This is a genomic window from Streptomyces vietnamensis, assembly GCF_000830005.1.
GTDB lineage: Bacteria > Actinomycetota > Actinomycetes > Streptomycetales > Streptomycetaceae > Streptomyces > Streptomyces vietnamensis.
In genome coordinates this window covers 6207445-6264598 of sequence record NZ_CP010407.1, presented here as the reverse complement: position 1 = coordinate 6264598, position 57154 = coordinate 6207445, and the positions used below count along the sequence as shown (strand labels likewise).

Annotated in this window: 45 protein-coding genes (2 of these 45 running past the window's edge); 12 read left to right on the top strand and 33 right to left on the bottom strand. The window is 72.7% G+C overall.

Annotated elements, in window-relative coordinates; genetic code table 11:
• The 7 genes from SVTN_RS28155 to SVTN_RS28125 form a co-directional block, all read right to left on the bottom strand.
• On the bottom strand, positions 1-587 hold the 5' portion of the coding sequence (locus tag SVTN_RS28155; RefSeq protein WP_041131624.1) for a S1 family serine peptidase. Its footprint begins 232 nt before the window's first position; the window shows 587 of its 819 coding nt (coding positions 1-587); the start codon lies at positions 585-587; its stop codon lies beyond the left edge, outside the window.
• 143 nt (positions 588-730) lie between these two features.
• Complete coding sequence (locus SVTN_RS28150) at positions 731-2278, bottom strand: RNA polymerase sigma factor (protein WP_052499329.1); 1548 nt, start codon at positions 2276-2278, stop codon at positions 731-733.
• Between the two features lie 376 nt (positions 2279-2654).
• Positions 2655-3542 (bottom strand): FadR/GntR family transcriptional regulator, encoded by an 888-nt coding sequence (locus SVTN_RS28145; RefSeq protein ID WP_078908524.1) that lies wholly within the window; start codon positions 3540-3542, stop codon positions 2655-2657.
• A gap of 160 nt (positions 3543-3702) precedes the next feature.
• The gene (locus SVTN_RS28140) at positions 3703-5505 is read right to left on the bottom strand and encodes an ABC transporter ATP-binding protein (RefSeq protein ID WP_041131621.1); all 1803 of its coding nucleotides are present in this window, start codon (positions 5503-5505) and stop codon (positions 3703-3705) included.
• Between the two features lie 122 nt (positions 5506-5627).
• Positions 5628-6398 (bottom strand): NUDIX hydrolase, encoded by a 771-nt coding sequence (locus tag SVTN_RS28135; RefSeq protein ID WP_041131620.1) that lies wholly within the window; start codon positions 6396-6398, stop codon positions 5628-5630.
• A gap of 109 nt (positions 6399-6507) precedes the next feature.
• Positions 6508-8595, bottom strand: coding sequence for a glycogen debranching N-terminal domain-containing protein (locus tag SVTN_RS28130; protein ID WP_041131619.1), 2088 nt, complete (start codon positions 8593-8595; stop codon positions 6508-6510).
• Between the two features lie 115 nt (positions 8596-8710).
• Entirely contained in the window at positions 8711-10201 is a 1491-nt protein-coding gene (locus tag SVTN_RS28125) for a DUF4192 domain-containing protein (RefSeq protein WP_041131618.1), read from the bottom strand.
• A 142-nt stretch (positions 10202-10343) separates the two neighbouring features.
• Here SVTN_RS28125 and SVTN_RS28120 point away from each other — a divergent pair, with 142 nt between their 5' ends.
• Both SVTN_RS28120 and SVTN_RS28115 read left to right on the top strand, forming a co-directional pair.
• A complete protein-coding gene (locus SVTN_RS28120; RefSeq protein ID WP_041131617.1) occupies positions 10344-12527 on the top strand; it encodes a RecQ family ATP-dependent DNA helicase in 2184 nt (727 codons plus the stop codon).
• Between the two features lie 228 nt (positions 12528-12755).
• Positions 12756-13385: a hypothetical protein gene (locus SVTN_RS28115; protein ID WP_041131616.1), complete on the top strand. Its 630-nt coding sequence runs from the start codon at positions 12756-12758 to the stop codon at positions 13383-13385.
• A gap of 173 nt (positions 13386-13558) precedes the next feature.
• Here the strand turns inward: SVTN_RS28115 and SVTN_RS28110 are convergent, their stop codons facing one another.
• The 3 genes from SVTN_RS28110 to SVTN_RS28100 form a co-directional block, all read right to left on the bottom strand.
• Positions 13559-14173, bottom strand: a complete 615-nt coding sequence (locus tag SVTN_RS28110; RefSeq protein ID WP_041131615.1) for a hypothetical protein — start codon at positions 14171-14173, stop codon at positions 13559-13561.
• 106 nt (positions 14174-14279) lie between these two features.
• Entirely contained in the window at positions 14280-14990 is a 711-nt protein-coding gene (locus SVTN_RS28105; RefSeq protein ID WP_041131614.1) for a ribonuclease HII, read from the bottom strand.
• A 126-nt stretch (positions 14991-15116) separates the two neighbouring features.
• Positions 15117-15734: a TetR/AcrR family transcriptional regulator gene (locus SVTN_RS28100; protein ID WP_041131613.1), complete on the bottom strand. Its 618-nt coding sequence runs from the start codon at positions 15732-15734 to the stop codon at positions 15117-15119.
• 132 nt (positions 15735-15866) lie between these two features.
• Between SVTN_RS28100 and SVTN_RS28095 the strand changes: the two genes are divergently transcribed.
• On the top strand, positions 15867-17420 hold the full coding sequence (locus SVTN_RS28095; RefSeq protein ID WP_041131612.1) for an MFS transporter: 1554 nt from the start codon (positions 15867-15869) through the stop codon (positions 17418-17420).
• Between the two features lie 163 nt (positions 17421-17583).
• Here SVTN_RS28095 and SVTN_RS28090 read toward each other — a convergent pair whose 3' ends face one another.
• The 4 genes from SVTN_RS28090 to SVTN_RS28075 form a co-directional block, all read right to left on the bottom strand.
• Complete coding sequence (locus tag SVTN_RS28090) at positions 17584-18492, bottom strand: ADP-ribosylglycohydrolase family protein (protein ID WP_041131611.1); 909 nt, start codon at positions 18490-18492, stop codon at positions 17584-17586.
• Positions 18493-18504: 12 nt separating this feature from the next.
• Positions 18505-19164, bottom strand: a complete 660-nt coding sequence (locus SVTN_RS28085; protein WP_041131610.1) for a histidine phosphatase family protein — start codon at positions 19162-19164, stop codon at positions 18505-18507.
• A gap of 98 nt (positions 19165-19262) precedes the next feature.
• Positions 19263-19868: a YdbC family protein gene (locus SVTN_RS28080; RefSeq protein ID WP_041131609.1), complete on the bottom strand. Its 606-nt coding sequence runs from the start codon at positions 19866-19868 to the stop codon at positions 19263-19265.
• A 42-nt stretch (positions 19869-19910) separates the two neighbouring features.
• On the bottom strand, positions 19911-20885 hold the full coding sequence (locus SVTN_RS28075; protein ID WP_078908523.1) for an arylamine N-acetyltransferase family protein: 975 nt from the start codon (positions 20883-20885) through the stop codon (positions 19911-19913).
• Here SVTN_RS28075 and SVTN_RS28070 point away from each other — a divergent pair.
• Entirely contained in the window at positions 20884-21414 is a 531-nt protein-coding gene (locus SVTN_RS28070; protein ID WP_041131607.1) for a TerD family protein, read from the top strand. The two genes, SVTN_RS28075 and SVTN_RS28070, sit on opposite strands and share 2 nt — an antisense overlap.
• A 113-nt stretch (positions 21415-21527) precedes the next feature.
• Here the strand turns inward: SVTN_RS28070 and SVTN_RS28065 are convergent, their stop codons facing one another.
• Both SVTN_RS28065 and nrdR read right to left on the bottom strand, forming a co-directional pair.
• Entirely contained in the window at positions 21528-24419 is a 2892-nt protein-coding gene (locus tag SVTN_RS28065; RefSeq protein WP_041131606.1) for a vitamin B12-dependent ribonucleotide reductase, read from the bottom strand.
• Between the two features lie 174 nt (positions 24420-24593).
• Positions 24594-25103 carry a transcriptional regulator NrdR gene (nrdR, locus tag SVTN_RS28060; RefSeq protein ID WP_030325324.1) on the bottom strand — a complete coding sequence of 170 codons (510 nt, stop codon included), beginning with the start codon at positions 25101-25103 and terminating at the stop codon, positions 24594-24596.
• Between the two features lie 436 nt (positions 25104-25539).
• Between nrdR and lexA the strand changes: the two genes are divergently transcribed.
• Entirely contained in the window at positions 25540-26328 is a 789-nt protein-coding gene (gene lexA / locus SVTN_RS28055) for a transcriptional repressor LexA (RefSeq protein ID WP_015036661.1), read from the top strand.
• Between the two features lie 75 nt (positions 26329-26403).
• On the opposite strand, the gene SVTN_RS28050 is transcribed toward lexA, so the two are convergent.
• The 5 genes from SVTN_RS28050 to SVTN_RS28030 form a co-directional block, all read right to left on the bottom strand.
• On the bottom strand, positions 26404-28377 hold the full coding sequence (locus SVTN_RS28050) for an ATP-dependent DNA helicase (protein ID WP_041131605.1): 1974 nt from the start codon (positions 28375-28377) through the stop codon (positions 26404-26406).
• A gap of 37 nt (positions 28378-28414) precedes the next feature.
• Positions 28415-30250: an IucA/IucC family protein gene (locus SVTN_RS28045; RefSeq protein ID WP_041131604.1), complete on the bottom strand. Its 1836-nt coding sequence runs from the start codon at positions 30248-30250 to the stop codon at positions 28415-28417.
• 59 nt (positions 30251-30309) lie between these two features.
• Positions 30310-30966: a GNAT family N-acetyltransferase gene (locus tag SVTN_RS28040; RefSeq protein ID WP_041131603.1), complete on the bottom strand. Its 657-nt coding sequence runs from the start codon at positions 30964-30966 to the stop codon at positions 30310-30312.
• A gap of 58 nt (positions 30967-31024) precedes the next feature.
• Positions 31025-32914, bottom strand: a complete 1890-nt coding sequence (locus SVTN_RS28035; protein ID WP_425429058.1) for an IucA/IucC family protein — start codon at positions 32912-32914, stop codon at positions 31025-31027.
• 424 nt (positions 32915-33338) lie between these two features.
• Positions 33339-34784, bottom strand: coding sequence for a diaminobutyrate--2-oxoglutarate transaminase (locus SVTN_RS28030; RefSeq protein WP_041131602.1), 1446 nt, complete (start codon positions 34782-34784; stop codon positions 33339-33341).
• Between the two features lie 326 nt (positions 34785-35110).
• Between SVTN_RS28030 and SVTN_RS28025 the strand changes: the two genes are divergently transcribed.
• Together SVTN_RS28025 and SVTN_RS28020 are read left to right on the top strand one after the other, a co-directional pair.
• On the top strand, positions 35111-36286 hold the full coding sequence (locus SVTN_RS28025; RefSeq protein WP_041131601.1) for a trypsin-like serine peptidase: 1176 nt from the start codon (positions 35111-35113) through the stop codon (positions 36284-36286).
• A 118-nt stretch (positions 36287-36404) separates the two neighbouring features.
• A complete protein-coding gene (locus SVTN_RS28020) occupies positions 36405-37571 on the top strand; it encodes a trypsin-like serine peptidase (protein ID WP_041131600.1) in 1167 nt (388 codons plus the stop codon).
• Positions 37572-37641: 70 nt separating this feature from the next.
• Here the strand turns inward: SVTN_RS28020 and hflX are convergent, their stop codons facing one another.
• The 6 genes from hflX to miaA form a co-directional block, all read right to left on the bottom strand.
• Positions 37642-39135: a GTPase HflX gene (gene hflX, locus SVTN_RS28015; protein WP_041131599.1), complete on the bottom strand. Its 1494-nt coding sequence runs from the start codon at positions 39133-39135 to the stop codon at positions 37642-37644.
• 182 nt (positions 39136-39317) lie between these two features.
• Complete coding sequence (locus SVTN_RS28010) at positions 39318-40826, bottom strand: M1 family metallopeptidase (protein WP_041131598.1); 1509 nt, start codon at positions 40824-40826, stop codon at positions 39318-39320.
• A gap of 228 nt (positions 40827-41054) precedes the next feature.
• Positions 41055-43196, bottom strand: coding sequence for a RelA/SpoT family protein (locus SVTN_RS28005; protein ID WP_041131597.1), 2142 nt, complete (start codon positions 43194-43196; stop codon positions 41055-41057).
• 208 nt (positions 43197-43404) lie between these two features.
• Positions 43405-44292, bottom strand: coding sequence for a diaminopimelate epimerase (gene dapF / locus SVTN_RS28000; RefSeq protein WP_041131596.1), 888 nt, complete (start codon positions 44290-44292; stop codon positions 43405-43407).
• A 349-nt stretch (positions 44293-44641) separates the two neighbouring features.
• Positions 44642-45154, bottom strand: coding sequence for a hypothetical protein (locus SVTN_RS27995; RefSeq protein ID WP_041131595.1), 513 nt, complete (start codon positions 45152-45154; stop codon positions 44642-44644).
• Between the two features lie 108 nt (positions 45155-45262).
• Positions 45263-46201 carry a tRNA (adenosine(37)-N6)-dimethylallyltransferase MiaA gene (gene miaA, locus SVTN_RS27990; RefSeq protein ID WP_041131594.1) on the bottom strand — a complete coding sequence of 313 codons (939 nt, stop codon included), beginning with the start codon at positions 46199-46201 and terminating at the stop codon, positions 45263-45265.
• 280 nt (positions 46202-46481) lie between these two features.
• Here miaA and SVTN_RS27985 point away from each other — a divergent pair, with 280 nt between their 5' ends.
• Positions 46482-46736 carry an antitoxin gene (locus SVTN_RS27985; RefSeq protein ID WP_041131593.1) on the top strand — a complete coding sequence of 85 codons (255 nt, stop codon included), beginning with the start codon at positions 46482-46484 and terminating at the stop codon, positions 46734-46736.
• Between the two features lie 88 nt (positions 46737-46824).
• On the opposite strand, the gene SVTN_RS27980 is transcribed toward SVTN_RS27985, so the two are convergent.
• Together SVTN_RS27980 and miaB are read right to left on the bottom strand one after the other, a co-directional pair.
• Positions 46825-47535, bottom strand: a complete 711-nt coding sequence (locus SVTN_RS27980) for a class III extradiol dioxygenase subunit B-like domain-containing protein (RefSeq protein WP_041131592.1) — start codon at positions 47533-47535, stop codon at positions 46825-46827.
• A gap of 199 nt (positions 47536-47734) precedes the next feature.
• Positions 47735-49258 carry a tRNA (N6-isopentenyl adenosine(37)-C2)-methylthiotransferase MiaB gene (gene miaB, locus SVTN_RS27975; RefSeq protein WP_041131591.1) on the bottom strand — a complete coding sequence of 508 codons (1524 nt, stop codon included), beginning with the start codon at positions 49256-49258 and terminating at the stop codon, positions 47735-47737.
• 189 nt (positions 49259-49447) lie between these two features.
• Here miaB and SVTN_RS27970 point away from each other — a divergent pair, with 189 nt between their 5' ends.
• From SVTN_RS27970 to SVTN_RS27960, 3 genes are read left to right on the top strand one after another with little or no spacing between them, the layout of a single operon-like run.
• Complete coding sequence (locus SVTN_RS27970; protein WP_245727961.1) at positions 49448-50140, top strand: DedA family protein; 693 nt, start codon at positions 49448-49450, stop codon at positions 50138-50140.
• 44 nt (positions 50141-50184) lie between these two features.
• A complete protein-coding gene (locus SVTN_RS27965) occupies positions 50185-51318 on the top strand; it encodes a sensor histidine kinase (protein ID WP_052499328.1) in 1134 nt (377 codons plus the stop codon).
• Positions 51309-51953: a response regulator transcription factor gene (locus SVTN_RS27960; RefSeq protein ID WP_041131589.1), complete on the top strand. Its 645-nt coding sequence runs from the start codon at positions 51309-51311 to the stop codon at positions 51951-51953. Before SVTN_RS27965 ends, SVTN_RS27960 begins: the two co-directional genes overlap by 10 nt.
• On the opposite strand, the gene SVTN_RS27955 is transcribed toward SVTN_RS27960, so the two are convergent.
• Positions 51938-53041: a CaiB/BaiF CoA transferase family protein gene (locus tag SVTN_RS27955; RefSeq protein ID WP_041131588.1), complete on the bottom strand. Its 1104-nt coding sequence runs from the start codon at positions 53039-53041 to the stop codon at positions 51938-51940. The genes SVTN_RS27960 and SVTN_RS27955 overlap by 16 nt on opposite strands.
• Positions 53042-53192: 151 nt before the next feature.
• Here SVTN_RS27955 and SVTN_RS27950 point away from each other — a divergent pair, with 151 nt between their 5' ends.
• Positions 53193-53609, top strand: coding sequence for an organic hydroperoxide resistance protein (locus SVTN_RS27950; RefSeq protein WP_041131587.1), 417 nt, complete (start codon positions 53193-53195; stop codon positions 53607-53609).
• A gap of 83 nt (positions 53610-53692) precedes the next feature.
• On the opposite strand, the gene hemL is transcribed toward SVTN_RS27950, so the two are convergent.
• The 3 genes in view from hemL to hemA are tightly spaced (each overlapping or abutting the next) and all read right to left on the bottom strand, a layout consistent with a single transcriptional unit that may run on beyond the window.
• Entirely contained in the window at positions 53693-54991 is a 1299-nt protein-coding gene (gene hemL, locus SVTN_RS27945) for a glutamate-1-semialdehyde 2,1-aminomutase (protein ID WP_041131586.1), read from the bottom strand.
• Positions 54988-57042: an acetate--CoA ligase family protein gene (locus SVTN_RS27940; protein ID WP_041131585.1), complete on the bottom strand. Its 2055-nt coding sequence runs from the start codon at positions 57040-57042 to the stop codon at positions 54988-54990. Before SVTN_RS27940 ends, hemL begins: the two co-directional genes overlap by 4 nt.
• Positions 57039-57154, bottom strand: the end of a protein-coding gene (gene hemA, locus SVTN_RS27935) for a glutamyl-tRNA reductase (RefSeq protein ID WP_052499327.1). It continues 1216 nt past the right edge of the window; 116 of the gene's 1332 nt are visible here — the last part of the coding sequence; the start codon falls outside the window, past its right edge; the stop codon is at positions 57039-57041. The genes SVTN_RS27940 and hemA overlap by 4 nt, the downstream gene beginning before the upstream one ends.

The following is a 57154-nucleotide window of genomic DNA, read 5'->3' as shown; positions in this document are numbered from 1 at the left end:
GAGTCCGGCAGCACCTGGACGCGCGCCGTCCGCAGCGCGGAGGCATAGGCCCCGTTGCCGGTCGTGTCGCCCCAGCCGTAGACGTCCGCCTCCGTGCCGGACGCGTACGCCGCGTCTCCCGAGCGGGCGACGCCGATCACGTACGACTGCGGCAGTGCACTCACCAGCGTCAGCACGGCCAGGTCGCCCGAGTTGGTCGTCGGGTCGTAGTCGGGATTGACCCAGGCGTCCGAGATCCGGACCTCCTGGCCCTCGTGTCCGCTCAGCGCCGCACGGCCCGCGATGGCCACGAAGTCGCGCACCTCCCACGGCTCACCGCCGAGGACCTCACGCCCCAGGCAGTGGGCCGCCGTGAGCACCTTGGTGGGGGCGACGACCACACCCCCGCAGAACTGCCCCGCGCGCGTACCCCCGAACCGGTCACGGCTGGACAGCGCCACGACCCACGGCGCGTCCGTGATCCGGGCCGGCCGGCCACCCACCACGACGCTGTCGGCGGCGACGGGACCGGCAGTGGCGAGCTGCCCCGCCGCCGCGGTGATCAGGCCCAGAGCACCCGTCAATGCTCGGATGAGGGAACCACGCATGGAGCCTCCTGACTCTCGGGTGATGTCGGTTCACCCAGCGTCCAGCACGCGTCCCCGCCGTGCACCCGCGCAAAGCCGGAGGGCCCGGCTCCCCCTCTCGGGGAACCGGGCCCTTCCGTGTGTCGCTGCGTACCTCGTACGGATCAGTCGAGGTAGTCGCGCAGGACCTGCGAGCGCGACGGGTGACGGAGCTTCGACATCGTCTTCGACTCGATCTGACGGATCCGCTCTCGCGTCACGCCGTAGACCTTGCCGATCTCGTCCAGCGTCTTCGGCTGGCCGTCGGTGAGGCCGAAGCGCATGGAGACGACGCCCGCCTCGCGCTCGGAGAGCGTGTCGAGAACGGAGTGCAGCTGCTCCTGGAGCAGCGTGAAGCTGACCGCGTCGGCCGGCACGACCGCCTCGGAGTCCTCGATGAGGTCGCCGAACTCGCTGTCGCCGTCCTCACCCAGCGGGGTGTGGAGGGAGATCGGCTCACGGCCGTACTTCTGGACCTCGATGACCTTCTCGGGGGTCATGTCGAGCTCCTTGGCCAGCTCCTCCGGGGTGGGCTCACGGCCCAGGTCCTGGAGCATCTGGCGCTGCACGCGCGCGAGCTTGTTGATGACCTCGACCATGTGCACCGGGATACGGATGGTGCGGGCCTGGTCGGCCATGGCGCGGGTGATCGCCTGACGGATCCACCAGGTGGCGTACGTGGAGAACTTGTAGCCCTTGGTGTAGTCGAACTTCTCGACGGCGCGGATCAGACCCAGGTTGCCCTCCTGGATCAGGTCCAGGAAGAGCATGCCGCGGCCGGTGTAGCGCTTGGCCAGCGAGACCACCAGACGGAGGTTGGCCTCCAGGAGGTGGTTCTTGGCCCGGCGGCCGTCCTCGGCGATGATCTCCAGCTCGCGCTTGAGCTTCGGAGCGAGCTTGTCCGAGTTCGCGAGCTTGTCCTCGGCGAACAGACCGGCCTCGATGCGCTTGGCGAGCTCGACCTCCTGCTCGGCGTTGAGCAGCGGGACCTTGCCGATCTGCTTGAGGTAGTCCTTGACCGGGTCGGCGGTGGCACCGGCGACGGCGACCTGCTGGGCCGGCGCGTCGTCCTCGTCCTCGTCGGACAGGACGAAGCCCTTGCTCTCGCCCTCGGTCTCCTCGTCCTCACCCTTGCCGGGCGCGACGTCCTCGAGGAGCTCCTCGCCCTCGATGAGCTCGTCGGCGTCCTTCTTGGACGTGGTCTTCTTGGCGGCCGTCTTCTTGGCGACGGTCTTTTTGGCCACCGCCTTCTTGGCGACGGTCTTCTTCGCGGCCGCCTTCTTGGCGGGCGATCCGGCCTCGTCGGCCGGGTCGGTGCCCTCGGCCGCGGCGGCCGTGGAGGCCGAGACGGTGGTCTTCGTCACGGTCGTCCTGGCGGTGACGGTCTTGGTGGCGGTGCGCTTGGCCGGGCTCTTCGCTGCGACGCTCTTGCGGGCGCGCTTCGGCGACTCCGCTGCACTGACCATCAGCGTCACACCCTCTTCCTCGAGGATCTGATTGAGGCTGCGCAGAACATTCTTCCACTGGGTTGGCGGAATCTGGTCAGCTTCGAAGGCCCGACGCACGTCATCGCCGGCGATCTGCCCATCAGCCTTTCCCCGCTCGATGAGCGCCATCACAGACTCGGACTCGGCGATCTCCGGCGGGAGCGTACGGGATGTGCTGGCCGACACGAACAACCTCTCGGAACGATGGAAACGGCTTCCGGCCCCGCCCTGGATCGGGCTGGAGCCGACGACCGTCGACGGGGAATGTGCCGACGGCGCGGGCTGGACCGGGGAACTGCACAGCGCCTCTGTCGGCTGCTGTATTCCTTCCTCGGCTGTCACCTCTTAGGTCATCGCACGGCTCGGAGGAGTGTTACGCCCAATCTTCGTGGCCCGAGTCACACCTCATTTGCGACGAAACGGCCAGTGCGGTCGATCACGGCACATTCGCACCTCCGGAACCCGGGCGCCACCCGGGGAGACCCTGTCGCCCCCCGGGTGGTGCTCGGACCCGGCGGCACGCGGTGCGTGCGCCTCCGCGCTCCTGGCCACGGCCCGCGGATCAGTGTTCGCGAGGGGCGGGGACGACGCGCTCCACCTCGGGGTGGACCGTGAGCAGCTGCCGCATGGCGTTCTCGGCGCCGTGGGCGTCCCCGGCGGCGAGCGCGTCCACGATCCGGGCGTGGTGCGCCAGGCAGGCCTCGCTCGGCCGGTCGCAGCCGGTGGCGGGACCACCGGAGACCTGGAGCGCGGCGGCGACGATGCCGGAGAGGTGCTCCAGCATGCGGTTCCCGGCCAGCTGGATGAGGAGGGAGTGGAACTCCGTGTCGGCCCGGGAGAAGGTGATGCCGTCGCCCTGGGCGAACGCGTGCCCCATGATCTCGACCATGTCGGCGAGGCGCTGCTGCACGTCCTCGCGGCCGTGCCCGGCGGCGAGGCGGGCGGCGAGGGGTTCGATCGTCCACCGCAGCTCGTTGAGCTCGCGGCGCTGGTCGTCGCGCTGTGGGCCGAAGGCGCGCCACTCGATGATGTCGGGGTCGAGGAGGTTCCAGTCGCTGACGGGCCTGACCCGCGTGCCGACGTTCGGTCGGGCGCTGACGAGCCCCTTCGCCTCCAGCACGCGCAGCGACTCGCGCACGACGGTGCGCGAGACCTCGAACCGCTGGCCGATCTCCTCGGGGACGAGCGGACGGTCGGCGCCGAGGTCGCCGGAGACGATCATCTGGCCGAGCTGCTGGACGAGCTGCCCGTGCAGCCCGCGGCCCCGGTTGCCGGCGGTCCGGCGGCCGACTCGGCCCAGGTCGGTGTCCACCCCCTCCCAGGCGGGCGGGCCCACACGACCGGCGGTGGGCGCCTCCGTGTAGGGGTAGCGGTCGAGATCGCCCGGGGCGCCGAGGCCTGAGTCGACGGGGCGGGCGGCGGTCATCATGGTGTGCGCAAGGGTACTCACGCATCCTTTGTCGGCGTTGCCTCCGTGACCCTTGAGGTCTTTGGTGAAAAGCACACGAAAGGGTGATCGGCACCCCCTACACAATTGACGATTAATCGGGCATACGCGGCGGATTTCAAGGGAGTTGACGAGAAACCGGAACCTTTCGGTCCGCAAGTGATCACCAACGAGCCCTGCGGCGAAGGCCGGTGAACACATAGGCGCAGAGCAGCCCTGTCAACGTCAGCGAGAGCGCCACCCCCGCGGGCTGACCGACCACCCGCAGCACCCCCGTGAGCCACCGGTCCAGGGCCGGGGACCACTGCGGTCCCGCGAACTCGCGCAGCCTCGCCGGAAGTCCGGCCGCCGAGCGCACCGACGGCCCGGTCAGCACCTTCTGCAGCAGCGGAACGAAGGCCACCGGCACCGCGAGCACCGCCGCCACCCCGGCCGCGGCGGCCCGGAACACTCCGGCACCCAGCACCCCGGCCCACGCGCAGCCGACGACCAGACCCAGCCAATTGGCGCAGAGGGTCGGCCAGTTCTTCGGTACGGGGACCAACTCGCCGCCGTGGACGAACCGCAGGACCGAGAGGTCGACCGCCACGACGAGCACTCCGATCGCAAGGGCCACGACCGCGGCCACGGCGAGTTTCGCGAGCAGCAGGCCCGGTCTGCGGGGCACGGCTCCGCGCCCCGTGGTGAGCGCGGGATAGCGGTACTCCTCGCCGAAGGCGAAGGCGCCGAGCAGCCCGGCGCCGAGGGCCGCGGGCGGCAGCGGGGAGATCGCGGGCCAGCCGGCGAGGACGGCGGGCAGCTCGGCTCGGCCACCGCGGCCGAGGAGCAGGGCGAGCGTCACGGAAACGAGCAGGACGCCGGCCACGACGAGCGGGGTGGAGGGCACGCCCAGGAGCCGGTGGATCTCGTACCGCAGCGGACGCAGGGGGGAGCGCGGAGGCCTCCGGACGGCACCTCGCCGCCTGCCCGCGGTCTCCCGCCCCGTGGCCCCGGGGGGTCGCCCGGCACCCGCCGGCGTGGCGGCACGGCTCGCGGAGCCCCCGGCCCCCTCGCCTCCCGAAGCCTGCCGCGCATGCCCGGCGGCGACAGCGCCGCCGTCGCCTCCCCTCTCGTCGGCGAGCCGGTGGATCGGTACGCCGTGCCGGAAGGCGGTGTCGCCGACGGCCGCGCAGTCGCTGCCGTAGACCGACAGACGGTTGCCGTCCTCGGCGACCACCTCGACGGGACGACGGGCTGCTCTGGCCTCCTGGGTCACGGCCGCGGCCAGGCGCGCGGCGTGCGGGGTCCGGACGACGACCCGGGGACGCAAGCGGGTACGGGCGAACTCGACGGCCTCCTGGTCCGCGACGAGCCGGCCCCCGTCGAGGGTGACGACGCGGTCGGCGTTGCGGGCCGCGTCCTTGGGGTCCTCCGTGGTGTACAGCACGGTTCCCCCTTCCACGGCGTGCGCGCGCAACAGCTCGTACAGCCACTCGCTCTCGGGTACGGAGAGACCTGCGGCGGGCTCGTCGAGCAGCAGGGTGTGGGGGGCGCCCAACAGGGCCGAGGCGAGCCCGAGTCGACGGTCCGCACCGATCGGCAGGGTGCCGATCCGCCGGCGCTCCAGGCCGGTCAGACCCACGGCCCGCACCAGCTCATCGACCCGTGCGGCAGGGGCTCCCGTGGCGGCGCAGAGCATCCGGAGCTGCCCCCGGAGGGTGCGGGAGGGGTGTCCGGGGGCGTCGCCGAGGAGCACGCCGACCTCGCGAGGGGGGTGGGCGATGCGGTGCAGCGGCCGGCCGCGGAAGTAGGTGATGCCACGGCCCGGCTCGAGTTCGAGCATGAGCCGGAGGGCGGTGGTCTTGCCGGATCCCCGGGGGCCGAGGAGTGCGGTCACGGCGCCCGGCCGGGCGTCGAAGGTCAGATCGTCCACGGCGGGCGGGCGATCGCGGCGGGGAGTGCTGGTCAGTCCGATTGCCTGGAGCATCGCTTCTCTCGCGGTAGGTGACACCGCTCCGCGGCAGGGCGGCGCTACCGCAGCAAGATAACGCTACATTTCGGACTTTCAGTGCAGGTTTGGCGCCCAGGGGCGCCGGACGCGCACGGCTCTCAGACCTCGGGGCGCAGCATCGGCGGGTTGAGAAGAGTGGCCCCACCTGCCCGGAAGAGCTGCGCGGGACGCCCTCCCTGACGGGTCGTGGTGCCTCCGGCCGGGACCAGGAAGCCGGGCGTGCCGGTCACCTTGCGGTGGAAGTTGCGCGGGTCGAGGGACACGCCCCAGACGGCCTCGTAGACGCGTCGCAGTTCTCCGACCGTGAACTCCGGCGGGCAGAAGGCCGTGGCCAGGGAGGAGTACTCGATCTTGGAGCGGGCGCGCTCCACCCCGTCCGCGAGGATCCGGGCGTGGTCGAAGGCGAGTGCCCCCGGCCCTCCGTCCTCGGCCGCGGCGGTCTCGTCCTCGCCGAGGAGCTCCTCGACCGGGGCCCAGCGGGCGCTGTTCGCGTCACCGCCCGCACGCGGCGCGGGAAGGTCCGGTGCCAGCGCCAGGTGCGCGACACTCACCACCCGCATCCGCGGGTCGCGGTCGGGAGCCCCGTACGTGGCCAGCTGCTCCAGGTGCGCGCCGTTGCTCGGTACGGGCGGCGGGGCGGCCGGATCGTGGGCGCAGAGGCCGGTCTCCTCGACCAGCTCGCGCGCCGCCGCGGCACCGAGGTCCTCGTCGGCCTGGACGAAACCGCCGGGCAGCGCCCAACGCCCCTGGTACGGCGCCTCTCCTCGCCGCACGACCAGGGTGCACAGTGCGTGGCGCCGCACGGTGAGCACGACCAGATCGACGGTCACGGCGAAGGGAGGGAAGGCCGAAGGGTCGTAGGGAGGCATGCCGCGATCATAGTCGTCTTCCTGACGATAAACACGCCTCGCGGAAGCATCGGCCACTACTTCCTCACCGCGCCGCGAGGCTTCCCTCGTCTCAGTGCCCGGCATCTCGTCACACCCCCAGCTGAAGGCCCTCTGCGGCCTCCTCGACCATACCGAGACCCAGCCTGCCGACCCGCACGGCGAAGGGTTCGCCGGCGACCACGAGCCCCGACAAGCGGATCGCGCCGAGCGGGGCCGAGGCCAGCGGGTGCACCGACACGGACCGGCCCGGCGCATCGGGTCTGATGCCGGCGAGGGCGAGCAGCGCATGGACCGCTCCGGCGGCCGCGACGGCCGCAGGTCGGCACGCCGCCGGGTGAGGCACCGGGCGTCCGCCCGTCGTCCGCTGCTCTCCCGCGTACATCTCGGGGAGCCGATGGGTGAAGGCCTCCGCCGCGTCGAGCAGCCCCCGCAGCAGGGAGGCGGCCTCCTTCTCGTGACCGGCGGCGGCGAGACCGGCCACGGCGACCGCCGTCTCGTGCACCCGCACCGCTCCGGCCCGGTGGCCGAAGGGGTTGTGGCCCGGCTCCTTGGTCCCCAGGCTGCGCAGTCCCCAGCCGGAGTCGAGCGCCGGGGTGCCGAGCAGCCTGGCCACCTGTTCGCTCTCCGTCCTGTCCAGGAGGCCGGGTGCATACCGGCCGCCGCCCAGCAGCCCGGTGTCGAGCAGGTGCGCGGCCCAGCCGCCCAGCTGGGGCCAGGTCCGTCCCTCCGGTGCGCGGGCGACGGCGGGTCGGCCCCCCGCCGGGTCGTCGAGCCAGAACTCTCGCCGGAACCGCTCGCGCAGGGTTCTCGCCGCGTCGCGCAGGGCGTCTCCCCCGGGCCGACCGCAGCCGTCGAGGAGGTCGGCACCGAGCAGGGCGGCGCGGTGCGCGTGTGCCTGGGTCTCGGCCCGCCAGGGCCCGGCGGGCCCCGGGTCCGGCACGAACCCGTCCCGGCCGGCCGTACGCCGGAGCCAGTCGAGGCAGCGCTCCGCCACGGGGAGCAGCTCCTCCAGGTCCGCGGACGGGAGCCCCCAGCGGCGGGCCTCGGCGAGCACGGCCGGAAAGGCGAGGGTGGCTTCGATGCCCGTGCAGCGGGGCGGAAGGTGCGGGCCCGCGTCCCTGAGCGGTCCCTGGAGGCGGCCGGACTCGGGTCCGCTGCCGGAGAGTTGGGTGCGCCCGAGGGCACGCAGGGTGGTGGTGGCGAGCCGGGTGCCGAGGGGCAGGGACATGCGGGCCGCCCAGAGTGCCTCGGCGGTGACCGGTCCGCAGCGCCAGGGGACGCCGGCCGCGAGGTACACGTCCGCGGGGCGGCCCGGGTCGCGCTGGAGCAGGGCCCGCAGGTCCTCCACGGAGGCGCGGAGCAGTTCCCCCGGCCGCGGGTCGTCGCCCTCGGCGCGGGCCTCGGCGAGGAGGTGGCCGCCGGGCCGTCCGGAGCCCGCACCCGAGGAGGCGGCGGGGCGGGCGGCCCACTCCCCGCGTACGCGCAGCCGGAGTGTGAACGCCGCTCCGGGCGCCAGCTCGGCTTCCCAGCGCAGTACTCCCGCCGCTGCCAGGGAGTCCATGGGCGGCGGGTCCGCCGTGACGGCGACGGATCGGCCGTCGCCACCGGTCCACCGCAGTCCGGTGCCGTGGACGCTCGCGGCGAGTTCGGGTCCGGTTCTCCCGGACGCCACCGACCCCAGATCCGCGAGATCCGTGCCCAGAGCGACTTCCACGGGGAGCCGGAGGGGCCTGGCCGCGGCACTGCGCAGGGTGATCCGCTCGGTTCCGTCGGCGCTCCGCGTGCGTTCGACGGTGAGGGCCGGGTCGGGCCCGGCATCGCCGGGGACGCGCAGGGCGCCGAGGAACACCGCCCGGTCGGCGGCCGCCATACGGCCCTGGAGCGCGACGGGTTCCCGCCCCGCCACCCGCAGGACGCAGCGGGACAGGAGCCGTCGCCCCGCGTCGTACACCCCCTCGGGTCCTTCTCCGGTGAGCTGGCCGTGCTCGGCGCAGACGGTGAGGGCGGGCAGGGCCACGCAGAGGAGCGCACCGTGCACCGAGGGAAGTTCCGCGGGGCGCATCGCGCGCGGGAACGCGATGCCTGCGCCGGACGTGTGTCCGGAGGTGTGTCCGGACGACTGGGTGCTCGGGTGTCCGGCGGGTCGGCCGGGGGCCGGGACGGGGCTGGGAGCCATGGCGGGTACGAGGTGCTCTCTGTGCGAACCGGGCGGCCGGCAAGGTGTCGGCGGGACGGTTCGTACGACTCCGCCAGAGAGCTGAACGCGCTTGCGGGTGGCCGGGTCACGGTCGTCATCGGCCGCTCCTGGAACCGCGCTGTCCGCCGTGCCGGGGAGTCCCGCTCCCCGGCCTCGTGGCGGCGGGCCCGCCGGGGCGGACTCCGGCGGTCGTCCGGCGCCCGCTCCCATCGGTCTGCCGCCCCGGCTTCCTGAGGGCCTGCGGAGTGCCCGGCCTGCGGGTCGCCCGCATCCGGACCCGCCGGGAGGGCGAGGGAACCTCCTGTTCCGAGGCGGCCCGGGCGTCCCGCTCGCTCCTCAGACAGGAGCGGAGCGACTCGGGGTCAAGACCTTCGTTGCAGGCCTGGTGCAGCAGCCGGGCGAAGACGTACTCGGGGTCGGCGTCGAGGGCGAGCCCGAGGGCGACGCGGGCGGTCGGCTCGTCGCCCAGGGACCAGGCCGTCCAGCCCGCGAGGGTGAGGGGCGCGGCGGCATGCTCCTGGTAGGGCGTGACACAGCGCCGGGCCAGGACGCGCCAGAGCCGCAGGGCGGCGGTCCCCTCCCAGCCCTCCATCCACTCGGCGGCGCGGTCCCGGGTGACCCGGTCCTGCAGACCGAGGACCAGAGCGGCCGCCTCGTCGGTCGTGATCAGGGCGTCGTCGGCCGCGTCGTCGGCGACGGCACCGGTCTGTCGTCCCGGAACGATCGGCCGCACCGGGCTCGCCGTGCTCAGCGCACCCGCCGCACCGGCCTGGGGGCTCTTCGGACCCAGAGCGCCCATAGGGCCCTGCGGGCTCTTCTGGTTCTTCGGGCTCTGTGTGCTCTTCGGGCTGACGAACCGGCGGAGGATCCCGCGGGCGAGACGCAACGTCGCTTCGCGCACCTCTTCCCGTCCCTTCCCTTCGGCGCCCTCGAGGATCCGGGGGACGATCGAGGCGGCGGCCGTGTCGAGGGCGGCCCGCTGCTCCTCGTCGCCGGGTCCGCCACGCGGCTTCAGCCGGGCCTCCATGTCCCGCAGGGAGCCCCGTACCTGCACTCCGGCGTACGCCGCGGCCGCCGCCATCACCGAGGTGCCGTTGAGCGCGAGCGGGGTGCCGTCCGGCGGGCAGCAGCGCTGGTCGGGACAGCAGTACGAGAAGTACAGCCCGTCGGTGATGCAGAGGGCCTCGCAGACGGGGATGTCGAGGGCGCCACAGGCCGTCCGCAGGCGCTGCGCGAAGGGCCGCAGCCGCTCCATGACCCTGCGGCCCGTCTCGCCGGGCGCGGGGTCCTGGCACAGGAAGACGACGATGCCGTCCGGCCGCGTGCCGGATCGGGAGCCGCCCTCGACGAGGCACTCGGCGAGGTGATCGGCGGTGGACGCCCACTCCCGGGGCGAGCGTGGGATCCCGAGCCTGACACGGCCGCCGAAGCGGCCGCGCTCGCCGTGGAGGGCGACCAGGACGACGGAGTCGGTGGGGTGGAAGCCCAGCACGAACGGCAGGGCGTCGGCCAGTTCCGCCGGGCCGCGCAGGGTGATCTGCTGGGTACGGGAGAGTCCACTGGATTCGTGGTGATTCGCGTTCATGGTCAGGACGGTCTCGTGATCTCCCGAAATCCGAAACCCCTGTGGATAACTCCTGGAACGGGGCATCCGTCGACCCATCGAGTTGTCCACAGGTTCGACGGCTCATTCGCACGATGTCCGAGGCATCGGGTTGCATGGGGGTATGACCCAAGCAGCCCCGCTGGAAGACCGCGCCGCCCTCCGAGCCTCCGCCGACGCCGTGCTCGCCCGTCTCGTCTCCGACCCGACCGGCAGGGCCAGACTGCGCGAGGACCAGTGGCGGGCCATCGAGGCCCTGGTCGCCGACCGGCGCCGGGCCCTGGTGGTGCAGCGGACCGGCTGGGGCAAGTCGGCCGTGTACTTCGTGGCGACCTCGCTGCTCCGCGAGCGCGGCAGCGGCCCGACCGTGATCGTCTCCCCCCTGCTCGCGCTGATGCGCAACCAGGTGGAGGCGGCGGCCCGGGCGGGCATCCGTGCCCGGACGATCAACTCCTCGAACACCGAGGAGTGGGAGACGGTCCAGGAGGAAGTGGCCTCCGGCGAGGTGGACGTGCTCCTGGTGAGTCCTGAGCGGCTCAACAACCCCGACTTCCGCGACCAGGTACTGCCGCAGCTGGCCGCCGCCACCGGGCTGCTCGTGGTCGACGAGGCGCACTGCATCTCGGACTGGGGCCACGACTTCCGGCCCGACTACCGCCGGCTGCGGACGATGCTGGCCGACCTGCCCTCCGGTGTTCCGGTGCTGGCGACCACGGCGACGGCGAACGCCCGGGTGACGGCGGACGTGGCCGAGCAGCTCGGCACGGGCGCGGGCACGGACGCCCTCGTCCTGCGCGGGCCCCTCGACCGGGAGAGCCTGAGTCTGGGCGTGGTCAGGCTGCCGGACGCCGCGCACCGGCTGGCCTGGCTCGCCGACCACCTCGGCGAGCTGCCCGGCTCCGGAATCATCTACACGCTGACGGTCGCCGCGGCCGACGAGGTCACCGCCTATCTGCGCCAGTGCGGACACACCGTGTCCTCCTACACGGGTCGGACGGAGAACGCCGACCGGCAGCAGGCGGAGGACGATCTTCAGGCCAACCGGGTCAAGGCGCTCGTGGCGACCTCGGCCCTCGGCATGGGCTTCGACAAGCCGGACCTGGGCTTCGTGGTGCATCTCGGGTCACCGTCCTCCCCCATCGCGTACTACCAGCAGGTCGGCCGGGCCGGGCGAGGGGTGGAGCACGCGGAGGTGCTGCTCCTGCCCGGGCAGGAGGACGAGGCGATCTGGCGCTACTTCGCCTCGGTGGCCTTTCCGCCTGAGGAGCAGGTGCGCCGCACGATCGACGTGCTCGCGCAGGCGGGCCGGCCCTTGTCCCTGCCCGCCCTGGAGCCGCTGGTCGAGCTGCGCAGGACCCGGCTGGAGACCATGCTCAAGGTCCTGGACGTGGACGGCGCGGTGCACCGGGTCAAGGGCGGCTGGGAGAGCACCGGGCAGCCCTGGGTGTACGACACCGAGCGGTACGCCTGGGTGGCGCGGCAGCGGGCGGCCGAGCAGCAGGCGATGCGCGACTACGCGGCGACGACCGGGTGCCGGATGGAGTTCCTGCGGCGCCAGTTGGACGACGAGGAGGCCGCTCCGTGCGGTCGCTGCGACAACTGCGCGGGCGCCCGGTTCGACCCGAAGGTGTCCGAGGCGGCGCTGGACGCCGCCAAGGGGGAGCTGGGACGGCCCGGCGTGGAGGTCGAGCCCCGGAAGATGTGGCCCACCGGACTCGCCGCGGTCGGGGTCGATCTGAAGGGCCGTATTCCGCTCGGGGAGCAGGCGTTCGGCGGCCGGGCCCTGGGGCGGCTCTCGGACATCGGCTGGGGCAACCGGCTGCGTCCGATGCTGGCCGACGGCACGCCGGACGGGCCCGTCCCGGACGATGTGGTGCAGGCGGTGGTGCACGTGCTGGCCGACTGGGCCAAGGGGCCCGGGGGGTGGGCCTCCGGGGCGCCGGACGCGCCGGCCCGGCCCGCCGGCGTGGTCACGGTCGCCTCCCACCGCAAGCCGCGTCTGGTGGGGTCGCTCGGACAGCGGATCGCCGAGATCGGCAGGATGCCCTTCCTCGGGGTGGTGGAGTACGCGCCGGAGGCGGAGGAGCTCCGGCTCTCGCGGACCAACAGCGCCCAGCGGGTCGTCGGTCTGCAGCGGACGCTGACGGTGTCTCCGGAGCTGGCAGGGCGGCTGGCCGGCGCCGGCGGACCGGTTCTCCTCGTGGACGATCTCTCCGACACCGGCTGGACGTTGGCGGTGGCGGCGCGGCTGCTGCGGCGGGCCGGAGCGGAAGGGGTGTTTCCGCTGGTGCTCGCCGTCCAGGGGTGAAACAGGAGAGGAAACGGGGAGTGAACAATGGGCAACTGGGCAGGGATATGAGTGGCATACCGACTCAATCCCGTCAGCGGTCTCAATTGCTCGTTGCCGCTCGCGCACGGGCCCGCAAGAATTGGGAAACCGCCCCGCACGGCCCGTCAGCGGTCCGGAAGGACTGTGCCGTGGTGCGCCCTCACCCGACCTTGCCCGCTCAGCGGGCGCGTATCCGAAGGGAGGACCGTGACCCTCGGATTCGCTCCGCCCACAGCCGCCTCGCTCAGATCGTCGTCCGAGTCCGCCAGCCGCCTCGCTCGGATGCTCGAACCCTCCGAGTGGGCCGCGGCGGGAATTCCCTTGCTGCGCAATCCTCGTGAGGTCGTCAGCGGACTGCACTCGCGCCACGCGCCCACGCCCTCGACGGCGGTCATCGCCGTCCTGGACCACGAGGAACGGCTCGCGGCCAGTGCCTCGTTCGTCCGCCGTCCCGTCGCGGCGGACGGCTGGGAGTTCCGCAACGCGCTCCTCGCGCATCTGCGGCGGGTCATTCCGCATGACCTCCGGAGACGCGCGCCCGTGCGGACCGCGGTCCTGCTGTACTGCCGCGAGGGCGACGAGCGCTGGACGGAGGAGGACGGAGCCTGGATGTGGGGGCTCCGGGACGCCTGCACACTGCACGGGCTCCGCTGCGGCGCGTACATCACGCTGACCGGGGGTGGCTGGCAGGTGCTCGGCGAGGGCCGGGGTGGCCGGCGTCCGAGCTCCGACTCGCTTCCCCTGCCGCTGGGTGACGGGCCGGCCGAACTCGGCCTGCTCACGCCGAGGACCGCGAGCGGCGCGACGGAACCCCTGCGCCGGGCCGCCGCACGCTGACCGCCTGAACCAGGACGGGCCGCCGCGCTCCGACCGCATGGACCAGGACGGGCCGCCGCGCTCTGATCGCGTGGGCCAGGAGAGCCGCCGCACGCTGATCGCGCGGGGCGGCGCAGGGCCCCGGCCGACGCCCCCGCCGGCCCCGGTGGGGTCCGGCGGAGGAGCGCGGTCGGTCAGACGCCGGCGCCTGCTCCGAGGAGCGCCGTGATGCGCTGCGGGTCACCGCAGACGACGAGCAGCGCGCCCGCGCGGGTCATCGCCGACGGAAGGGCCTTGGCGGCCGTCGCCTCGTCGCCGCCGTTGACGGCGACGATCACCACGGGGCGGGCGGCGGCCCGCTCCACGGCGGAGGCCTCGGCGAAGAACACGTCGTCACCGGTGTCCTGTTGGGCCCAGTAGGCGGCCTCGCCGAAGGACAGCTCGTGAGCCGCCCACGGGTGCGGGTCGCCGGTGGTGAGCACCAGGATCTCGCCGGGCGCCCGTCCGCTCTCCAGGAGCAGGTCCAGGGCCTCCTCGGCGGCGTCGAGCGCGCCGTCGACCGGGGCCGGGATCAGCTGGAGCTGCGGAGTGGTTCGCTGGTCGGAACGATTCTCCGGGCGCTCGGCCGGAGACTGTCCGGCACCGGGGTGCGGCGCCGGCGCGGCGGGCCTGGCCGGACCGGGTACGGGGCGTCCGGGACGCGGAGAGGCCGCGGAACGCGGGCCGGGTACGGGACGGGGGGTCGACGCGGTGGCGCGGGGACCCTGGGCGCTCTCGTGAATCTGAGGCTCCTCGGGGATGAGAGGCATGAATGGATGTCTATCAAACGCCGCTGCGCGGAGCACCGGCGGGTGGGCACACATGTGCACCCCGGCCGCGTGGGCGACCCTTCGGCAGGGCCCCGTGACCGGAAGTTCAGAAGTCGAAGCCGAGTTGGCCCCCGCTTTCCAGCGCGGCCGCCTCGGCGGAGAGGCGGACCTTTTTGAGGTGGCGCCACTGGGGCAGCGCGTCCAGGTACGACCAGGAGAGTCGGTGGTACGGGGTGGGCCCCAGCTCTTCGAGCGCCGCCTTGTGGACCGGCGAAGGGTAGCCCGCGTTGGCACCGAAGGCGTATGCCGCGTACCGGTCACCCTCGGCCTCCAGTTCCGCCATGAGGGCGTCCCGCCGGACCTTGGCTATGACGGAGGCGGCCGCGACGGCGATGCAGGACTGGTCGCCCTTGATCACCGTACGGACCTGCCAGGGCCTGCCGAGGTAGTCGTGCTTGCCGTCGAGGATCACCGCGTCGGGCCGTACGGGAAGGCCTTCGAGGGCCCGGACGGCCGCGAGCCGCAGCGCCGCGGTCATGCCGAGTTCGTCGATCTCCTGCGGAGAGGCGTCGCCGAGTGCGTACGCGGTGACCCACCCCTCCAGCTCCGCGGCCAGCGCGTTCCGGCGCTTGGGTGTGAGCAGTTTCGAGTCGGTGAGCCCCTCGGGGGGCCGGCGCAGGCCGGTGACGGCCGCGCACACCGTGACGGGGCCGGCCCACGCCCCGCGTCCGACCTCGTCGACCCCGGCGACGATCTTGGCGCCGGTGGTGGCTCGGAGCGACCGCTCGACAGTGTGGGTGGGAGGTTCGTACGGCATGGCGCCAGACAGGTTACGCCGCCTGATGCCACCCGCGATACCCGGTTTCGCCGCAGACGCCCCGAGGCCCGTCCCGCGACGCCCCGGAGCCCGTCGCCGTCCCGCCCCGGAAGCTCCCGGACCCGCTCAGGCGCGCAGCAGGGGCACCATGATCCGGTCGATCACGGCGGCGATCTCATCGTCCGGCCATTCGCTTCCGCACACCTTGGAGCGGTACATCATCATGGCGGGGACGACGTCGAGGACGAGGTCGTCGATCGCGTCGGCTCGCACCTCTCCGCGCGAGATTCCACGCCGTAGCACGTCCCGGAAGAGACGCTTCGAGGGTTCGATCACGCCCGTCTCGATCAGCCCATGGAAGCGCTCGGCGGACTCGACATCGCATTCGTGAAGCACAGCACGCAGAGCGAAGCCGGGCTTGGAGTACATCACGTCCCGGACCCGGCGGCACAGCTCGTACAGGTCCTCACGCACACGGCCGGTGTCCGGAGCCTCATCGAGCGTCGGCAGTCCGGCCTGGAGGGCGTCCGCGACGAGGTCCTCCTTCGACGACCACCGCCGGTACACCGCGGCTTTGCCCGTCTGCGCTCCGACCGCGACACCCTCCATCGTGAGGCCGTTCCAGCCGATACGGCTCAGCTGGTCGAGTGTGGCCTCCAGGATCGCCCGCTCGAGCACGGGGCCGCGGCGTCGCAGCGCCGCCCCCTCCGGCCGGGCGGCGGCCGTGGAGCGCGAAGTAACCATCAGGATCTCTCCGTTGACGCGATTCGATTCGTCGGCAGTACTCAGTGAACGGTTGCGTTCACTGAGGGGGACTCACTACCGTGGCGAAGAGTGAACGGGGTCGTTCACTAATTCTTCCGTGGGGGATCCATAGTGACAACTTCTCCGGTGGACACACAGACCGAGAACGAGCCGACTCGCGCCGGAGGGCGACCGGGCATCGCCCTGACCGTCATCGCCGCCTGTCAGCTGATGGTCGTCCTCGACGCCACCATCGTGAACATCGCCCTGCCGCACATCCAGGACGCGCTCTCCTTCTCGACGACCGACCTGTCGTGGGTGCTCAGCGCCTACACGCTCACCTTCGGCGGCCTCCTGCTCCTCGGCGGACGTGCCGGCGACATCCTGGGCCGCCGCCGGGTGTTCATGGCCGGCATCCTGCTCTTCACGTTCGCCTCGCTACTCGGCGGCTTCGCCCAGGAGCCCTGGCAACTGCTCGCCGCGCGGGCCCTGCAGGGCGTGGGCGGCGCGATCGCCTCGCCGACCTCGCTCGCACTGATCACCACGACGTTCCCCGAAGGGCCGGAGCGCAACCGGGCGTTCGGCGTGTTCGCCGCGGTCTCCGCCGGTGGCGGCGCGATAGGCCTGCTCGCCGGCGGAGCCCTCACGGAGTGGCTCGACTGGCGCTGGGTCTTCTTCGTCAACGTGCCGATCGGCCTGCTGATCGCCTTCCTCACCCCGCGCTACATCGCCGAGTCCGAGCGCCACCCGGGCCGGTTCGACATCGCGGGCGCCGCGACGTCGACGCTGGGCATGGCGGCGCTGGTCTACGGGTTCATCCGGGCGTCCGAGAAGGGATGGAAGGACGGCCTGACCATCGGCTCCTTCGTCGCGGCGGTGGTCCTCCTCGTGGCCTTCGCCGTGGTGGAGTCACGGGCCGGGGAACCGATCACGCCGCTGCGCATGTTCGCGGACCGCAACCGCTCGGGCACGTACGTCATCATGCTGAGCCTGTCGGCCGCCATGTTCGGCATGTTCTTCTTCATCGTGCTGTGGGTGCAGAACGTCCTGGACTACAGCCCGGTCCAGGCCGGATTCGCCTTCCTTCCGGTGACCGTCGCGATCGGCGTCGGCGCGGGGCTCGCCCAGCGGCTGCTGCCGGTCCTCGGCCCCAAGCCGTTCATGGTGACCGGAGCGACGCTCACCGGCATCGGCCTCTTCTGGCTGACGTTCATCTCGTCGGACAGCAGCTACGTCGGCGGGGTACTCGGCCCGATGGTCGTGTTCGGATCCGGCATGGGCCTCAACTTCGTGACGCTCACGCTCACGGCCGTCTCCGGAGTCGCCCAGCACGAGGCGGGCGCCGCCTCGGGTCTGCTCAACGCCACGCAGCAGGTCGGCGGCTCGCTCGGCCTCTCCATCCTGGTCACCGTCTTCGGCACGGCCGGCCGCGAGGAGAGCGAGAAGCAGCTGCCGGACTTCCTCGCGCACTCGACGCCCGAGGAACAGGCCGAGGCGCTGAAGGCGCACGAGCTGCCCGCGCCCTGGGGCCACGAGGTGCTGACCTCGGGCATCTCCTCGGCCTTCACGGCCGCCGTCGGCATGGTGCTGATCGCGCTGGTCACGGCCGTCCTGGTGATCCGGGTCCGCAAGAGCGACCTGGAGGCGCTGAGCGGCCGCGCCGAGGCCGCGGGGCCGGTGGCCTGATCACCCGCCGATGTCCCCTGGGCCCCGTCGGGGTCCAGGGGACATCGGGCCGTTTCAGGCCATGCGGGACACCACGCCGTTCCAAGCCGTGCGGGATATCACCCCCGTCCCCGGCCGTGCAGGACATCACGCCGTCCCAGGCCGTGCAGGACATCGAGCCGTTTCAGACCGCCCCGTCCGGGACCCACCCCGGAAGCTCCTCGGTCTGCCGCAGCCAGTCCGCCGGCGGCGCACCGGCCGCCGTGGAGGCGACCACGCCTCCGGCGATGGCGCAGGTCGTGTCGACGTCGCCGCCGACCTGCGCGGTCGTCCAGAACACCCGCTCGAAGTCGCCGAGCCCGCGCGCGGCCGACCAGAGCGCGAAGGGGACCGTGTCGTGGGCGCTCGTCCGCCGTCCGCTGCCCAGCACCGCGGCGACCGTGCTCGCGTCTCCGTAGTCGAGCATGTCGCGGGCCCTGCGCAGGCCCGCACCGACCGCGCTGCGCGGCACCAGGGCGATGACCCCGTCGAGCAGCGCCTCGGGCGTGGGCGGTCCGGCAGGGTCGGCGGCGATCGCGGCCGCGGCGGCGACGGCCATGGCTCCCACCACGGCCTCCCGGTGCTGGTGGGTGGTGTACGCCGAGATCTCGGCCTGGTGGGTCGCCTGCTCGGGGTCGTCGGCGTACCAGGCTCCCAGCGGCGCGATCCGCATCGCGGCGCCGTTGCCCCAGGATCCCTGCCCGTTGAAGAGCGCGGCGGCCAGTTCCCGCCAGTCGCCGCCCTCCCGGATGAGCCGGAGCATCCGGTTGACCGCCGGGCCGTAGCCCCGGTCGAAGTCGTGGTGCTGTGCGAAGGACAGGGCCAGGGCGTCCTGGTCGATCCGGGCGTGCTGGACGAGGACGGCCAGGACGGAGCAGGCCATCTCGGTGTCGTCGGTCCACTGCCAGGGGCCGGCGGGCAGCTCGCGCCGCTTCAGCAGGGGGTAGTGGGCGGGTACGAAGAACTGGGAGCCCAGGGCGTCTCCCACGGACAGCCCGCGCAGGCTGGCCAGGGCGCGGTCGAAGCGCCGGTCGGGTGAGGAGTCAGCGGTCATCGGTCTGCCACTCTATCCGGTGGGGCCGTACGGTTCCGGGGTACGCCAGCGTTCGAACGGCCGGTCCAGGCGGTATCGGCCGTCCTCCCCGAGCAGGAGCATGCGGGTCTCGGCGTTGCCGGGGTTCGACAGCGACTCGAAGTCCGCGACGGTCCAGTGGAACCAGCGCATGCAGAACAGCCGCATGGTCAGCCCGTGGGTGACGAGCAGGACGTTGGGCGGATGGTCGGGCGCCTCGAAGCTGCGGTACAGGCTCTCCAGGAAGGCACCGACGCGGTCGTAGACGTCGGCACCGGACTCGCCCTGCGCGAAGCGGTAGAAGAAGTGCCCGTACGCGTCCCGGTAGGCCTTCTGCAGGCGTACGTCCTCCCGTTCCTGCCAGTTGCCCCAGTCCTGCTCCCGCAGCCTCGGCTCCTCCCGCACCCGGACCTGCTCCGCGGGGAGCCGGAAGGCCCGGAGGGTCTCGTGGGTGCGGCGGTACGGCGAGACGTAGACGCTGACCGGCTCCTCCCCGAAGAGCTCCCGCAGCCGCTCCCCCGTCTCCTCCGCCTGCCGCCACCCGGTCTCGGTCAGCCTCAGGGCGTGGTCGGGCTCCCGTTCGTACACCGTGTCATCGACATTGCCCTCGGACTCTCCGTGCCGTACGAGGACGATGCGCCGCGGTCTTGCCATACCCCGACCCTAGATCGCCCCTCTCCGGCAGGCGCAGCCGAGGTGGTGCCCGGAGTCCATCCGGGGTAGGCGCCCGGCCCGGTGGGACGTCGGCGGGCTCAGACCGTCCAGGTCGGTTCGAGCTGCACCACGTCCCCGTTCAGGGCCGCCACGTCGGCCGCGGTACGGGCCCGCAGCCCGAGCCGCTCCACGCGCTCGACCCGGTACTTTCCGTGCTCGGCGGCGGACTGCCACATCGAGAGCACCAGGAACTCACTGCCGGGCGCCTCGCCGAACAGGCCCCGCAGCATGCCGGGCGACCCGGCCATGGCCGGGTTCCACACCTTCTCCTGCATGAGCGCGAAGTGCTCGGCGCGGTCCTCGTGGACCCGGCAGTGCGCCACCCGCGCCACGTCGGCGTCGGCGAAGCGCGGCTCGAAGCCGGTCTTCACGTCGAAGCGGTGGTCGAAGAGCTTGACCTGGATGTCCTTGAACGTGCCCACCTGCGCGGCCGCCAGACGATCGTGCGACCGCGCCATGAACGAGTCGTAGAAGGCCCGGCTCTCCCAGAACGCGAAGACATGGGCGACGTCCGGGCGACCCCGGCTCCACCCGCCGCCCTGTCCCCGGAATCCCGGCTCACCGAGCAGCCCCGCCCATTTCCGCTGTCCCCGCTCGAACCCTCGACGGTCCACCACGGTGCAGCGAATCCACTTGACCAGCACCGCGCCATCGTACGGGCCCGGAGAGCGCCCCGGCAGACCCCGTCAGACTCCCGCCGCGTGCACGCGTTCCAGTCCCGCGCGCTCCTCGGCGTCCAGTTCGATCCCGAACTCGGCCTCCAGCGTCGCGGCCAACTCGTCGGCCGTCACGATCCGTTCCTCGACGGATCCGTCCGCGCGCACGAGCGAGAGCGTCTCGCGCAGCAGTGATCTCCGCACGTCCATGCCCGGCCTCTGGGCCACGACCTGGCCGAGGAAACGTGACTGCGGATGGCTGGAGCTGTAGTGGTTCAGGACGGTGAAGTCACCGGGCTGGTACGTCTGCGGCGAGAACGCGTACACGTCCATCCAGCCCGTCGCCCGCAATGAGCGCAGCACATGGATGCCGTCGTCCTCGACGCCGATGCCGAACGTCCAGCCGTCCTGCTCCACCCGCACGCCGTCCCGGAGCGGCACGGGCTCCAGCGGCCCCTGCCAGCCGAACCCGACGTCGGCGAGCCACTGTTCGCCCTCGACCGTCACCACGAGGAGCGCGTGGGTGACCGGCGGAAGCGCCGCACCCCGCGAGCGGTTGCGCGCGCCGCGGCCCGCCACGTGGAAACCGATCCGTTCGAGGGCCGCCGCCAAGAGGGAGTTCTGCTCGTAGCAGTAGCCTCCCCGGCGCCGCTCGACGAGCTTGGCCTGAAGGCTCTTCAGGTCCAGGGGTATCGGCCTTCCCAGGGCGACGTCGAGATTCTCGAAGGGAATGGCCGAGGCGTGCGCCCGATGAAGGGCCGTCAAGGTCCGCAGATCAGGGGCGAGTTCTCCGTCCCGCTCGATGTCGTATCCGATTCTGGCCAGATATGCGTCGAGATCCAGCTCGTCACCGCTCCACAAACCGCTCTCCCCCTCAAGCGCCGGGTCCTCTGTCGTAGGCACATGACACCATGAGCAATCGGCCCACGACCAAGGGCTTTTGAACGGGGCGACGGTACGAGGCGAGGCGCGCGCGGGGGCGCGCGCGGAGAGGGGAAGCACCATGAGCGGACTCAACAAAGGGGTGGGACGCGTCGAGGTCACGCTCAAGTGGGACCCCGCGCCGACCGGCATGCCGGCCCACGACCTGGATCTGGTCGCCGGGGTCTTCCCCACGGGGGATCCGTACGGCGCGCCGGCCCACCTGGTGCACTTCGGCAGCCGCTCCCCGGACGGCACGATCACGCTCCACCGCGACAGTCGCACGGGCCAGGGATTCGGCTATGACGAGGCCATGACGCTGGAACTGGACCGGCTGGACCCGCGGTACGCGCGGGTGGTGGTGGGCGTGGCCATACAGCAGGGCGGCGGGCGGCTGACCTTCGGCGACATAGCGAACACGGGCATACGGGTCCGCGAGGGCTACACCGACCTGCTGACCCACGACTTCGCGGACGTCCCCGGGGCCCGTTCGGCGACGGTCGTGGAGTTCACCCGCGACGGAGCGGACGGCTGGTCGTACCGCTCGATCAGCCGCGGCTTCGACGCCGACCCGCAGACCTTCGGCACGCTCCTGGGCTCCGCGCCGGCCTGAACCCGGCGCAGGCGAAAAGGGGCGCCGACCGGTGGTCGGCGCCCCCTCACAGGCGATCTGACGGGCGATCCGGTGCGCTCAGCGACTTCCGCCGCTCAGCGCACCGGCCGGCGTCAGCTGCAGCCGCTGGTCGAGCCGCAGCCCTCGCAGATGTAGCAGGAGCCGGCCCGCTGCATCTTCGTGCCGCAGGAGAAGCAGAGCGGGGCGTCGGCGCTGATGCCGAGCTGCATCTCGACGAGCTCCGCGGAGGTGTGGGCCTGCTTCGGGGCCGGGACCTCGACCTTCGCCACAGGGGCGGCCACGGCCTTCAGCTCGTGGCTGACGGGGGCGGACTGGGCCAGGCCCTCGACGTCGACCTCGTCCTCGGCGGGCTCGTACGAACCCGTCTCCAGGTGGCGCTGACGCTCCTCGGCCGAGTGGATGCCGAGGGCGGAGCGGGTCTCGAAGGGCAGGAAGTCCAGCGCCAGTCGGCGGAAGATGTAGTCGACGATCGACTGCGCCATCCGCACGTCCGGGTCGTCCGTCATGCCGGCCGGCTCGAAGCGCATGTTGGTGAACTTCGAGACGTAGGTCTCCAGCGGGACGCCGTACTGCAGGCCGACGGAGACGGCGATGGAGAAGGCGTCCATCATGCCGGCGAGGGTGGAGCCCTGCTTGGACATCTTCAGGAAGACCTCGCCGAGACCGTCGTCCGGGTAGGAGTTGGCGGTCATGTAGCCCTCGGCGCCGCCGACGGTGAAGGAGGTGGTGATCCCCGGGCGGCCCTTGGGCAGGCGCTTGCGGACCGGACGGTACTCGACGACCTTCTCGACGGCCTCGCGGATCGTCGCCTCGGACTTCGCGGTGACCTCGGCCTTCTCCTCCTCCTTCTTCTTGGCGGAGAGCGGCTGGCCGACCTTGCAGTTGTCGCGGTAGATCGCGAGCGCCTTGACGCCCATCTTCCAGGCCTCGAAGTAGACCTCCTCGACGTCCTCGACCGTGGCCGTCTCCGGCAGGTTCACGGTCTTGGAGAGAGCGCCCGAGATCCACGGCTGGATGGCGGCCATCATGCGGACGTGGCCCATCGCGGAGATGGAGCGCTCGCCCATGGCGCAGTCGAAGACCTCGTAGTGCTCGGTCTTCAGGCCGGGGGCGTCGATCACGTTGCCGTGCTCGGCGATGTGGGCGACGATCGCCTCGATCTGCTCCTCCTGGTAGCCCAGGCGGCGCAGGGCCTGCGGGACGGTGCCGTTGACGATCTGCATCGAGCCGCCGCCGACGAGCTTCTTGAACTTGACCAGGGCGAGGTCGGGCTCGAGGCCGGTGGTGTCGCAGGACATCGCGAGACCGATGGTGCCGGTCGGGGCGATGACCGAGGCCTGGGCGTTGCGGAAGCCGTTCTTGGCGCCGAGGCGGATCACGTCCTGCCAGGCCTCCGTGGCGGCGGCCCAGATCGGCGAGTCCAGGTCGTCCATGCGGACGGCCTTGGTGTTCTCGTCGGCGTGCTGCCGCATGACGCGCTGGTGCGGCTCGGCGTTGAGGGCGTAACCGTCGTACGGGCCGACGACCGCGGCGAGCTCGGCGGAGCGCTTGTACGAGGTGCCGGTCATCAGGGAGGTGATGGCGCCGGCGAGGGCGCGGCCGCCGTCGGAGTCGTACGCGTGGCCGGTCGCCATCAGCAGGGCGCCGAGGTTGGCGTAGCCGATGCCGAGCTGGCGGTAGGCGCGGGTGTTCTCGCCGATCTTCTGGGTGGGGAAGTCGGCGAAGCAGATGGAGATGTCCATCGCGGTGATGACGAGCTCGACGACCTTGGCGAAGCGCTCGACGTCGAAGGACTGGTTGCCCTTGCCGTCGTCCTTGAGGAACTTCATCAGGTTCAGCGAGGCGAGGTTGCAGGACGTGTTGTCCAGGTGCATGTACTCGCTGCACGGGTTCGAGCCGTTGATGCGGCCGGACTCGGGGCAGGTGTGCCAGTGGTTGATCGTGTCGTCGTACTGGATGCCCGGGTCGGCACAGGCCCACGCGGCCTCGGCCATCTTGCGGAAGAGCGCCTTGGCGTCGACCTCCTCGATGACCTCGCCGGTCATGCGCGAGGTGAGGCCGAACTTCCCGCCGGACTCGACGGCCTTCATGAACGTGTCGTTCACGCGGACGGAGTTGTTGGCGTTCTGGTACTGGACGGACGTGATGTCGTCGCCGCCCAGGTCCATGTCGAAGCCCGCGTCGCGGAGGGCGCGGATCTTCTCCTCCTCCTTGACCTTGGTCTCGATGAAGTCCTCGATGTCGGGGTGGTCGACGTCGAGGATGACCATCTTGGCCGCGCGGCGGGTGGCGCCGCCCGACTTGATCGTTCCCGCGGAGGCGTCGGCGCCGCGCATGAAGGAGACCGGGCCGGAGGCGTTGCCGCCGGAGGAGAGCAGCTCCTTGGAGGAGCGGATACGGGAGAGGTTCAGGCCGGCGCCGGAGCCGCCCTTGAAGATCATGCCCTCTTCCTTGTACCAGTCGAGGATGGACTCCATGGAGTCGTCGACGGACAGGATGAAGCAGGCGGAGACCTGCTGCGGCTGGGGCGTGCCGACGTTGAACCAGACCGGCGAGTTGAAGCTGAAGATCTGGTGCAGGAGGGCGTAGGCCAGCTCGTGCTCGAAGATCTCGGCGTCGGCGGGCGAGGCGAAGTAGCCGTAGTCCTCGCCGGCCTTCGTGTACGTCTTCACGATCCGGTCGATGAGCTGCTTGAGACCGGTCTCGCGCTGCGGGGCGCCGACCGCACCGCGGAAGTACTTGCTGGTGACGATGTTGACCGCGTTCACCGACCAGAAGTCGGGGAACTCGACGCCACGCTGCTCGAAGTTGATCGAGCCGTCGCGCCAGTTGGTCATGACGACGTCACGGCGCTCCCAGGCCACCTCGTCGTACGGATGCACGCCGGGGGTGGTGTGGATGCGCTCGATACGCAGGCCCTTGCTCGCCGACTTGGCTCCCTTGGTGCGGGAACCACGTGCCGGGCCGCTCGCCGTCTCTGTCATGCCGCCTCCCATATACGGGCAAAACACACTTTGGCACCCAGATAGTCCCAGGGCACCGTCTTCTGTACGTCGTTCTGTACTGCTGCCACAGGGACCACAGAGGGTCGCCCGGGGCACGTCTGCCGGGCCGCACGGCGGCCGGTCGCCGGGCCGTCGAACGGCCCGGTCCGCCGATCAGTCGGCGGCGGTGGCGGGAACGGGGACCTCAGGGGTCGCACCGGTCCCGCGGTTCTCAGCGGGAGGCCGCACGCGGAGCTCCGCGATGGCGGCCTCGAAGTCTTCGAGGCTGTCGAAAGCCTTGTACACGGACGCGAAGCGCAGGTAGGCGACGAGGTCGAGCTCCTGCAAGGGGCCGAGGATGGCCAGGCCCACGTCATGGGTGGTCAGCTCGGCGCTTCCGGTGGCGCGCACCGCCTCCTCGACCCGCTGGCCGAGCTTGGCGAGGGCGTCCTCGGTGACCGGTCGCCCCTGGCACGCCTTGCGCACGCCGGAGATGACCTTGGTACGGCTGAAGGGCTCGGTGACGCCGGAGCGCTTCACCACCATGAGCGAGCACGTCTCCACCGTCGTGAAACGACGGGAGCAGTCGGGGCACTGGCGGCGGCGTCGGATCGACGTCCCGTCGTCGGTGGTGCGACTGTCGACGACACGGCTGTCGGGGTGCCTGCAGAAGGGGCAGTGCATAGGTTCCGACCCTCCTCACGGCACGACTGACGAGCCTCGCCCGGCCCGTCAAGGCCCTGCGAAGCGACCACCAGCATAGGCGATGCGGGCATCCCCGGCGGACCGAGGACCACTACCCCTGGGTGGTCGATGCCATCCAACCACTAGATCTTGGGTTGGGGCGGTTTCGACTCCTCCGCGTGTCGCGGCGCGGGCGCTCCCGCGGATCCTCACCTTCGGGTGCCACACTGGGAGGTGCACCGGTTGCTCGCGACCCAACGGCGAAGGCTACCGTAACGACCGATTTGGGGCGGCGGAGCAAGCGGGCTCATACACCCCCGCACATACGCGCGTAAGGCAATCTGCGAATTTTCACTCGAACGTGTGTTTGGCGCAACCTTTCGAAAGCCACTACCGTTGTGCCAGCCAGGGAGACCATTCGAGAGGGGCCGACGACGTGACCACCACCGCAGACAGTGCCACCATCACCGCCCAGGACCGCTCCCAGGGCCGACTCGAGCCGGTGCACGCCATGAATGACGCAAGCATGAACGGCGAGGAGCCCGGGCGACCCGCCCGCGCCCTCCCCGGGCGACCTCCAGGCATCCGCGCCGACAGCTCCGGTCTCACGGACCGGCAGCGCAGGGTCATCGAAGTCATCCGAGACTCGGTCCAGCGGCGCGGTTACCCGCCGTCGATGCGGGAGATCGGACAGGCGGTCGGCCTCTCCAGCACCTCCTCGGTGGCGCACCAGCTCATGGCGCTCGAGCGCAAGGGCTTCCTCCGCCGCGACCCCCACCGGCCCCGCGCCTACGAGGTCCGCGGCTCCGACCAGCCGAGCACCCAGCCGACGGACACCACCGGCAAGCCGGCCGCGTCGTACGTCCCCCTGGTCGGCCGAATCGCGGCCGGTGGTCCGATCCTGGCCGAGGAGTCCGTCGAGGACGTCTTCCCCCTCCCCCGCCAGCTGGTCGGCGACGGTGAGCTGTTCGTCCTGAAGGTCGTCGGCGACTCGATGATCGAGGCCGCCATCTGTGACGGCGACTGGGTCACCGTCCGCCGCCAGCCCGTCGCGGAGAACGGCGACATCGTCGCCGCGATGCTCGACGGCGAGGCCACCGTCAAGCGCTTCAAGCGCGAGGACGGCCACGTCTGGCTGCTCCCGCACAACGCGGCGTACCAGCCCATCCCCGGCGACGAGGCCACCATCCTCGGCAAGGTCGTGGCGGTGCTGCGGCGGGTGTGACACTCCCCGCCGGCTCTGACCGGGCCCCGGGACCCACTGCGCCGGTCCCGGGGCCCTGCCGTGTCCTGACGTCCCCTAGACGTCGGCCGTCTTCGAGGCGGCGTCGATGGCCGCGAGCGACTTCCGCACCTGGTTGCGGTCCGTGGTGTACCAGAAATCGGGCAGCGAGGCCTTCAGATAGCTGCCGTAGCGGGCAGTGGCCAGCCGGGGATCGAGGACCGCCACGACGCCCCGGTCACCGGTGGCGCGCACCAGTCGACCGGCGCCCTGGGCCATCAACAGGGCCGCGTGGGTCGCCGCGACGGCCATGAAGCCGTTCCCCCCGGCCTCCTCGACGGCCTTCTGCCGGGCGCTCATCAGCGGGTCGTCCGGGCGCGGGAACGGGATCTTGTCCATGACGACCAGCTGACAGCTGGGCCCCGGGACGTCCACGCCCTGCCAGAGCGAGAGCGTGCCGAAGAGACAGGTCTTCGGGTCGGCCGCGAAGTTCTTGATCAGCTCACCCAGCGTGTCCTCGCCCTGGAGCAGGATCGGCAGCTCCGGGATCCGGGTCCGCAGCTCCTCCGCCGCCTGCTGCGCGGCACGCATGGAGGAGAAGAGGCCGAGGGTCCGCCCGCCGGCCGCCTGCATCAGTTCGGTGAGCTCGTCGAGCATGTCGCCCCGCTCCCCGTCACGCGCGGGGCGCGAGAGGTGCTTGGCGACGTAGAGAATGCCCTGCTTCGGATAGTCGAACGGGGAGCCGACGTCGATGCCCTTCCAGACGGGCAGGTCGTCCCCCTTGGTGCCCTCTGGCGCCAGTCCCAGGGAGGCCCCGACCCCGTTGAAGTCGCCGCCGAGCTTGAGCGTGGCCGAGGCGAGCACCACGGACCGCTCCGTGAAGAGCTTCTCCCGCAGCAGGCCCGAGACGGTCAGCGGCGCGACCCGCAGCGAGGCCCCGAACCGGTCGTGGCGCTCGTACCAGACGACGTCGTACTCGGAACCGTGGGTGATCCGCTCCGCCACCCCGTGCACGGTCTCCACGGAGGCCATGGCCTGCTTGCGCACCGCGTCCTCGTCCTGCACGGCCCGGTCCCGGGTGTTGCCCAGGGCGGTGATCACGGCGCGGGCCGCGTCCCGCAGCGCCATCAACGCGTACGCGAGGTCCTCCGGGATCTCCTCCAGGCGGCCCGGCAGCGCCAGCTCCATGACCCGCTCGAAGCCCTCCGCGGCGGTCTGCAGCTGGTCGGCCGTCTTCTCGTCCACGAGCTTCGCGGCCCGGCGCACGGCACGGTTGACCTGGCCCGGCGTGAGCTCGCCGGTGGCGACACCCGTGACCCGGGAGACCAGCTCATGGGCCTCGTCGACGATCAGCACCTCGTGCTGCGGGAGCACCGGCGCGCCTTCGATGGCGTCGATGGCGAGGAGGGCGTGGTTGGTGACGACGACGTCCGCGAGCTTGGCACGCTCGCGTGCCGCCTCGGCGAAGCACTCCGGCCCGTACGCGCACTTGCTCGCGCCGAGGCACTCCCGGGAGGAGACCGAGACCTGGGCCCAGGCCTTGTCGGAGACGCCCGGCGTCAGATCGTCCCGGTCGCCGGTCTCCGTCTCGTCCGACCAGTCCCGCAGCCGCAGCAGGTCCTGGCCCAGCTTGCTGGTGGGCGCGGCCGCCTCGAAGGGGTCGAAGAGGCCGTCCTCCTCGTCCTGCGGGACGCCTTCGTGGAGCCGGTGCAGACAGAGGTAGTTCGACCGGCCCTTGAGCATGGCGAACTGCGGCCGGCGGCGCAGCTGCGGATGCAGCGCGTCGACCGTCCGGGGAAGATCGCGCTCGACGAGCTGGCGCTGGAGCGCCAGGGTGGCCGTGGCCACCACCACCCGCTCGCCCTGGGCAAGGGCCGGCACGAGGTAGCCGAGCGACTTGCCCGTGCCGGTGCCGGCCTGGACGAGGAGGTGGGAGTTGTCGTCGATGGCCTCGGCCACGGCCTCGGCCATGGTGACCTGGCCGGGCCGCTCCGTGCCGCCGACGGCGGAGACGGCGGCGTGGAGGAGGTCGGGGAGGGATGGCTTCGTCATAGCCCTCCCACCCTACGGGGCGGCACTGACAGCCGGGTCACGCGAGCGGATTGGGGACGGTTCCGTGAACGGCCGCGTGCGGACGCTCGGGCCGGTCCCGGTAGCCGTCCAGGTGCAGACGGTTGCGGTTGAGACAGAGCCGCTCGATGCGCGGGGTCAGGAGGTCGAAGAGCTCGAACCGTTCCTTCAGCTCGGGGAAGCGCGCCTGGTGCCGCAGGATCTCCGCGCGGACGAGGCTCCAGAAGTCCTCTTCGGACACGCCGAGTTGTTCCTCGCAGAGCGGCGCCAGGTAGCGGAAGACACCGACGAAGAGCCCCGAGTGGATGAACTGGATCAGGAATCCGGGCTCCTCCGTCAACAGGACGGCGCGGACGTCATCCGGGAGGGTGGCGTGTTCGGGAAGGGGCTGGGCACAGATGTTCACATCGTCGACGAAGTCCTTGATCGCCAGGCGCACGGGGACGTCGTCGCCGTCGTACACGACGATGGCGTTCTCGCCGTGGGGCGAGAAGACCGTGCCGTACCGGTAGAGGAAGTGCAGCAACGGGGGGAGCAGAGCGGTGAAGAGGTGCTGGAGCCAGACGGCGGGGGCGAGCCCGGAGCGCTCGACGAGCTCGGCGACGAACGCCCGGCCGTCCGGATCGGTGTGCAGGAGGGAGGCGAGGGTGCGGGCCCGCTCGCCCGGGGGCAGTTTCAGCGGCTCGCGCCAGATCGCGCCGAGCAGTTCCTTGTACTGGTACGGCACTTCGGGCAGCCGGTCGTACAGCGGGTGCTCGACCGTGACGGAGGCGACCTCGCCGAGGAGGATCACCCCGCACTCGTCCCGCAGGAACGGGTCGGCCTCGCGCAGACCGTGGACCCAGGCGGTCACGGCGGGCGCGGCGAGGGTCCGCTCGGTGGGCAGTCCGCGCCAGACGAGGGTGTTGAGGACCGACAGCGGCAGCTTCACGGTGTGCCGGTCGGGGCGGCTGGTGTTGAGGAAGGTACGGACGGACTGCTGCGGCAGACGGAGGTCGCCGTCGGCGGGGAGCGGGACGACGGTCCCGGCGGCGATGGCCGGGGCGTAGAGCGGCAGCAGGATCTCGTCCCACTGCCAGGGGTGCACGGGCAGCAGGAGGTAGCCGTCGGGTTCGTGGCCGCGGGCGGTCAGTGCGGCGCGGAAGGCGGCGTGCACCTCGGGGTCGAGTTCCCGGGCGTAGAGCCGGTCGGGGGTGTCGAGGCCCGGCACGCCCCGGTAGGCGGCGATGCGGTTGCTGACGGCGATCCACGGCAGCCGGGTGGCGCGGCGGGCCTCGGGGGCCCAGCGGGCGGCGTCGGTGGCGGAGAAGCCGACGCGTCCCTTGTTGAGGACCAGCCAGGGGTGGCCGGTCTGGTGGCCTTCGAGTTCCGCGTAGGAGAGCTCGGCAAGGCGGGCGGCGGGGAGGGCGGTGTGGTCGAGGCGGGCGTCGGCGGCCAGGGTGGCGGAGAGCTCGCGGATCAGATGGCCGAGGGTGGCGCCGTCGAGCCGGAGGAGGCGGCGGGCGCGGACCAGGAAGTCGAAGGGGTCGGTGAGGGGGCGGCCCTCGTGGGTGACGGAGCCGGCGGTGACGCGCCAGCTGCCGTAGGCACCGCGGCGGGCACGGAAGGTGAGCGTGGTGCCGTCGTCGAGCCGCAGTGCATGACGGTCGGGCTCGCCGTCGTCCAGGGGGACGGGTTCGACGATCTCCTCGTAGGCGAACTCGGAGAGGGCCTTTTCGAGGAGGCGGGAGGACGCCCGGGTCCAGGCGGTGGCGTTCAGCTCGGGGGGCGCGAGCAGTTCGGGCGCCGGGTCGGCTCCGGTGGTGGGAGCTGGGGCGGGTCGTGCGGAGTCGTGAGGTGCAGGGGATGTCGACACGAGGACTCCTCGGGGTGGGAACCGCTGTGGGTGGAGCGGCGTTGGCAAGGCAGGGGTGTTCACAGAACGTGACGAAGGGCCCGGTCACGGATCATGAGCGCGGCTCTTTTGTCGGGGAGGTCGACTTCCGCCGCGAAGCGGAAGCCGCCGCTGAGGAAAGCGGAGACGGAGGGGGTGTTACGGATGTCGGGTTCGGCGAGGACGCGGGTGCAGCGGGGACGGTGGTCGAGGACCAGATCGGCGACGGCGCGCAGGAGCGTGGTGCCGACGCCGCGGCCCCGGTCGGTGACGCCGCCGATCAGCAGGTGGATACCCGTGTCGTGGGGAAGCGCCGGGTAGTGCCGGGCGAGCGGATCGAGGTCGGCGCGGTAGATCTCGAAGTAGCTCATGGGCGTGCCGTCGAGGACGCCGAGGCAGGGGACGCTCCGGCCGTCGCCCTCCAGTTGGGCGCGGACGTGCTCGGCGGTGACGGTGTCGGGTCCGGCGAGCTCCCAGAAGGCGGCGACGGCGGGGTCGTTCATCCATCGGGTGAGCAGCGGCAGGTCCCGTTCGAGTCGCACGGGTACGAGCCGGAAGGAGCCCGCGGGGGTGTCGGCCGGCCCCCAGGCGGCGACGGAGTCCAGCAGATCGCCGTCGAGGAGGGCGACGAGGTCGTCGACCCTCAGGTCCAGGGTGTCGTCCCCGGGCGGGTCGGCCGGTGGGCGGGTGGGTGACACGGTGTCGCTCTCCTCTCGGCGGTGCGGGCGGGGTGGGCGCGGGGCGCCGCCAAGGGGTTCAGGTGCGGAGGGGGTTGGTGACGGTGACGTAGACGGACTGGGTGTCGACGGGCCCGACGAGCTCGTCCAGGCCGTGCAGGCGGGTGAGGAGATTGGCCTTGCTGCGCAGGGTCGCGGCTTCCAGGAGCCGGTGCGGAAGGGGTGATCCCAGGCTGGTGGCGGAGGTGAGGAAGCTGCGGAAGGCGGCGAGCAGGACGCGTTCGTCGGCGAGGCGCTGGGCGCCGAAGGCGCCGATCAGACCGAGGACGTTGTTGATGCCGAGGTAGTAGGCGAAGCGCTCGTCGGTGACCTGGTCGGAGACGAAGGTGTCGCTGTCGGCGCCGATGCCGGGGAGGCGGCTCTCCAGCTCGCCCCGGTGGGACTCGCGGAAGTAGTAGCCCTGGTTGTCGCGGTAGCGGCCGCCGATCGGCCAGCCGTCCGGGTCCAGGAGGACCAGGGTGTTCTGCTGGTGGGCCTCCAGGGCGATGCCGGCGTGGCCGTCGAGCCAGAGGACGGGGCGGACGACCTGGTCGAGGTAGCGGAGGAACCACTCGGCGGCGACGGCGGTCGTGGGGCGGCCCGTGCGGGCGGCGAGCCGGCCGATGACGTCGGCGAGCCGGGAGCGCATGGTGGTGGCTCCGGGCCAGGGGCGGGGTGCCGTGAGGGAGGCGATGCAGACGGCGTCGTCGCCGGGCCCGAAGGGGTTGTGGCGGATCATGACGTCGAGGCCCGGGACGGGGGTGCCGTCCGGGGCGTCGACGGCGAGCCAGGCGGGGTCGCGGACGATGTCGAAGCTCGGGTGGGCTGCCTGCCACTCGTCGACGAGGCCGGTGCGGAGCAGCCGGTGGACCTCGACGCCTCGGTGGAGTTCCTTGCGGAGGTTCTCGCGGCGGGAGTTGGTGATGCGCAGGCCGAGGGAGAGCTTGAGCATGGCCCGGGCGCCGGGTCGGTGCACGGTGCGGACGGAGGAGGTGGGGTGCCAGGGGCTGCCGTGCAGGCCGAGGTCGTGGAGAAGGCCGGCGTCCAGGAGGGCGCGGACGTCGGGGCGGTGCAGGAGTTCGCGGGCCTGCCAGGGGTGCAGTGGCAGGGGCGCGGTGCCGGCGGGCGACGCGAGTCCTTCGGCGAGACCGGAGACGAGCTGTTCGGCGGTGACGGGCCGGCCCTGTTCGGTCCAGGCGGAGTCGCCGGCCAGGAGGGTGTGGTCGACGGCGATCCAGTGGAGGGGGAAGGAGCCGTGGAGTTCGGGTGAGTAGAGCCGGCTCTCGGCCTCGGAGAGCCCTTCGCGGCTCTTGGGGGTGGGGTGGAGCGGGTGGCCGAGCAGCAGGGACTGTTCGGCGGCGAGGAAGAGGTCGGCGTCCGGGTGCGGTTGCGGCCGGCGGCGGCGCTCGGTGAGGAAGTCGGCGGTGCGGCGGGCTGAGTCGGCGACGCGGCCGACGAGGTCGGTGCCCTCGGAGCGGCCGGTCTCTCGGCTGAGCAGGGCGGCCACCGTGACGGCGTCGGCGGCCGGCGCCGAGGCCGGGAGCCCTTCGAGGGCGGGGGCGCCGAAGCGGTGCCAGCCGGTGGGCGACCAGTAGCGGACGGGGACGAGGAGGGCGGTGCCGCTGGCGTCGAGGGGGATGCGCAGGGTGGTGGATCCGGGGGCCGGGAGGTTCTTCTCCCGGACCCAGCAGCGGAGGAGGTTCTCGACTGCGGCGGCGTCGGCGGCACGCCGCGGGTCGGGGTCGTCCAGCGGGTCGGGGGTGTCGGCCGGGCGGGGGGTCCGGGGTTCGTACGGTCCGGCGTGCTGGCGCGGGACGGTGGGCTCCTCGGAGCCGAACGGGTCCGGGCCGAGCGGCTGGGCTTGGAGCGTCTCCGAGCCGAACTCCTGGGGGCGGAGCGTCTCCGAGCCGAACTCCTGGGGGCGGAGCATCTCCGGGCCGAACTCCTGGGGGCGGAGCGGGTCCGGGCCGAGCTGCTGGGCGCGCCGGCGCTCGGGGTGAAGGGCCTCGGCCTGGAGGGCCGCAAGGCGGAGGACCTCGGAGCCCAGGACTTCGAGGTGGAGGGCCTCCGGGCGGAGGGCCTCCGGCTGGAGAGCCGCGGGGTGAGGGGCCGTGGGGCGGAGGGCCTCGGCGTGGAGGGACGCAGGAGGGAGGGCCTCGGCGTGGAGGGACGCAGGAGGGAGGGCCTCGGCGTAGGGGGATGCAGGGCGGAGGGCCTCGGTGTGGGAGGGCTCGGGGTGGAGGGCCTCGGAGGGGAAGGGGTTGGTGGGGTGGGGTGGTTCGGTGGTGGGGGTCGGGGAGGTGGGGGTGGCGTTCACGGGGGCTTCCTTGGGGGTGGGGCCGGGGCGGTCCGGGTCAGTGGGACGGTCCGGAGGCGTTCCGGGGGGCCGTGGCCCGGCGGGAGGCGGGCGGGTGGGGGGTGTGGGCCCGTTCGGCCGCGGCCAGGGCGTCGGCGAAGCGGTCCAGGACGGCGTTGGCCTGCTCGTCGGTGAGGGTGAGCGGAGGCAGGAGCCGGACCACCGCCGAGTGGCGGCCGCCGAGTTCGACGATGAGTCCGCGGGCGAGGCACTCCTGCTGGACGGCGAGGGCCAGGGCGGGGGCGGGCGGCGGGACGGGGTCGTCCGGTCCGGCCGCGTCGGGATCGACGAGTTCGACGCCGATCATCAGGCCTCGGCCGCGGACGTCGCCGACGCAGGGGTGGGCGGCGGCGAGGCCCTGGAGCCGGCCGAGGATACGGGCGCCGAGGGTGCCGGCCCGTTCGGCGAGCTTGTTCTCGCGGACGTAGGCGAGGGTGGCCGTGCCGGCGGCCATGGCTAGCTGGTTGCCGCGGAAGGTGCCGGCGTGGGCGCCGGGTTCCCAGGCGTCGAGCTCCGACCGGTAGACGATGACCGCGAGCGGGAGGGAGCCGCCGATGGCCTTGGAGAGGACCATGACGTCGGGCACGACGCCGCTGTGCTCGACGGCCCAGAAGGCGCCGGTGCGGCCGACGCCGGTCTGGACCTCGTCGACGATCAGCGGGACGGAGCGGTCGGCGGTGATCCGGCGCATCCGGCGCATCCAGTCGTCGGGCGCGGGGATGACCCCGCCCTCGCCCTGGACGGCCTCGACGATCATTCCGGCGGGGGTGGTGACGCCGCTCTTGGGGTCGTCGAGGAGGTTCTCGGTCCAGCGGGCGGCCAGTTCGGCGCCGCGTTCGCCGCCGACGCCGAAGGGGCAGCGGTACTGCTGCGGGTAGGGCAGCCGGGTCACGCGGACGTCGGCGGCTCCTCCGGAGGCTTCGAGGGCTCCGGCCGTCATGCCGTGGTAGGCGCCGGTGAAGGCGAGGAGCCCGCTCCGGCCGGTGGCCGTCCGGACGAGCTTGAGGGCCGCCTCGACGGCGTCCGTGCCCGCCGGACCGCAGAACTGGATGCGGGCGTCGTCGGCGAGTTCGCCGGGAAGGGTGGCGAACAGTTCGGAGGTGAAGGCGTCCTTGACGGGGGTGGCGAGGTCGAGGACGTGGAGGGGAGCCCCCGAGTCGAGGACCTTCCTGATGGCTTCCAGGACCACGGGGTGGTTGTGGCCGAGGGCGAGTGTCCCGGCACCGGACAGACAGTCCAGGTAGCGGCGGCCGTCGGCGCCCTCGATGGTCAGCCCCCGGGCCCGTACGGGGACGATCGGCAGGGAGCGGGCGTAGGTGCGTGCGGCGGACTCGCGCTGGGACTGCCGGCGCAAAATGCCCTCGTGCTCGCCCCCTCGGTCCGTCGGCCGGGTCTGCGTGCGCGCGGCCGGTGGAACGGCCGGAGCTGATTCGGTCACGGCCACGGCTCGGTGTCCTCCCGCGGTAACAGTTGCGTTGCACATCGGGGCGCCGTGGGGCCGCCGCAAGGGCCGTCCCGCACGCCACCGTCGTGTCCCCCGTACGTACCAACGACGGGAACTGCCGGGGATCACGGGCCGGGAGACAGGAACTTGGCGTGTCCCGGATCACGGCACGGCAACGACCGAACGGTGCCCGGAACCGTGGACGGGGCGCGTACCGTCCCCTCCGGCACCGGCATAGTGGGGGCCGTCGGTCGTGTCCGCGAGGGCCCGGCCGCTGTTCGCCCATGCACCATGCACCAGTTGACGTAGTCCCAGGGGGATCACGAATGCGATCGATTCGTCCGCTGCTGATGGCGGCTTCCGCCGTCGCGGCGCTGACGCTCACCGTCACGGCCTGCGGCCCGAGCGAGGAGAACGTGGGGGCGGACAAGCCCGCCGCGCCCGCGAGCCTGGACCCGAACAAGATCAAGATTCCGGAGGACCTGAAGGACCGTCTGAAGGAACACGGGATCGACCTCGACAAGTGGCGGAACGGCGAGTGGAAGAACTGGGACCGCGACAAGTGGCTGCGTGAGGCCAAGGACTTCGTCAACCCGATCATCGAGGACCTCTGGGACCCGGACCGGATGCGCGAGGCCGAGCGCCCCGACAAGCCGGTCGAGGAGGAGGACATCTCGGGCGACAAGGGTGTCACCGACCCGACGCCCGACCCGGTGAAGGCGAAGGCCGTGGCGGCGAAGTACCACGACAACGCCCCCGAGTCCGGCAAGGTCTTCTTCGACGGCCCCGAGGGCTCGATGGTCTGCTCGGCCACGGTCGTGAAGGACCCGGCGCACCCGGGCAAGTCCAACCTGGTCTGGACGGCCGGGCACTGCGTGCACAAGGGCAAGGAGGGCGGCTGGTACCGCAACATCGCCTTCGTGCCCTCGTACAACGACTCGGCGATGGAGACCTCCGCGCTGGAGAAGGCGACGCGGGAGCAGATCGCCCCGTACGGCGTGTGGTGGGCGGACTGGGTCAAGACCTCCGACCAGTGGATCGCCGAGGGCGCGTCCACCGGTGGTGCCGGTGCTCCGTACGACTTCGCGGTCATCAAGGTGACCCCGGAGAAGGGCTCCTCGGGCAAGTCCCTCGAGGAGACGGTCGGTTCGGCGCTGCCGGTTGAGTTCAACGCCCCCGCGGTGCCGAAGATCGCGAGCCTGACGGCGACCGGCTACCCGGCGGCGCCGCCGTTCGACGGCCAGAAGGCGTTCCAGTGCACGGACAAGCCGGGCCGGCTGTCCCTGAAGGCCGAGCAGCCGACGATGTACCGGATCGGCTGCACGATGACCGGTGGTTCGTCCGGCGGCGGCTGGGTCGCCCAGGGGCATGACGGCAAGCCGGCGCTGGTGTCGAACACCTCGATCGGCCCGTCGACGGCGGGTTGGCTCGCGGGTCCGCGCCTCGGCCCGGAGGCCAAGGCCATCTTCGAAGAGGTCAGCAAGAAGTACGCCGGTCAGTAGGCACGGCACCGCGGGGAGGCGGGACCGCCGGGTCCCGCCTCCCGGCGCGTTCCGCCCGACCGGCATACTGTGCACCGCTCATGACACGTCCATGGCAATACCAACGGGGAATACCTTCATGCGTTCCGTACGACTCATACCCGCCGCTCTCGGCCTGGTCACCGCGCTCGCGCTGACCGCCTGCGGCCCCACCGAGACCCCGGCCGACGGCAATCCGTCCGCCGCGGCGAGCAGCTCCGCACCCGCCGCCGACGGCGGCGACGCCGGGTCCGGCCTCACCAAGGACCTCGCCGACAAGCTCAAGAAGCACGGCGTCGACCTGGACAAGTGGAAGAACGGCGAGTGGAAGAACTGGGACCAGGACACCTGGCTCCGTGAGGCCGAGGACTTCGTCAACCCGGTCATCGAGGGACTCTGGGACCCGGCGCGCATGCAGTCGGCGAAGAGCCCGGACCAGACGATCACCGCGCAGGCCGGCACCGGCGGCACCGACCCGACGCCCCGTCCGGTCAAGGCGCAGCGCGAGAAGACGCCGTACCACCGCAACGCGGCCCCGGTCGGCAAGATCTTCTTCGACTCGCCCGAGGGCTCCATGGTCTGCTCCGGCACCATCGTGAAGGACCCGCGCCACCCGGGGAAGTCGAACCTGGTCTGGACGGCCGGCCACTGCGTCCACGCGGGCAAGAAGGGCGGCTGGTACCGCAACATCACCTTCGTCCCGGCCTTCAACGACCTGGGCAAGTCCCCCGCCGCGCTGCAGAACGCGCAGCCGCAGGAGGTGTACCCGTACGGCCAGTTCTGGGCCGACTGGGCCTCGACCTCGGGCGAGTGGATCAACGCGGGCGGCACCAACCAGGCCTGGCCGTACGACTACGCCGTGCTGCACGTGCAGCCGGAGCAGGGCGGGAAGTCCCTGGAGGAGACCGTCGGCGTCGCCCTGCCGGTCGACTTCTCCGCGCCGACGGCCGCGCAGTCCGGGACGATGGGCGCCTGGGGCTACCCGGCGGCGCCGCCGTACAACGGCATGATCATGCACAAGTGCCTCGACCGGCCGACCCGGCTCACCACGGCTCCGGCCACGCCGACGATGTACCGGATCGGCTGCACGATGACCGGCGGCTCCTCGGGCGGCGGCTGGTTCCGCGTGCTCCCGAACGGCAAGACGGCGCTCGTGTCGAACACCTCGATCGGCCCGGCCGGCAGCAACGGCTGGCTCGCCGGACCGCAGCTCGGTCGCGGCGCCAAGGCCGTCCACGAGATGGTCAGCAAGAAGTTCGCCCGCTGACCCCTGAAGCGGACACAGCAGAAGGCGCCGGCTCCTCCCGGAAGGGAGGAGTCGGCGCCTTCGCCGTTCGTCAGTGCGCGGCCGGAACGTACGGCGCGAGCAGCGCCGCCAGCTCCTCGTGCACCCGGGCCTTGAGCAGGGTGCCCTCCGGGGTGTGCTCCTCGGACTCCACCTCGCCCTCGGCATGCACCCGCGAGACCAGACCGCCCTGCGTGTACGGCACGAGGACCTCCAGCTCGACCTCCGGGCGCGGCAGCTCGGAGTCGATGAGCGCGAGCAGCTCGTCGATGCCCTGGCCCGAGCGGGCCGAGACCACGATGGAGTGCTTCTCCATCCGCAACAGGCGCTGGAGGACCAGCGGGTCGGCCGCGTCCGCCTTGTTGATGATGACGATCTCCGGCACGTTCACCGCGCCGACGTCGCGGAAGACCTCGCGCACGGCGGCCAGCTGCTCCTCCGGGGCCGGGTGCGAGCCGTCCACCACGTGCAGGATGAGGTCGGACTCGGCGACCTCCTCCATGGTGGAGCGGAACGCCTCGACCAGGTGGTGCGGCAGGTGCCGGACGAAGCCGACGGTGTCGGCCAGGGTGTAGATCCGGCCGGTGGGCGTCTCGGCCCGGCGGACCGTCGGGTCGAGGGTGGCGAACAGCGCGTTCTCCACGAGGACGCCCGCGCCCGTGAGCCGGTTGAGCAGGGAGGACTTGCCGGCGTTGGTGTATCCGGCGATGGCGACCGACGGCACCTTGTTCCGGCGGCGCTCCTGCCGCTTGATGTCGCGGCCGGTCTTCATCTCCGCGATCTCCCGGCGCATCTTCGCCATCTTCTCGCGGATGCGGCGCCGGTCGGTCTCGATCTTGGTCTCACCGGGACCACGGGTGGCCATGCCGCCACCGCCGCCGCCACCCATCTGACGGGAGAGCGACTGACCCCAGCCGCGCAGTCGCGGCAGCATGTACTGCATCTGCGCGAGCGCGACCTGCGCCTTGCCCTCTCGGGACTTGGCGTGCTGGGCGAAGATGTCGAGGATGAGGGCGGTCCGGTCGACCACCTTCACCTTGACGACGTCTTCGAGGGCGATGAGCTGGCCGGGGCTGAGCTCGCCGTCGCAGACGACGGTGTCGGCACCGGTCTCGAGCACGATGTCGCGCAGCTCGCGCGCCTTGCCCGAGCCGATGAAGGTGGCCGGGTCCGGCTTGTCGCGGCGCTGGATCACGCCGTCGAGCACGAGGGCGCCCGCCGTCTCGGCGAGGGCCGCGAGCTCCGCGAGGGAGTTCTCCGCGTCCTGCACCGTCCCGGAGGTCCAGACACCGACCAGCACGACGCGCTCAAGGCGCAGCTGGCGGTACTCGACCTCGGTGACGTCCTCGAGTTCGGTGGAGAGGCCCGCGACACGGCGCAGGGCCGCACGCTCGGAGCGGTCGAACTGGTCGCCGTCCCGCTCTCCGTCGATCTCGTGGCTCCAGGCGACGTCCTCTTCCATCAGGGCATCGGCCCGAAGGCTCTCGGTACGGCTCGTCTCCGCGAAGCTCTGCTTGTCCTGGGAAGGGGAAGAAGAGGAGGTCATTGGATCCTTACGTCGATGAGGTGATGTGTGTCTGTGCCGGTCACAACGCCTGCGGGCGCCGGAAGATTCCCGTCCGCGGCCGCGTCGCCGACCTGAAGATGGTGTCACGGCCGCGGCAGGCCCGTCACCCGGGTTTCGGTGTGCCCGTCACCCGGGTTCCGGTGCGATCGCCGCCGGGCCCGTCACCCGGCTTTCGGTGCGGTCCGCGCGGCCGGTGCGGTCCTCGTGGCCTCGACGGGGCGGCTGCGCCAGTCCGGGTGCCCGGGCATCGCCGGGGTCTTCGCCTCGTACAGCCAGCCCCGGAAGAAGGCGGTGAGGTCCCGGCCCGCGACCTCGCCGGCGAGGGCCGTGAAGTCGGCGGTGGTGGCGGTCCCGTCCCGGTGCTCGGCGACCCAGCGGCGCTCCAGGGTCCGGAAGGCCTCAGTGCCGATCTCCTGGCGGAGCGCGTAGAGGACGAGGGCGCTGCCGTCGTAGACGACGGGCCGGAAGAGGCTGATCTTGTGGTCGGGCGAGGGCGGCTCGGGGGCGGCCGGCGGTCCGCCGGCGGCCCTCCACCCGTCGGAGGCGGCGTAGGCGGCCTTCATGCGCGCCTCCAGGGACTTGCCGGCGGTCTCCTCGGCGTACAGCGCCTCGTACCAGCTGGCGTGTCCCTCGTTGAGCCACAGGTCGGACCAGGTGCGGGGCGAGACGCTGTCGCCGAACCACTGGTGGGCCAGCTCGTGGACCATGACGGAGTCGACGTACCACTCCGGGTAGGCGGGCTCGGTGAAGATGCCGCGTTCGAAGAGCGAGAGGGTCTGGGTCTCCAGCTCGAAGCCGGTGTCCGCGTCGGCGATCAGCACGCCGTACGTCTCGAAGGGGTACGGGCCGACCTGCTTCTCCATCCACTCCAGGTGGCCGGGGGTGCGGCGCAGCCAGGGCTCCATGCGCTCCCGGTCGGCGGTGGCCACCACGTCCCGTACGGGCAGCCCGTGGGGGCCCGCGCGGTGGACGACGGTGGAGCGGCCGATGGAGATCTGGGCGAGCTCCGTGGCCATGGGGTGCTGGGTGCGGTACGTCCAGGTGGTGGTGGCGCCGTGGTCGACGCGGCCCTCGGGGAGCCCGTTGGCGACGACGGTGAGCTCGCTGGGGGCGGTGATCCGGAAGGTGAAGTACGCCTTGTCCGCCGGGTGGTCGTTGGAGGGGAAGACCCGGTGGGCGGCGTCGGCCTGGTTGGCCATGGCGAGGCCGTCGCCGGTGCGGACCCAGCCGCCGGTGTCGGCGGGGCCGGTGGGGTCGCTGGTGTGGGTGACGGCGATCTCGACCTCCTCCCCCGCGTCGATGGGGACGACGGGGGTGACGACGAGGTCCTCGCCGCTGGTGACGTACTCGGCGGGCAGGCCGTCGACGGTGACGGCGGAGACCGTGCCGTGGGTGAAGTCGAGGTTGAGCCGCTCCAGGTCGTCGGTGGCGCGCGCGTCGATGCGGGTGACGGCGGCGAGCGGCTTGGTGTTGTCCCCCGGATAGGCGACGTCGAGCGTGTACGCGAGGACGTCGTAGCCGGGGTTGCCGAGGTGCGGGAAGAGCGGGTCCCCGATGCCGAGCGGCGCCGGGGCGGGCAGCGCGGCGGCGACGAGCCCGGCGGAGGCGGCGACCAGGACGGCGGAGCGGAGCCACCGCGCGCGGGGCAGGGGGGTTCGGACGAGCGGCATGGGCCAGGGCCTTTCCGGAGGAATGGCCCTACGGCTATCAGGGGTGTCGCCGCACGCCGGGGCGGCGCGCGGCCCGGCCACCCGAAGGGGGTCACCGAGGGGGCATCCGACGGGGGTCACCCGAGGGTGGTCGTCAGACGGGCCGCGAGTGGCGAGCACCCGAAGGAACGCCGCCGCCCGGACCACCCGAAGCGGCGTCGTCAGCCCGGGCCGCCCGGAGCCGCGTCGTCAGCCCAGGCCGCGCGCGTGGCGGGCACGGCTGACGTCGTACACCCCGGGCACGTCCCGCATGGCCTTCATGAGGGCGGCGAGGCCGGCCACGTCGGGGAGGTGGAGGGTGTACGTGTGGCGGACCCGCTGCTCGCTGGGCGGCTCGACGTTCGCGGAGACGACGGCGGCCCCGCAGGCGGCGATGGCCTCGGTGAGGTCGGCGAGCAGTCCGGGCCGCCCGAAGGACTCGGCGAGGAGGGTGACCTGCCCCTGGGCGGTGTCGCCCCAGCGGACGGTGACGGGTTCGCGGCCGAGACCGCGCATGGCGTCGACGGCCGAGCAGCGGGTGCGGTGGACGGTGACCGATCCGCCGCGCACCCGGAAGCCGGTGATCTCGTCGGGCGGTACGGGGGTGCAGCAGCCGGCCGGGCGGACGACGGCGGGCGGCTCGCCGTCCAGGTCGGCGTGGAGCTCGGCGCCGGGACGGCGGTCGGCGGGGGCGCTGGGCTGCGGCCGGGGGTCGGTGGGGGCGGCGGGCGGCGCGGCGCTCTCGGGGTGCGCCTGGAGCCAGCCGGTGATCGCGATCCGCGCGGCGGGGGTACGGGCGTGGTCCAGCCATTCCGGGGACGGCCCGGAGACGGCGTCCTGGGCGAGGAGCAGCTGGACGGTGTCGCCGTCGCCGAGGACGGTGCTCAGCGGGGCGAGGCGGCCGTTGACCCGGGCGCCGAGGCAGGCGTGGGCGGCCTCGCCGTGCTGTGCGTACGCGGCGTCGACGCAGCTGGCGCCGGCGGGCAGGCTGATCGTGCCGGGGGTGCTGCCGTCGGCGCGGAAGACGGTGATCTCGTCGTCCTCGGCGAGGTCGGCGCGGAGCGAGGTCCAGAAGGTGTCGGGGTCGGGGGCGGACTGCTGCCAGTCGAGGAGCCGGGAGAGCCAGCCGGGGCGGGTGGGGTCGACGCGCTCGCCGTCGTCGCTCCCCTGGAGGGGGCCGTCCGGCTCCTGGCCCACGTGGGGGTTGCCGAGGGCGACGACTCCGGCCTCGGCGACCTTGTGCATCCGGTGGGTGCGGATGAGGACCTCGGCGACGGCGCCGTCGGGGGCGGCGATCGCGGTGTGCAGGGACTGGTACAGGTTGAACTTGGGGGCCGCGATGAAGTCCTTGAACTCGGAGATCACCGGGGTGAAACAGGTGTGGAGCTCGCCGAGGACCGCGTAGCAGTCGGCGTCCTCGGCAACAAGAACAAGGAGTCGTCCGAAGTCGCAGCCGCGCAGCTCGCCGCGCTTGAGGCGGACCCGGTGGACGGAGACGAAGTGCCGGGGGCGGACGAGGACCTCGGCGCCGATGCCGGCCTCGCGCAGGACGGCGGTGACCTGCTCGGCAACGGCGCCGAGCTCGTCGGCGGCGCCGGGGTTGTCCTCGATGAGCGCGCGGGTGGTCTCGTACTCCTCGGGGTGGAGGATCGCGAAGACCAGGTCCTCCAGCTCGGTCTTGAGGGCCTGGACGCCGAGCCGCTCGGCGAGCGGGATGAGGACGTCCCGGGTGACCTTGGCGATCCTGGCCTGTTTCTCGGGGCGCATCACGCCGAGGGTGCGCATGTTGTGGAGGCGGTCGGCGAGCTTGATCGACATGACGCGGACGTCGCTGCCGGTGGCGACGAGCATCTTGCGGAAGGTCTCGGGCTCGGCGGCGGCGCCGTAGTCGATCTTCTCGACCTTGGTGACGCCGTCGACGAGGTAGGCGACCTCGTCGCCGAACTCGCGGCGCACCTGATCGAGCGTCACCTCGGTGTCCTCGACGGTGTCGTGGAGGAGGGAGGCGGTCAGGGTGGTGGTCTCCGCGCCGAGTTCGGCGAGGATGAGGGTGACGGCGAGCGGGTGGGTGATGTACGGCTCGCCGCTCTTGCGGAACTGGCCGCGGTGCGAGGACTCGGCGAGGACGTACGCCCGGCCGAGCACCGTCAGGTCGGCCTCGGGGTGGTGGGCGCGGTGCGCCTCCGCCACGTGGCTGATGGCGTCGGGCAGCCGGTCACGGGGCGCCGGTCCCGCGGTGGCGTTCAGCAGGGCGGCGCGGCCGAGGCGGCGCAGGTCGATCCGGGCGCGTCCGCGTCTGCGGACGGCCACGTCGGTGGGGGCGGCCTCGGGATTGGTGGCCTCTGCGCTCATGGGGCACCTCCGGCAACGTCGACCGGCGGTGGGCGGGCCAGGCGTGCCCGGGGGGCCGGTGCTTGATGCTACCGACCCCACCACGTGGCGCAGTCACGCTCTCGCTCAGCGTGAATCGGATCACCCATTCGAGGGACAGATCAGTCGTTGACAGTTTCGATTCCGTCGCGCGCGATCATGCGTCGGCCGTCAGCTCCGTCGCGCGCGATCATGCGTCGGCCGTCAGCCAGGCCGGGTCGACGGTGCCCTCGGCGACGATGACCGCGGGGCCGGTCATGTCGATCCGGCCGTCGGGGTGCTCGGTGATGACCAGGGTGCCGCCGAGGACGTCGACGGTGTACGTGACGGGGGTGCCGGTCTCGGCGGGGTCGACGCCGTCCCGGCGGGCGGTGGCGACGGCGACGGCGCAGGCGCCGGTGCCGCAGGAGCGGGTCTCGGCGGCGCCGCGCTCGTGGACGCGCATCGCGACGTGGCGGGGGCCGCGGTCGGCGACGAACTCGATGTTCACCCCGTCCGGGTAGACGGCGGCGGGCTCGTACGGCGGCTCGTCGTACAGGTTCCCGGCGTGGTCGAGGTCCTCGACGAAGGCGACCGCGTGCGGGTTGCCCATGTTCACGTTGCGGGCGGGCCAGCTGCGGCCGTCGACGGTGACGGTGACGCCGTCCTCCGGGAGCACGGCGCGGCCCATGGCGACGGTGACGGAGCCGTCCTTGTCGAGGTGGACGTACTTGACGCCGCCGCGGGTGGCGACGGCGACCTCGCCGGCGGTGACGTGCCCCGCGTGCTCCAGGTAGCGGGCGAAGACCCGGACGCCGTTCCCGCACATCTCGGCGACCGAGCCGTCGGCGTTGCGGTAGTCCATGAACCACTCGGCCTCGTCGGCCAGGTGGCGGGCGTCGGGGTGGGCGGCGCTGCGCACGACGTGCAGCAGCCCGTCGCCCCCGATGCCGGCCCGCCGGTCGCAGAGCCGCGCCACGACGGCGGGCGGCAGGTCGACGGCGTTCTCCGCGTCGGGGACGATCACGAAGTCGTTCTCGGTGCCGTGGCCCTTGAGGAAGGGGAGCGGCGAGGTCGGCGAGGTCTGCGTGCTGGTCACGCGATCAACTGTACGGGCCGGGCCCGGCAGCCTGCCCGACCTGTCCACGGGCCGGTCCCACCGGCACGGGCCCGCCCGGGTCCCTCCGACACGGGCCCCGCTCCGCACGGGCCCGGGCCGGGCTTCGTACGGGACGACCGGCTCCGCCCGACGAGGGCCCTGCCCGGTACGCGGCCGGGCCGGGCTTCGTACGGGACGACCGGCTCCGTCCGGCGAGGGCCCTGTCCGGTACGGGCGCCGGCCACCTCCGTGCGGGACCAGGCCGTGCTCCGTGCGGGCGCGGGTCCGCGAGGCGCACCGGACGGGCGGGTCCGCGAGGCGCACCGGACGGGCGGGCCCGGGTGGTGGCTCAGCGCAGGCGGGCGACGCGCCAGACCGCCAGGGCGACCAGGGCCGCGATCGTCGACACGTACAGCGCGAGGAAGCGCCAGTCCGGGCGCTCGCCCGAGCCGCGCTGCGGGAGTCCCGGCCAGGTGTAGCCGACCTTGCGGGCGGCCATCATGCCCCAGCCCGCCGCGCAGGAGCTGATCAGCAGACCGAGCATGGCGACGACGGCGCCGCCGTCCCCCGAACCGAAGGCGAGCGGGAACGCGAACATCAGCGAGCCGACGGCCGCCAGGCCCACGATCGGGGCGAGCTGCCAGATCCTCAGCCGGCGCTGCGGGCGCAGCTCGACCTCGACCTCGTCGGCGTCGACCTCGACGGCGGTGCCCACCGCGTCGTCGGGACCGTCCGGGGTCAGTCCCGGGGTCCCGACGGGGGCGTCGTCCGTCGGATGGCCCGGTGTGTCGCCCGACGGATCCGCCGTCGGGTCACCCAGGGCCGCCTCGTGCTGTTCTCTGTCGCGAGGGCCGGCCTCCATCGCCACGCGCCCTCCCCACTCGGACTCCACTTGGTCGATCGATGCTCGATGATGGCACGCTCATGACCGCCGAAATGACGGGCAGTGCGTCCCGATGCCATCACGTGATCAGGCTGTAACCGCTCGTTCGACCAACGACAGCGCCTCCCGCGGGAGTTCCCCGCGGTGATCGGCGGCTCCACTGAGCCAGTGCACGCGCGGGTCGCGGCGGAACCACGAGTCCTGGCGGCGCGCGAAGCGCTTCGTGGCGCGCACGGTCTCGGCGCGCGCCTCGTCCTCGGTGCACTCCCCCGCGAGCGCCGCGAGCACCTGCTGGTAGCCGAGCGCGCGGGCCGCCGTGCGCCCCTCACGCAATCCCCGCGCCTCCAGGGCGCGCACCTCGTCGACGAGGCCGGCCTCCCACATCCGGTCCACGCGCGTGGCGATCCGCTCGTCGAGCTCGGGGCGGGCCACGTCGACGCCGATCTGGACGGTGTCGTAGACGGAGTCGGGACCCGGGAGGTTGGCGGTGAAGGGCTTGCCGGTGATCTCGATCACCTCGAGGGCGCGGACGATGCGGCGTCCGTTGCTGGGCAGGATCGCGCGGGCCGCCTCGGGGTCGGCCACGGCGAGCCGGGCGTGCAGGACGCCGGAGCCGCGCTCCTCGAGTTCGGCCTCCAGGCGGGCCCGGACGGCGGGGTCGGTGCCGGGGAACTCCAGGGCGTCGACGGCCCCCCGTACGTACAGTCCCGAACCGCCGACGAGGACCGGGGTGCGGCCGGCGGCGAGCAGCCGGTCGATCTCGGCGCGGGCGAGCCGCTGGTACTCGGCGACGCTGGCCGCCTCGGTCACGTCCCAGATGTCGAGGAGGTGGTGCGGGATGCCGCCGCGCTCCTCCGGCGTCAGCTTGGCGGTCCCGATGTCCATCCCCCGGTACAGCTGCATGGAGTCGGCGTTGACGACCTCGCCGCCGAGCTGCTGGGCCAGGAATACACCCAGATCGGACTTTCCGGCCGCTGTGGGGCCGACGACGGCGATGACCCGCGGGGCGGGAGCTGCACTTCTCACCGTCCCAGTCTCGCAAACCTCCCGCCCTGCCCCGAACGAACTGCGCGACGGGCCCCGTGCGGCCCCGTCGCCCGGGGCGGGGTGCCGGCCGTCGATCACCGTCGATCACCACGGAGGCCGTTCCGTCCGAGTACGCTGTGGAGTGGATATGGGCGTTTTTGCAATGTTTCACCGCATGAGGCGGGACGCGGTCGAGGCGGGCGAGGGCGCCCGTCGGCAGGACACGGACCGGTAGGACACGGAACACGGGCCCCCGAGGCCCGCGGAGGGAAGGTGCTCCATGAGTCTCCTGGATTCGCTGAAGGCCAAGCTCGCCCCGGCCAAGGACAAGGTCGCCGACCTCGCGCAGCAGCACGGCGAGAAGATCGACCACGGCCTGGACAAGGCCGGCAGGTTCGTCGACGAGAAGACCAAGGGCAAGTACAGCGACAAGATCCAGTCCGGTACGGGCAAGGCGAAGGAAGCCATCGACCGGATCGGTCACAAGGACGACGGCACGCCCGGGAGCGGTGGCACGACGCCGCCGGCCGCCTGACGACCGGCGTCACCCGACAGTCCCTCCGCACGGCGGACGGCCGCGGAGCAGCGTGCTCCGCGGCCGTCCGCCGTTTCCGTGCCCGACGTCAGGACCAGGCCGCCACGAAGTACCCCACGCCGTACGGGGCGTCCTCGAAGAGCAGCCGGCCGTCGAGCCCCGCGCCCTCGGCGGCGCCCGCGAGGACCTGCCAGGGGGCGCGGCCTGCCGCCTTCAGCTCGTCCGCGAGCCCGGCGTCCAGGGCGAGCAGCGCGGCCACGTCGGCCGTGCCGAGCGCCCGGGCGGCCTCCGCGTCGAAGCCGGCGGCCCGCTCGTCCAGGTAGCCGGGGGCCTTCACGGTCCGGCAGGCGCTGCCGTCGCCCATCACCAGGAGGGCGACCCGCTCGGCGGAGGCGGCGAGCTCACGACCGGTGCCGGCGCAGTCGTCGGGCGTGGCCGCGTTGTCGATGCCCAGGCCCTCGATCGGCGCGTCGGCCCAGCCGGCGCGTGCCAGGAGCCAGGCGCCGACGGTGAGGGAGGCGGGCAGGGGGCGGCCGCCCTCTGCCCAGCCTTCGCCGAGCCGTACGGAGAGGTCGACGCCGAATCCGGCGAAGGAGCCCGCCGCGCCGGCCGGGTAGGCGCCGTGCGCGCCCTCGTCGGCGGGCCCGACGACGTACAACCGGTCGGGGCGGGCGGCGGCGAGCAGCCCGACGGCGTCCGTGCAGGCCGCCCGCGCGGGGTCCAGCTCGGGGGCGGCGCCGGTCGCGACCTCGGGGACGAGGAGGGGCGGGCAGGGGCAGACGGCTGCGGCGACAAGCATGATCCGCAGCCTACTGCTCGGGCGCGCTGCCTCGCGGGCGCGGCTTCCGCGCCCGCGCCTTGTGTGGGCCCGGGGCCGGGCCCGCGCCTTGTGTGGGCCCGCCCCACGCCCGCGCCTCGTGTGGGCCCGGGGCCGGGCCCGCGCCTCGTCTGAACCCGCCCCACGCCCGCACCCGCGCCTCGTGCGGGCCCGCGGTGGGTCAGTGGTTGCCGCAGGCCGGGGTTTCCGCCGCCGGGAGCGGGGCCGGGACGCCGATCTTCGGGAGGCCGAGGAGGACGCCCGCCGGCTTCGGGGCCGCCGTGCGCTTCTCCCAGGCGTCGCCCGCGCGCGTACGGCGGACCGAGGAGACCTCGCCCTCGGCAAGCAGGTGGTGCGGGGCGGCGTACGTGATCTCGACCGTCACCACGTCGCCGGGGCGGACGTCCTCGGCCGGCTTGGTGAAGTGGACGAGCCGGTTGTCGGGGGCGCGGCCCGAGAGGCGGTGGGTCTCGCCGTCCTTGCGGCCCTCGCCCTCCGCGACCATGACCTCCAGGGTCCGGCCGACCTGCTTCTTGTTCTCCTCCCAGGAGATCTCCTCCTGGAGGGCGACCAGGCGCTCGTAGCGCGCCTGCACGACCTCCTTCGGGATCTGGCCCTCCATGGTCGCGGCCGGGGTGCCGGGGCGCTTGGAGTACTGGAAGGTGAAGGCGTTCGCGAAGCGGGCCTCGCGGACGGTGTGCATCGTCTGCTCGAAGTCCTCCTCGGTCTCGCCGGGGAAGCCCACGATGATGTCGGTGGAGATGGCCGCGTGCGGAATGGCCGCGCGGACCTTCTCGATGATGCCGAGGAAACGCTCCTGCCGGTAGGAGCGGCGCATCGCCTTGAGGATCGTGTCCGAGCCGGACTGGAGCGGCATGTGCAGCTGCGGCATGACGTTCGGCGTCTCGGCCATGGCCGCGATGACGTCGTCCGTGAAGTCGCGGGGGTGCGGGGAGGTGAAACGGACGCGCTCCAGGCCCTCGATCTGCCCGCAGGCGCGCAGCAGCTTGCTGAAGGCCTCGCGGTCGCCCAGGTCGGAGCCGTACGCGTTGACGTTCTGGCCGAGCAGGGTGATCTCGGAGACGCCCTCGGCGACCAGGGCCTCGATCTCGGCGAGGATGTCGCCGGGCCGGCGGTCCTCCTCCTTGCCGCGCAGGGCCGGGACGATGCAGAAGGTGCAGGTGTTGTTGCAGCCGACGGAGATCGAGACCCAGGCGGCGTACGCGGACTCGCGGCGGGTCGGCAGCGTGGAGGGGAAGGCCTCCAGGGACTCGGCGATCTCGATCTGCGCCTCCTCCTGGACGCGGGCGCGCTCCAGGAGGACCGGCAGCTTGCCGATGTTGTGCGTGCCGAAGACCACGTCGACCCAGGGGGCCTTCTTGACGATGGTGTCGCGGTCCTTCTGGGCGAGACAGCCGCCGACGGCGATCTGCATGCCGGGGCGCGCGGTCTTCATCGGGGCGAGCCGGCCGAGGTTGCCGTACAGCTTGTTGTCGGCGTTCTCGCGGACGGCGCAGGTGTTGAAGACGACGACGTCGGCGTCGCCGTCCGCGCCCTTGGGGGCCCGGACGTAACCCGCCTCTTCCAGCAGACCGGAGAGCCGCTCGGAGTCGTGGACGTTCATCTGGCACCCATAGGTGCGGATCTCGTAGGTCTTGGTGCCGTCAACGCTCACTGCGGTGCTCCGGTCGCTGCTGCTCGTCATGCGTCCAAGGGTAGGCGGTCCGGGGAGACGCCCCGTCCCACGCCGGAGCCCACCGCAACCCTGTGGTTTTCCGCAGGGAGGGCGGGTGGGAAGCCTCGTACCGGCGGTGAGGTGCGATTTCTAGCGTGAAGGGGTGCCGGGGCGGAGGGCCCCGGAACTCGCTCGCCACCCTGGAGACCCACCGTGCCGATCATCGCGCTCGCCTCCCGTCCCGCCCTGCCCACGGCCCTGCCCCTCGCCCTGGCCGGGGAACCCGCCGACGGGTTCGCCGGGTGGGCCGCCGGGCTCGTCGAGACGATGGGCGGGCCCGGTGCCGGGCTCGCCATCGCGCTCGAGAACCTCTTCCCGCCGCTGCCCAGCGAGGTGATCCTGCCCCTGACCGGCTTCGCCGCCGGGCAGGGGGTGCTCAGCCTCGCCTCGGCGCTGTTCTGGACGACGCTGGGTTCGGTGGTCGGGGCGGTGGCCCTCTACTGGATCGGGGCGCTGTTCGGGCAGCGGCGGATGCACGCGCTCTGGGCTCGGCTGCCCTTGGTGAAGGTCTCCGATCTGGAGCGCACCGAGCGGTGGTTCGCCCGGCACGGCACGAAGGCGGTGTTCCTGGGCCGGATGGTGCCGATCTTCCGCAGTCTCATCTCCGTCCCCGCCGGGGTCGAGCGGATGCCGATGCACCTCTTCCTCACCCTCACGACGCTCGGCAGTCTCGTCTGGAACAGCGTCCTCGTGATGGCCGGTTACTGGCTCGGGGACCGCTGGGACCTCGTCGAGGGGTACGTGGGCGTGCTGTCCAAGGCCGTCCTGGTGCTGGTCCTCGTGGCCCTGGCCGCGTTCCTCGCCGTACGGCTCCGGGGGCGCGGCCGCGCCCAGCACCGCCGTACCTCGTGAGCGGCCGGCGGGCGCCCGTACCGGACGAAGTAGGCTCCGGGACCATGCGAGGGGGCGAGGGGGAGGCTTCGGCGGGCCGGCGGTTCGTCGGTGTGCTGCTCGGCTGCTTCAGCCCCCTTCTCTTCCTGGTCCCCGGTCTCGTCCTCGGACCCCTTCTGCTGTGGCCCCGCGCGCGGCCCCTCCTGATGGCCGGGGCCCGGCGGCTCGCCGCCCTGGAGCGGAGCCGCCGCTCGCTGTTCTTCGGCGACCGGTTCCCCGGCGCGTACGAGGTCCCCGACCGGCGGCTGCTCCGCTACCTCGCCGCCCGCGTGGGGGCCGGTCTGGTGACCGGGCTCGTCCTCGGGCTGCTCGTCTTCGGCGAGGTCCTGGCCGTCCTGCTCGTCCGGGGCGTGGTCCGGGGCTCGCTCGGCTGGACCGAGCTCCTCGGTCAGCTGCTCCTCGGCGGTGTCCTGCTCTTCCTCGACGTCCAGGGCCTGTACGCGCTGACCGCGCTCGACGCCCGCCTCGCGCGCGCGTGCTTCGGGCCTTCCGAGCAGGAGCTGCTGCGGCGGCGCATCGACGAACTCGCCCTCAGCCGGGCCGCCGTGGTCCAGGCCGTGGACACCGAGCGCCGGCGCATCGAGCGCGACCTGCACGACGGCGTCCAGCAGCGGCTCGTGGCCCTGGCCATGCTGCTCGGCCGGGCGCGCCGGGGCCGCGAGCGCGACCCGCAGCAGGCGGACGCGCTGCTGTGGCAGGCGCACCGGGAGGCGCAGGACGTCCTGGCCGAGCTGCGGGACGTGGCCTGGCGGGTGTATCCCGCGGCCCTCGACAGCCTGGGGCTCGAAGAGGCGCTCGGCGGGGTGGCGCAGCGCTGCGGGATCCCGCTGCGCGTGCGGTTCGAGGCGGGGGACGCGCCGCTGCCCCGGCCGGTGGAGACCGCCGCGTACTTCGTGGTGTCGGAGGCCGTCACCAACGCCGCCAAGCACTCCGCCGCCTCCGCCGTCTCCGTGCACGTGACGCGCGACGGCCCGCTGCTCTCCGTGCGGGTCGAGGACGACGGCCGGGGCGGCGCGGACCCGGCCGGCAGCGGGCTCACCGGGCTGCGCAGCCGGGTCGCCGCGCTCGACGGGACCCTGCGCGTCGACAGCCCCCTCGGGGGACCCACCACTCTTGTCGCGGAGCTGCCGTGCGCGTGATCCTGGCCGAGGACTCGACCCTGCTGCGGGAGGGCCTGGTGCGGCTGCTCGTCGAGGAGGGGCACGAGGTGCTCGCCGCGTTCGGCGATGCGGAGACCCTCGTCGCCGAGGTGGAGGCGCGCCGCCCGGACGTCGTGGTCGCCGACATCCGGATGCCTCCGACCCACACCGACGAGGGGCTGCGGGCCGCCGTGGAGATCCGCGAGCGGCTGCCGGAGACGGGGGTGCTCGTGCTCTCCCAGTACGTCGAACGCAGCTACGCGGCCCGGCTGCTCGCCGCCGGCGCGGAACGCGTCGGCTACCTCCTCAAGGACCGGGTGGCGCAGGTCGAGGAGTTCCTCGACGCGCTGGAACGGATCCACGCGGGCGGGGCGGCGATCGACCCGCAGGTCGTGCACCAGCTCGTCGTCCGCAGCACCCACGCCGACCCGCTGGCCCGGCTCACCCCGCGCGAGCGGGAGGTCCTGGAGGTGCTGGCCCAGGGCTACACGAACGCGGCCATCGCCCGGCAGCTGCACCTCTCGCTGAGCGCGGTCGAGAAGTACCTCAATGCCGTCTTCGACAAGCTGGAGCTCCACCGGGCCGACGGCTACAGCCGCCGGATCCTGGCCGTGCTGCGTTATCTGGAGGCCTGAGACCACTCGGTGAGGACCTCGTCCGTGTGCTCGCCCGGGAGCGGGGCGCGGCCCGGAGCGTCGGCCGGGGTGCGGTCGAAGCGGGAGGCGGGGGCCGGCTGGACGGTGTCGCCGACCTCCACGAACGCGCCGCGCGCGGCCAACTGGTGGTGCTCCGCGGCTTCCTCCGCGGTCAGTACGGGAGCCACCCCGGCGTCCACGGCGTCGAAGAGCTTGACCCAGTGCGCGCGGTCCCGGGTCGCGAAGCGGTCGGCGATCAGGGCGCGCAGCGCGGGCCAGCCGGCCGGGTCGGCGCGGTCGGGGAGGGCTTCGTCCTCCGTCAGGCCGAGCTGCTCCAGGAGGTTCTGGTAGAGCCGGGGTTCGATGGCGGCGACCGCGAGGTACAGGCCGTCGGCGGCCGCGTAGAAGGTGTAGTGCGGGGCGTCGGTGACGGTGTGGTTGCCGGGGACCGCGCGCCACTGGTGGATCAGGGTGGCGATCAGGGCGGCGCCGTCCGCGAGGGCGGTGTCGACGACCTGGCCCCTGCCCGAGCGCTCCCGCTCGTGGAGTGCGGCGAGCAGCCCGTGCACATGGGCGTTGGCGCCGCCGGCGAAGCTGGAGAGGTACGCGGTCGGGGGCGGCACCGGCGCCCCGGTCGCCGGGTCGGTGTCCAGGGCTCCGGTGAGGGCGAGGACCGCGAGGTCGTGGGCGGCGCGCCCGGCCCACTCGCCCTGCCCGGCCCACTCGCCCTGCCCGCCCCAGCCGCTGAGCCGCCCGTACACCAGGCGCGGGTTGCGGGCGTGGGCGGCCTCGGGGCCGATGCCGAGGCGGTCGGCGACGCCGGGGCGGAAGCCCTCGACGAGGATGTCGGCGTGCTCGGCGAGGGCGAGCGCCTGCTCGATGCCTTCGGGGCTCTTGAGGTCGAGGGCGACCGAACGGCGGCCGCGGGAGAGCGGGTTCTCCGGGGGCCGCTCGTCCCCGGCGGCGGCGGGTGCCCGGTCGACGCGTACGACATCGGCGCCGAGACCGGACAGGACGGTGCCGACGAACGCGGTGGGCGCCGAACCCGCGAATTCCAGTACGCGTACTCCGGTCAGCGGTCCCGCCATGGCCAACTCCCTTGAATTCATGGGTGAGTGATGCGCTCCACGCTATTCGGCGGCGCTCCGGAAAGGACTGCGGAGATCCGTAGCGCCGGGAATTCGGCAGCGCCGGAGACTGGGGGAATTCCCCCTTCTCCCCTGCCGAAAGGAATGACGCATGGCCGTCGTCTACACCGCCGAGGTCGCTTCCACCGGAGACGGGCGCAACGGCGCCGTGCGCTCCTCCGACGGGCTCCTCGACCTGCCGCTGTCGAGCCCCAAGGCCGTCGGCGGCTCCGGCACCGCGACCAACCCCGAGCAGCTCTTCGCCGCCGGCTACGCCGCCTGCTTCCACAGCGCGCTCCGGGTCTCCGCACGCGAGTCCAGGACCGTGCTCACGGACGACACCGTCACCGCCGAGGTGGCGCTGCACAAGGAGGACACCGGCTTCCACCTGTCGGTGGTCCTCACCGTCGAACTCCCCGGGCTCGACGCCGCCGAGGCACGGCGGCTCGCCGACGCCGCCCACGGTCGCTGCCCGTATTCGAAGGCGATCCGGGGGAACGTCGAGGTGCGGATCGATCTCGCCGGCTGAATCTCCGGGGCCGAATCTCCGGACGGAAAGGGTTGAGCCCCCGTGGATCCCACGGGGGCTCAACCCTTCGTACGGCTCCGTCCTCAGCGTTTCGCCGACGCCGCTGCCGCCGCCGCTGCCGGGAGCGCCTCGACCACCCGGCTCACGGCCCGGTCGTCGTGCGAGGCCGAGATGAACCAGGCCTCGAAGGGCGAGGGCGGCAGATAGACGCCCTGCCGCAGCAGCTCGTGGAAGAACGGCGTGTAGCGGTACGACTCGGTGGCGCGGACCCCGTCGAAGTCCACCACCTCGTCCTCGCCGAAGAAGACCGAGAACATGGTGCCGGAGTACTGCAGCCGGTGCGCCACGCCCTCCTTGGTGAGGGCGGCGGAGACCTCGGCGCCGATCGTGGCCGAGACCTGGTCGAGCCGCTCGTACACCTCGGGGGTGCTGTGCCGCAGGGTGGCGAGGCCGGCGGCGGTGGCGACCGGGTTCCCGGAGAGGGTGCCCGCCTGGTAGACGGGGCCCGCCGGGGCGAGGTGGGCCATGACGTCGGCGCGGCCGCCGAAGGCCGCCGCCGGGAAGCCGCCGCCCATGACCTTGCCGAAGGTCAGCAGGTCGGGGGCGACGCCGTCCCGGCCGTACCAGCCGGAGCGGCTGGCCCGGAAGCCGGTCATGACCTCGTCGGAGACGAACAGCGCGCCGTGGCGGGCGGTGACCTCCTTGAGGCCGGCGTTGAAGCCGGGCAGCGGGGGGACGGCGCCCATGTTGCCGGGGGCCGCCTCGGTGATGACGGCGGCGATCTCGTCGCCGATCTCGGCGAAGACCTTCTCGACCGCCGCCAGGTCGTTGTACGGCAGGACGATCGTGTCGCTCGCCTGGGCGCCGGTGACGCCGGGGGTGTCGGGCAGCGCGAAGGTCGCGAGGCCGGAGCCGGCGGAGGCGAGCAGCGCGTCCACGTGGCCGTGGTAGCAGCCGGCGAACTTCACGATCTTGCTGCGGCCCGTGAAGCCGCGCGCCAGACGGATCGCGGACATCGTCGCCTCGGTGCCGGAGCTAACCAGGCGGACCTGCTCGACCGGGGCGACCCGGTCGACGATCTCCTCGGCGAGTTCGACCTCTCCGGTGGACGGCGCCCCGAAGGAGGTGCCGCGCTCCAGGGCCCTGGTGACGGCCTCGACGACGGCCGGGTGCCGGTGGCCGAGGATCATCGGGCCCCAGGAGCAGATGAGGTCGACGTACTCGTTGCCGTCGCTGTCGGTGAGGTACGGGCCCTCGGCGGAGGCGATGAAGCGGGGGGTGCCGCCGACGGCGCCGAAGGCGCGGACCGGTGAGTTGACGCCGCCGGGGGTGACCTTGCGGGCGCGCTCGAAGAGGGCCTTGCTGTTCTCCGTACCGCTCATCGGGCCGTCTCCTCGGAAGCTTCGACGCTGAGCGCCGCGTCCAGGACGACCGCGCCCTTCGTGAGGACCCGCACCGGGTTGAGGTCGAGGGCGAAGCCGGCCGGCCAGTCCTGGACCAGTTCGCCGACCTTGTGGAGGAGTTCGGCGGCGGCCTCGACGTCCACGGCGGCCCGGCCGCGGGTGCCGGCGAGTATCTTCGCGCCGCGCAGTCCGGCGAGGAGCTCGGCGCCCTCGCCCGGGGCGAGCGGCAGGAGCCGGTGGCCGACGTCGTCGAGGACCTCGGTGAAGATCCCGCCGAGACCGGCGGTGAGTACGGGGCCCAGGTCGGTGGTGTGGACGCCGACGATCAACTCGACGCCCTCGCCGACGAGTTCCTCGACGAGCACCTGTCCGCCGAGCGCGGCGAGCCGCCCGAACGCCTCGGGCGCGGTGTCGGCGGTGACGCCGATCTCGACGCCGCCGGCCTCCGTCTTGTGGAGCAGGCCGGGGACGACGGCCTTGAGCACCGCCGTACCGCCGACTTCGGTGACGGCCGCCGCCGCGTCCTCGGCGTTCGCGGCGATCCGGCCCTTCGGCACGGCGATCCCGGCCTCGGCGAGGAGCGCCTTCAGCTGCGGCTCCGTGGCCTCGGCGCCGGGTCCCGGCACGGTCCCGGGGCGCGGGGCCTCCGGGAGCGTACGGGGGCGGCTGACCTCCCACAGGGCGGCGGCGGCGCGCAGGGCGCGGGCCGGGGTCGGGTACTCGGGCAGGCCGGCCTCGCGCAGGTCGCGGGGGGCGTCCGGGGCGAGGAAGTCGGCGCCGGTGCGGGCGACGAGGATCGGCTTGCCGCCCTTCACGGCGGCGCGGGAGAGGGCGTTGACGGCCTTCTCGACGTCGGGCCCGGCCATCACGCAGAAGGCGGCGACGATGATGTCGACGGTCTCGTCGGCGATCAGGACGTCGAGGGAGCGGTCGAAGAGCGACGGGTCGCTGAGGACGGTGGCCGTGATGTCGACCGGGTTGTCGATGGCCCCGAAGGCGGGGACGATCTCGGCGAGCGCCTCCTTGCTGCGCGGCTCCAGGGCGCTGAGCTCCAGGCCGTGGGCCTCGACGGCGTCGGCGGCGAGGATGCCGGAGCCGCCGGAGGTGGTGACGACGGCGACGCGGTTCCCGGCGGGTCGCCGCTCGGACTCGAAGACCCGGGCCACGTCGAGGAGTTCGTCGATGTCGTCGACGCGGACGATGCCGAGGCCGCGCAGGGCGGCGTCCAGGACGCGGTCGTCGGTGGCGAGGGCGCCGGTGTGCGAGGCGGCGGCGCGGCCGCCCGCCTCCGTACGGCCGGACTTGAGGAGGGCGACGGGCTTGCCGGAGCCGGCGAGTTCGCGCAGGGTTCCGATGTCCGGGGTGTCCTCCAGGTAGCCGAGGAGGCCGGTGACCTCGGGGACGGTGGCGAGTTCGCGGAGGACTTCGAGGGCGGTGACGTCGGCGTCGTTGCCGGTGGAGACCACCCAGCCGGGGCGCAGGCCCCGCTCCAGGGCGAGGCTGGCGGCGCCGAAGCCGAGGGCGCCGCTCTGGCTGACGAAGGCGAGGGTGCCGGGCTCGAAGGGCACGGACTCGGCGCCGAAGAGCGGGCTGAAGGTGGCGAGGACGCGGTTCTCGTAGCCGACGGCCCCGATGCAGTTGGGGCCGATGATCCGCAGGCCCCCGGCGCGGGCCTTGGCGACGACCTCCGCCTGGAGGCGGGCGCCGTCCTCGCCGGTCTCGGCGAAGCCGGAGGAGGCGATGACGGCGAGCTTGACGCCGGCGGCCACGCAGTCGTCGACGGCGCCGGGGACCCGCTCGGCGGAGACCATGATCAGGGCCAGGTCGACGGGGCCGGGGGCGTCCTTGACGCTGGGGTACGCGGGGACGCCGAGGATCTCCGGTGAGCGCGGGTTGACCGGCAGGATGCGGCCCTTGTAGCCGTACCGGAGGAGGTAGTCGAGCGGCTTGCGGCCCAGGGCGCCGGGGCGCTCGCTGGCCCCGATGACGGCGATGGATTCGGCTTCCCAGAGGGCCGAGATGTCACTCATGCGATGGCCTCGATCTTCTTCTCGTTCGGGTCGTTCGTGTCGCTGTCGTGGGGGGATTCCGCCGCGGCGAAGAGGCGGGTGAAGGCGGCGATGTGCCGGGCGCCGTCCGGGT

Excerpts from the sequence above, each read along its gene's own strand:
- SVTN_RS28140 (WP_041131621.1), bottom strand. The coding sequence starts at position 5,505 with ATGCTCCAGGCAATCGGACTGACCAGCACTCCCCGCCGCGATCGCCCG.
- SVTN_RS28135 (WP_041131620.1), bottom strand. The coding sequence starts at position 6,398 with ATGCCTCCCTACGACCCTTCGGCCTTCCCTCCCTTCGCCGTGACCGTC.
- SVTN_RS28130 (WP_041131619.1), bottom strand. The coding sequence starts at position 8,595 with ATGGCTCCCAGCCCCGTCCCGGCCCCCGGCCGACCCGCCGGACACCCG.
- SVTN_RS28125 (WP_041131618.1), bottom strand. The coding sequence starts at position 10,201 with ATGAACGCGAATCACCACGAATCCAGTGGACTCTCCCGTACCCAGCAG.
- SVTN_RS28120 (WP_041131617.1), top strand. The coding sequence starts at position 10,344 with ATGACCCAAGCAGCCCCGCTGGAAGACCGCGCCGCCCTCCGAGCCTCC.
- SVTN_RS28110 (WP_041131615.1), bottom strand. The coding sequence starts at position 14,173 with ATGCCTCTCATCCCCGAGGAGCCTCAGATTCACGAGAGCGCCCAGGGT.
- SVTN_RS28105 (WP_041131614.1), bottom strand. The coding sequence starts at position 14,990 with ATGCCGTACGAACCTCCCACCCACACTGTCGAGCGGTCGCTCCGAGCC.
- SVTN_RS28100 (WP_041131613.1), bottom strand. The coding sequence starts at position 15,734 with ATGGTTACTTCGCGCTCCACGGCCGCCGCCCGGCCGGAGGGGGCGGCG.
- SVTN_RS28090 (WP_041131611.1), bottom strand. The coding sequence starts at position 18,492 with ATGACCGCTGACTCCTCACCCGACCGGCGCTTCGACCGCGCCCTGGCC.
- SVTN_RS28085 (WP_041131610.1), bottom strand. The coding sequence starts at position 19,164 with ATGGCAAGACCGCGGCGCATCGTCCTCGTACGGCACGGAGAGTCCGAG.
- SVTN_RS28070 (WP_041131607.1), top strand. The coding sequence starts at position 20,884 with ATGAGCGGACTCAACAAAGGGGTGGGACGCGTCGAGGTCACGCTCAAG.
- SVTN_RS28075 (WP_078908523.1), bottom strand. The coding sequence starts at position 20,885 with ATGGTGCTTCCCCTCTCCGCGCGCGCCCCCGCGCGCGCCTCGCCTCGT.
- SVTN_RS28065 (WP_041131606.1), bottom strand. The coding sequence starts at position 24,419 with ATGACAGAGACGGCGAGCGGCCCGGCACGTGGTTCCCGCACCAAGGGA.
- nrdR (WP_030325324.1), bottom strand. The coding sequence starts at position 25,103 with ATGCACTGCCCCTTCTGCAGGCACCCCGACAGCCGTGTCGTCGACAGT.
- SVTN_RS28050 (WP_041131605.1), bottom strand. The coding sequence starts at position 28,377 with ATGACGAAGCCATCCCTCCCCGACCTCCTCCACGCCGCCGTCTCCGCC.
- SVTN_RS28035 (WP_425429058.1), bottom strand. The coding sequence starts at position 32,914 with ATGCTCCGCCCCCAGGAGTTCGGCTCGGAGACGCTCCGCCCCCAGGAG.
- SVTN_RS28025 (WP_041131601.1), top strand. The coding sequence starts at position 35,111 with ATGCGATCGATTCGTCCGCTGCTGATGGCGGCTTCCGCCGTCGCGGCG.
- SVTN_RS28020 (WP_041131600.1), top strand. The coding sequence starts at position 36,405 with ATGCGTTCCGTACGACTCATACCCGCCGCTCTCGGCCTGGTCACCGCG.
- hflX (WP_041131599.1), bottom strand. The coding sequence starts at position 39,135 with ATGACCTCCTCTTCTTCCCCTTCCCAGGACAAGCAGAGCTTCGCGGAG.
- SVTN_RS28010 (WP_041131598.1), bottom strand. The coding sequence starts at position 40,826 with ATGCCGCTCGTCCGAACCCCCCTGCCCCGCGCGCGGTGGCTCCGCTCC.
- SVTN_RS28005 (WP_041131597.1), bottom strand. The coding sequence starts at position 43,196 with ATGAGCGCAGAGGCCACCAATCCCGAGGCCGCCCCCACCGACGTGGCC.
- SVTN_RS27995 (WP_041131595.1), bottom strand. The coding sequence starts at position 45,154 with ATGGAGGCCGGCCCTCGCGACAGAGAACAGCACGAGGCGGCCCTGGGT.
- SVTN_RS27985 (WP_041131593.1), top strand. The coding sequence starts at position 46,482 with ATGAGTCTCCTGGATTCGCTGAAGGCCAAGCTCGCCCCGGCCAAGGAC.
- SVTN_RS27980 (WP_041131592.1), bottom strand. The coding sequence starts at position 47,535 with ATGCTTGTCGCCGCAGCCGTCTGCCCCTGCCCGCCCCTCCTCGTCCCC.
- miaB (WP_041131591.1), bottom strand. The coding sequence starts at position 49,258 with ATGACGAGCAGCAGCGACCGGAGCACCGCAGTGAGCGTTGACGGCACC.
- SVTN_RS27965 (WP_052499328.1), top strand. The coding sequence starts at position 50,185 with ATGCGAGGGGGCGAGGGGGAGGCTTCGGCGGGCCGGCGGTTCGTCGGT.
- SVTN_RS27955 (WP_041131588.1), bottom strand. The coding sequence starts at position 53,041 with ATGGCGGGACCGCTGACCGGAGTACGCGTACTGGAATTCGCGGGTTCG.
- SVTN_RS27950 (WP_041131587.1), top strand. The coding sequence starts at position 53,193 with ATGGCCGTCGTCTACACCGCCGAGGTCGCTTCCACCGGAGACGGGCGC.
- hemL (WP_041131586.1), bottom strand. The coding sequence starts at position 54,991 with ATGAGCGGTACGGAGAACAGCAAGGCCCTCTTCGAGCGCGCCCGCAAG.
- SVTN_RS27940 (WP_041131585.1), bottom strand. The coding sequence starts at position 57,042 with ATGAGTGACATCTCGGCCCTCTGGGAAGCCGAATCCATCGCCGTCATC.